General features: G+C 60.4%; 56 protein-coding genes and 1 pseudogene (2 of these 57 cut by a window edge). 28 read left to right on the plus strand and 29 right to left on the minus strand.

All coding sequences use genetic code 11. From position 1 onward, the window contains the following. Together AC5YUO_RS15055 and AC5YUO_RS15060 are read right to left on the minus strand one after the other, a co-directional pair. Window positions 1-568 carry the 5' portion of a 2-hydroxychromene-2-carboxylate isomerase gene (locus AC5YUO_RS15055; RefSeq protein WP_496155784.1) on the minus strand. Its footprint begins 77 nt before the window's first position, so the window shows 568 of its 645 coding nt (coding positions 1-568); its start codon is at window positions 566-568; the stop codon falls past the left edge of the window. Then, a complete protein-coding gene (locus tag AC5YUO_RS15060) occupies window positions 561-2,060 on the minus strand; it encodes an FAD-dependent oxidoreductase (protein WP_496155785.1) in 1,500 nt (499 codons plus the stop codon). The genes AC5YUO_RS15055 and AC5YUO_RS15060 overlap by 8 nt, the downstream gene beginning before the upstream one ends. A 371-nt stretch (window positions 2,061-2,431) precedes the next feature. On the opposite strand from AC5YUO_RS15060, the gene AC5YUO_RS15065 reads away from it, so the two are divergent. The 4 genes from AC5YUO_RS15065 (at window position 2,432) to AC5YUO_RS15080 (ending at window position 6,500) form a co-directional block, all read left to right on the plus strand. Beyond that, window positions 2,432-3,757, plus strand: coding sequence for an LLM class flavin-dependent oxidoreductase (locus tag AC5YUO_RS15065; RefSeq protein WP_269829764.1), 1,326 nt, complete (start codon window positions 2,432-2,434; stop codon window positions 3,755-3,757). Window positions 3,758-3,910: 153 nt separating this feature from the next. Continuing rightward, complete coding sequence (locus AC5YUO_RS15070; protein WP_400819085.1) at window positions 3,911-4,906, plus strand: aliphatic sulfonate ABC transporter substrate-binding protein; 996 nt, start codon at window positions 3,911-3,913, stop codon at window positions 4,904-4,906. Then, complete coding sequence (locus AC5YUO_RS15075; RefSeq protein ID WP_496155786.1) at window positions 4,903-5,772, plus strand: ABC transporter permease; 870 nt, start codon at window positions 4,903-4,905, stop codon at window positions 5,770-5,772. Before AC5YUO_RS15070 ends, AC5YUO_RS15075 begins: the two co-directional genes overlap by 4 nt. After that, window positions 5,769-6,500: an ABC transporter ATP-binding protein gene (locus AC5YUO_RS15080; protein ID WP_496155787.1), complete on the plus strand. Its 732-nt coding sequence runs from the start codon at window positions 5,769-5,771 to the stop codon at window positions 6,498-6,500. Before AC5YUO_RS15075 ends, AC5YUO_RS15080 begins: the two co-directional genes overlap by 4 nt. A gap of 8 nt (window positions 6,501-6,508) precedes the next feature. On the opposite strand, the gene AC5YUO_RS15085 is transcribed toward AC5YUO_RS15080, so the two are convergent. The 7 genes and pseudogenes from AC5YUO_RS15085 to AC5YUO_RS15115 form a co-directional block, all read right to left on the minus strand. Beyond that, complete coding sequence (locus AC5YUO_RS15085; protein ID WP_020811697.1) at window positions 6,509-7,336, minus strand: carbohydrate ABC transporter permease; 828 nt, start codon at window positions 7,334-7,336, stop codon at window positions 6,509-6,511. Next, window positions 7,333-8,217 carry a carbohydrate ABC transporter permease gene (locus AC5YUO_RS15090; protein ID WP_496155788.1) on the minus strand — a complete coding sequence of 295 codons (885 nt, stop codon included), beginning with the start codon at window positions 8,215-8,217 and terminating at the stop codon, window positions 7,333-7,335. Before AC5YUO_RS15090 ends, AC5YUO_RS15085 begins: the two co-directional genes overlap by 4 nt. 68 nt (window positions 8,218-8,285) lie before the next feature. Next, window positions 8,286-9,559 (minus strand): annotated as a pseudogene (locus AC5YUO_RS15095) (extracellular solute-binding protein). Window positions 9,560-9,632: 73 nt separating this feature from the next. Then, window positions 9,633-10,706 (minus strand): ABC transporter ATP-binding protein, encoded by a 1,074-nt coding sequence (locus tag AC5YUO_RS15100; RefSeq protein ID WP_496155789.1) that lies wholly within the window; start codon window positions 10,704-10,706, stop codon window positions 9,633-9,635. 7 nt (window positions 10,707-10,713) lie between these two features. Next, window positions 10,714-12,225, minus strand: coding sequence for an arabinosylfuranosidase ArfA (gene arfA / locus AC5YUO_RS15105; protein WP_496155790.1), 1,512 nt, complete (start codon window positions 12,223-12,225; stop codon window positions 10,714-10,716). A gap of 123 nt (window positions 12,226-12,348) precedes the next feature. Beyond that, window positions 12,349-13,278, minus strand: a complete 930-nt coding sequence (locus AC5YUO_RS15110) for an ArsR/SmtB family transcription factor (RefSeq protein WP_003520170.1) — start codon at window positions 13,276-13,278, stop codon at window positions 12,349-12,351. A gap of 184 nt (window positions 13,279-13,462) precedes the next feature. Beyond that, the gene (locus AC5YUO_RS15115) at window positions 13,463-14,755 is read right to left on the minus strand and encodes an ABC transporter substrate-binding protein (protein ID WP_496155791.1); all 1,293 of its coding nucleotides are present in this window, start codon (window positions 14,753-14,755) and stop codon (window positions 13,463-13,465) included. A gap of 112 nt (window positions 14,756-14,867) precedes the next feature. Here AC5YUO_RS15115 and AC5YUO_RS15120 point away from each other — a divergent pair, with 112 nt between their 5' ends. The 6 genes from AC5YUO_RS15120 to AC5YUO_RS15145 all read left to right on the plus strand — a co-directional run bounded on the left by AC5YUO_RS15120 (window position 14,868) and on the right by AC5YUO_RS15145 (window position 20,425). Further along, entirely contained in the window at window positions 14,868-15,932 is a 1,065-nt protein-coding gene (locus tag AC5YUO_RS15120; protein WP_400819063.1) for a LacI family DNA-binding transcriptional regulator, read from the plus strand. Further along, window positions 15,925-17,802, plus strand: a complete 1,878-nt coding sequence (locus AC5YUO_RS15125) for a DUF2264 domain-containing protein (protein ID WP_496155792.1) — start codon at window positions 15,925-15,927, stop codon at window positions 17,800-17,802. The genes AC5YUO_RS15120 and AC5YUO_RS15125 overlap by 8 nt, the downstream gene beginning before the upstream one ends. After that, window positions 17,799-18,815 carry a hydroxyacid dehydrogenase gene (locus AC5YUO_RS15130; protein ID WP_496155793.1) on the plus strand — a complete coding sequence of 339 codons (1,017 nt, stop codon included), beginning with the start codon at window positions 17,799-17,801 and terminating at the stop codon, window positions 18,813-18,815. The genes AC5YUO_RS15125 and AC5YUO_RS15130 overlap by 4 nt, the downstream gene beginning before the upstream one ends. After that, complete coding sequence (locus AC5YUO_RS15135; protein WP_496155794.1) at window positions 18,812-19,588, plus strand: sugar phosphate isomerase/epimerase family protein; 777 nt, start codon at window positions 18,812-18,814, stop codon at window positions 19,586-19,588. Before AC5YUO_RS15130 ends, AC5YUO_RS15135 begins: the two co-directional genes overlap by 4 nt. 100 nt (window positions 19,589-19,688) lie before the next feature. Further along, on the plus strand, window positions 19,689-19,949 hold the full coding sequence (locus tag AC5YUO_RS15140) for a DUF4160 domain-containing protein (protein WP_496155795.1): 261 nt from the start codon (window positions 19,689-19,691) through the stop codon (window positions 19,947-19,949). Further along, complete coding sequence (locus tag AC5YUO_RS15145; protein ID WP_496155796.1) at window positions 19,946-20,425, plus strand: helix-turn-helix domain-containing protein; 480 nt, start codon at window positions 19,946-19,948, stop codon at window positions 20,423-20,425. Before AC5YUO_RS15140 ends, AC5YUO_RS15145 begins: the two co-directional genes overlap by 4 nt. Before the next feature lie 17 nt (window positions 20,426-20,442). On the opposite strand, the gene AC5YUO_RS15150 is transcribed toward AC5YUO_RS15145, so the two are convergent. The 4 genes from AC5YUO_RS15150 to AC5YUO_RS15165 form a co-directional block, all read right to left on the minus strand. Next, window positions 20,443-21,519, minus strand: coding sequence for an ABC transporter ATP-binding protein (locus AC5YUO_RS15150; RefSeq protein WP_400819049.1), 1,077 nt, complete (start codon window positions 21,517-21,519; stop codon window positions 20,443-20,445). Window positions 21,520-21,605: 86 nt separating this feature from the next. Further along, on the minus strand, window positions 21,606-22,481 hold the full coding sequence (locus AC5YUO_RS15155; protein WP_496155797.1) for a carbohydrate ABC transporter permease: 876 nt from the start codon (window positions 22,479-22,481) through the stop codon (window positions 21,606-21,608). Then, window positions 22,474-23,352 (minus strand): carbohydrate ABC transporter permease, encoded by an 879-nt coding sequence (locus AC5YUO_RS15160; RefSeq protein WP_285277765.1) that lies wholly within the window; start codon window positions 23,350-23,352, stop codon window positions 22,474-22,476. Before AC5YUO_RS15160 ends, AC5YUO_RS15155 begins: the two co-directional genes overlap by 8 nt. Window positions 23,353-23,433: 81 nt before the next feature. After that, complete coding sequence (locus tag AC5YUO_RS15165; RefSeq protein ID WP_496155798.1) at window positions 23,434-24,723, minus strand: ABC transporter substrate-binding protein; 1,290 nt, start codon at window positions 24,721-24,723, stop codon at window positions 23,434-23,436. A 117-nt stretch (window positions 24,724-24,840) separates the two neighbouring features. On the opposite strand from AC5YUO_RS15165, the gene AC5YUO_RS15170 reads away from it, so the two are divergent. The 11 genes from AC5YUO_RS15170 to AC5YUO_RS15220 all read left to right on the plus strand — a co-directional run bounded on the left by AC5YUO_RS15170 (window position 24,841) and on the right by AC5YUO_RS15220 (window position 33,088). Next, window positions 24,841-25,539 (plus strand): TetR/AcrR family transcriptional regulator, encoded by a 699-nt coding sequence (locus tag AC5YUO_RS15170; protein ID WP_496155799.1) that lies wholly within the window; start codon window positions 24,841-24,843, stop codon window positions 25,537-25,539. A 244-nt stretch (window positions 25,540-25,783) separates the two neighbouring features. Further along, window positions 25,784-26,926 carry a Gfo/Idh/MocA family protein gene (locus tag AC5YUO_RS15175; RefSeq protein ID WP_496155800.1) on the plus strand — a complete coding sequence of 381 codons (1,143 nt, stop codon included), beginning with the start codon at window positions 25,784-25,786 and terminating at the stop codon, window positions 26,924-26,926. A 10-nt stretch (window positions 26,927-26,936) separates the two neighbouring features. Continuing rightward, on the plus strand, window positions 26,937-28,100 hold the full coding sequence (locus tag AC5YUO_RS15180) for a dihydrodipicolinate synthase family protein (protein ID WP_496155801.1): 1,164 nt from the start codon (window positions 26,937-26,939) through the stop codon (window positions 28,098-28,100). 24 nt (window positions 28,101-28,124) lie between these two features. After that, complete coding sequence (locus AC5YUO_RS15185; protein ID WP_496155802.1) at window positions 28,125-28,946, plus strand: sugar phosphate isomerase/epimerase family protein; 822 nt, start codon at window positions 28,125-28,127, stop codon at window positions 28,944-28,946. Between the two features lie 18 nt (window positions 28,947-28,964). Then, window positions 28,965-30,200 carry a Gfo/Idh/MocA family protein gene (locus tag AC5YUO_RS15190; protein ID WP_496155803.1) on the plus strand — a complete coding sequence of 412 codons (1,236 nt, stop codon included), beginning with the start codon at window positions 28,965-28,967 and terminating at the stop codon, window positions 30,198-30,200. A 336-nt stretch (window positions 30,201-30,536) separates the two neighbouring features. Continuing rightward, window positions 30,537-30,707 (plus strand): hypothetical protein, encoded by a 171-nt coding sequence (locus tag AC5YUO_RS15195; RefSeq protein WP_400819031.1) that lies wholly within the window; start codon window positions 30,537-30,539, stop codon window positions 30,705-30,707. 280 nt (window positions 30,708-30,987) lie between these two features. After that, the gene (locus tag AC5YUO_RS15200; protein WP_003520191.1) at window positions 30,988-31,197 is read left to right on the plus strand and encodes a cold-shock protein; all 210 of its coding nucleotides are present in this window, start codon (window positions 30,988-30,990) and stop codon (window positions 31,195-31,197) included. Between the two features lie 248 nt (window positions 31,198-31,445). Further along, window positions 31,446-31,661, plus strand: coding sequence for a hypothetical protein (locus AC5YUO_RS15205; protein WP_400819029.1), 216 nt, complete (start codon window positions 31,446-31,448; stop codon window positions 31,659-31,661). Between the two features lie 96 nt (window positions 31,662-31,757). Then, window positions 31,758-31,895: a hypothetical protein gene (locus AC5YUO_RS15210; RefSeq protein WP_400819026.1), complete on the plus strand. Its 138-nt coding sequence runs from the start codon at window positions 31,758-31,760 to the stop codon at window positions 31,893-31,895. A 561-nt stretch (window positions 31,896-32,456) separates the two neighbouring features. Then, a complete protein-coding gene (locus AC5YUO_RS15215; protein ID WP_059757116.1) occupies window positions 32,457-32,744 on the plus strand; it encodes a hypothetical protein in 288 nt (95 codons plus the stop codon). A gap of 161 nt (window positions 32,745-32,905) precedes the next feature. Beyond that, window positions 32,906-33,088 (plus strand): hypothetical protein, encoded by a 183-nt coding sequence (locus AC5YUO_RS15220; protein ID WP_496155804.1) that lies wholly within the window; start codon window positions 32,906-32,908, stop codon window positions 33,086-33,088. A 22-nt stretch (window positions 33,089-33,110) separates the two neighbouring features. Here the strand turns inward: AC5YUO_RS15220 and AC5YUO_RS15225 are convergent, their stop codons facing one another. Beyond that, on the minus strand, window positions 33,111-34,208 hold the full coding sequence (locus AC5YUO_RS15225) for an acyltransferase family protein (protein ID WP_496155805.1): 1,098 nt from the start codon (window positions 34,206-34,208) through the stop codon (window positions 33,111-33,113). Window positions 34,209-34,519: 311 nt separating this feature from the next. On the opposite strand from AC5YUO_RS15225, the gene AC5YUO_RS15230 reads away from it, so the two are divergent. Beyond that, window positions 34,520-34,756, plus strand: coding sequence for an acyl carrier protein (locus tag AC5YUO_RS15230; protein WP_279657810.1), 237 nt, complete (start codon window positions 34,520-34,522; stop codon window positions 34,754-34,756). A 10-nt stretch (window positions 34,757-34,766) separates the two neighbouring features. On the opposite strand, the gene AC5YUO_RS15235 is transcribed toward AC5YUO_RS15230, so the two are convergent. The 4 genes from AC5YUO_RS15235 to AC5YUO_RS15250 form a co-directional block, all read right to left on the minus strand. Next, window positions 34,767-36,725 (minus strand): MacB family efflux pump subunit, encoded by a 1,959-nt coding sequence (locus AC5YUO_RS15235; RefSeq protein WP_496155806.1) that lies wholly within the window; start codon window positions 36,723-36,725, stop codon window positions 34,767-34,769. Between the two features lie 3 nt (window positions 36,726-36,728). Further along, entirely contained in the window at window positions 36,729-37,952 is a 1,224-nt protein-coding gene (locus tag AC5YUO_RS15240) for an efflux RND transporter periplasmic adaptor subunit (protein ID WP_496155807.1), read from the minus strand. Between the two features lie 22 nt (window positions 37,953-37,974). Further along, window positions 37,975-38,271 carry a hypothetical protein gene (locus tag AC5YUO_RS15245; protein ID WP_496155808.1) on the minus strand — a complete coding sequence of 99 codons (297 nt, stop codon included), beginning with the start codon at window positions 38,269-38,271 and terminating at the stop codon, window positions 37,975-37,977. Between the two features lie 127 nt (window positions 38,272-38,398). Continuing rightward, on the minus strand, window positions 38,399-39,025 hold the full coding sequence (locus AC5YUO_RS15250) for a hypothetical protein (RefSeq protein ID WP_496155809.1): 627 nt from the start codon (window positions 39,023-39,025) through the stop codon (window positions 38,399-38,401). Between the two features lie 202 nt (window positions 39,026-39,227). On the opposite strand from AC5YUO_RS15250, the gene AC5YUO_RS15255 reads away from it, so the two are divergent. Together AC5YUO_RS15255 and AC5YUO_RS15260 are read left to right on the plus strand one after the other, a co-directional pair. Further along, entirely contained in the window at window positions 39,228-39,959 is a 732-nt protein-coding gene (locus tag AC5YUO_RS15255; protein WP_400819008.1) for a response regulator, read from the plus strand. Further along, entirely contained in the window at window positions 39,956-41,218 is a 1,263-nt protein-coding gene (locus AC5YUO_RS15260; protein WP_496155810.1) for an ATP-binding protein, read from the plus strand. The genes AC5YUO_RS15255 and AC5YUO_RS15260 overlap by 4 nt, the downstream gene beginning before the upstream one ends. A 2-nt stretch (window positions 41,219-41,220) precedes the next feature. Here the strand turns inward: AC5YUO_RS15260 and AC5YUO_RS15265 are convergent, their stop codons facing one another. The 6 genes from AC5YUO_RS15265 to AC5YUO_RS15290 form a co-directional block, all read right to left on the minus strand. After that, the gene (locus tag AC5YUO_RS15265; RefSeq protein ID WP_496155811.1) at window positions 41,221-42,345 is read right to left on the minus strand and encodes a glycoside hydrolase family 88/105 protein; all 1,125 of its coding nucleotides are present in this window, start codon (window positions 42,343-42,345) and stop codon (window positions 41,221-41,223) included. A gap of 8 nt (window positions 42,346-42,353) precedes the next feature. Continuing rightward, window positions 42,354-43,907, minus strand: coding sequence for a polygalacturonase PglA (gene pglA / locus AC5YUO_RS15270; RefSeq protein ID WP_496155812.1), 1,554 nt, complete (start codon window positions 43,905-43,907; stop codon window positions 42,354-42,356). 113 nt (window positions 43,908-44,020) lie between these two features. After that, a complete protein-coding gene (locus AC5YUO_RS15275; protein ID WP_496155813.1) occupies window positions 44,021-45,289 on the minus strand; it encodes an ABC transporter substrate-binding protein in 1,269 nt (422 codons plus the stop codon). Between the two features lie 43 nt (window positions 45,290-45,332). Further along, window positions 45,333-46,433, minus strand: a complete 1,101-nt coding sequence (locus tag AC5YUO_RS15280) for an ABC transporter ATP-binding protein (protein ID WP_496155814.1) — start codon at window positions 46,431-46,433, stop codon at window positions 45,333-45,335. A 2-nt stretch (window positions 46,434-46,435) separates the two neighbouring features. Further along, on the minus strand, window positions 46,436-47,320 hold the full coding sequence (locus AC5YUO_RS15285; RefSeq protein ID WP_496155815.1) for a carbohydrate ABC transporter permease: 885 nt from the start codon (window positions 47,318-47,320) through the stop codon (window positions 46,436-46,438). Between the two features lie 4 nt (window positions 47,321-47,324). Then, window positions 47,325-48,206: a carbohydrate ABC transporter permease gene (locus AC5YUO_RS15290; protein WP_003508128.1), complete on the minus strand. Its 882-nt coding sequence runs from the start codon at window positions 48,204-48,206 to the stop codon at window positions 47,325-47,327. 212 nt (window positions 48,207-48,418) lie between these two features. Between AC5YUO_RS15290 and AC5YUO_RS15295 the strand changes: the two genes are divergently transcribed. After that, on the plus strand, window positions 48,419-49,345 hold the full coding sequence (locus AC5YUO_RS15295) for a helix-turn-helix domain-containing protein (RefSeq protein WP_496155816.1): 927 nt from the start codon (window positions 48,419-48,421) through the stop codon (window positions 49,343-49,345). Window positions 49,346-49,380: 35 nt separating this feature from the next. On the opposite strand, the gene AC5YUO_RS15300 is transcribed toward AC5YUO_RS15295, so the two are convergent. The 5 genes from AC5YUO_RS15300 to kduI all read right to left on the minus strand — a co-directional run bounded on the left by AC5YUO_RS15300 (window position 49,381) and on the right by kduI (window position 54,018). Beyond that, on the minus strand, window positions 49,381-50,259 hold the full coding sequence (locus AC5YUO_RS15300) for an amidohydrolase family protein (protein ID WP_496155817.1): 879 nt from the start codon (window positions 50,257-50,259) through the stop codon (window positions 49,381-49,383). Beyond that, window positions 50,256-51,392, minus strand: a complete 1,137-nt coding sequence (locus tag AC5YUO_RS15305) for a D-galactarolactone cycloisomerase (protein ID WP_496155818.1) — start codon at window positions 51,390-51,392, stop codon at window positions 50,256-50,258. Before AC5YUO_RS15305 ends, AC5YUO_RS15300 begins: the two co-directional genes overlap by 4 nt. A 35-nt stretch (window positions 51,393-51,427) precedes the next feature. Beyond that, window positions 51,428-52,339 (minus strand): 5-dehydro-4-deoxyglucarate dehydratase, encoded by a 912-nt coding sequence (kdgD, locus tag AC5YUO_RS15310; RefSeq protein ID WP_080867429.1) that lies wholly within the window; start codon window positions 52,337-52,339, stop codon window positions 51,428-51,430. Between the two features lie 114 nt (window positions 52,340-52,453). After that, entirely contained in the window at window positions 52,454-53,197 is a 744-nt protein-coding gene (kduD, locus tag AC5YUO_RS15315) for a 2-dehydro-3-deoxy-D-gluconate 5-dehydrogenase KduD (RefSeq protein ID WP_496155819.1), read from the minus strand. Beyond that, window positions 53,194-54,018 carry a 5-dehydro-4-deoxy-D-glucuronate isomerase gene (gene kduI, locus AC5YUO_RS15320; protein ID WP_496155820.1) on the minus strand — a complete coding sequence of 275 codons (825 nt, stop codon included), beginning with the start codon at window positions 54,016-54,018 and terminating at the stop codon, window positions 53,194-53,196. Before kduI ends, kduD begins: the two co-directional genes overlap by 4 nt. A gap of 139 nt (window positions 54,019-54,157) precedes the next feature. Between kduI and AC5YUO_RS15325 the strand changes: the two genes are divergently transcribed. The 3 genes from AC5YUO_RS15325 to AC5YUO_RS15335 all read left to right on the plus strand — a co-directional run. After that, window positions 54,158-54,955: an NAD-dependent epimerase/dehydratase family protein gene (locus AC5YUO_RS15325; protein WP_496155821.1), complete on the plus strand. Its 798-nt coding sequence runs from the start codon at window positions 54,158-54,160 to the stop codon at window positions 54,953-54,955. Window positions 54,956-55,064: 109 nt separating this feature from the next. Further along, window positions 55,065-55,802: a FadR/GntR family transcriptional regulator gene (locus AC5YUO_RS15330; RefSeq protein WP_496155822.1), complete on the plus strand. Its 738-nt coding sequence runs from the start codon at window positions 55,065-55,067 to the stop codon at window positions 55,800-55,802. 42 nt (window positions 55,803-55,844) lie between these two features. Further along, window positions 55,845-55,895: the start of a cupin domain-containing protein gene (locus AC5YUO_RS15335; RefSeq protein ID WP_003499912.1), read on the plus strand. Its footprint extends 267 nt past the window's final position; only the first 51 of its 318 coding nucleotides appear in the window; its start codon is at window positions 55,845-55,847; the stop codon falls past the right edge of the window.

Genomic DNA, 55,895 nt, shown 5'->3' on the forward strand with positions numbered 1-55,895 from the left:
GATCCTGCCCCCAGAAGAGTTCGCCATTCACCACATAAGTGGGCGTTCCAAAAATCCCGAGGCGTTCGGCTTCGGCGAGATTTCCCTGCCATTCCGCCACGATGTCTTGGCACTGCGGATCGCGCACGAGGGCCGCGCCTTCCGAGCCGAGAACCGCCTGCGCGATGGCGCGGAGCGTCTCGAGATCGGCAATGTCACGCTCTTCGCTCCACAAGGCGCGCTGGATGGCGAAGGACAGGCTGATCGCATCGAGCCCGGCCTTCTGCGCAGCGATGATGAGCTGGGCAGCGCGTTCGATGGTGGCACAGGGATAAAATTTCGGCGCAAGGTTGAGCGGCATGTCGAGATATCGACGCCACCGGTCCAGCTCCACGGCATGATAGCTCTGCCGGGCATCCGGGCGGCTGCGCAGCGGAATTCCGCCATTGGCCTCGATGATGCGGATGGGCCGCAGCACGATTGCGGCGCCATGTGTGCGGGCGACTTCGACGGCCCGTGGTGCGCCGAAATAGGCCCATGGCGAAGAAATGCCGTAAAATATCTCCAGTTTCAGCGCCGCTTCAGCCATTGGCATGCTCCTTGATCCTGTCCTGCGCGTCCGCATCGCGCCATTCCTCGCCGGTGATTTCAGCGGCGTCGTGGTTCATGAAAGTATCGAAATGACGGGCGCGATCTTCAACGAAGAGAGACCGCGCGATGCCCTGCGCCAGCCGCTCCGCCCCCGGGCTTATGGCCGGAATGCCGCTGGTGATTTTCCCGTGGGAGGGAACGGCCGGATAGGCGAAGCAATGGATGCGGGAAATCGCCTCCGCCTCGGCGGCCGGAATATCCGGTTTGGGCAGAAACTCGAAGGCCGGCCCGAGATAGGGATAGGACCCCAGCGCGTCATTCTCCTGCCCGGCCGGCGGCTGATAGGCATCGCGCCAGAGCAGGACACGGTCGTTCAGGGCCACAAATTCCGGCCGCCGGGCGAAATCGACATCGAAGCCGGTGGCGAAAATGATGAGATCGGCGAAATAACGCCCCTTCGGGGTCTCGATCTCCACCGCATCGCCCGCTTCCTTCAGGGTGAGAACGGGACTGCCCAGGTGGAAGAAGGCATTGTCATGACGCGAGACCCGGAGAACGCTATGGCGCGGCGGCGGGATTTGTGTGCGCTCCGCCTCGACCATGAAGGCCCAGCGGTCGGCATCGGGCAGGCCGATATAACCGTGGGTCATGCCGAGGCTGGCGATACCGCCGAATTTTTCGACCCGCGGAATATCGGGCCTGCGAATGAAAAGATCGACACGGGCGGCCCCCGCTTCCAGCGCTGCGGCCGCATTGTCCATGGCCGAAGCACCGGCACCGACCACCGCGACGCGCTTGCCACGCCATGCGCTCACATCGAATACGTCGCCGCTATGGCGCACGAAGCGGGCGGGAACCGTTTTCGCCACATCCGGCAGGCGCGGCGCGCCGAGGCCATCGAGCCCGGTTGCCAAAATTACCCGGCGCGCCAGAACCTTGGCTGGACCTTCCGGACCCAGAAAATCGAGAGCGAGCAGGCCATCCTCGCGCAAAACGAGACCGGCAAGTTCGGTTTCGTTGCTCACCGGCAGTGCCAGCACAGTGCGATACCAGACCATGTAGGCCATCCAGGCTTCACGCGGTATCAGCCCCATCTCCTCATAGGCACGCGCGCCGAACTGCGCCTCGAACCATGCACGGAATGTGAGGGAGGGCACGCCGAGCGCCGGTCCGGCCAGTTCCTTGCGGGTGCGCAATGTCTCCATGCGCGCACTGGTCACCCACGGGCCTTCCCGCCCGCTGGGCGCCCTGTCGAAAGCCCTGACATTGTCGATCCCGGCAAATGAAAGAGCGGCAAGCGCGGTCAGCCCGCAAAGCCCGGCACCGATGACGGCGACGTCAAGCACTTCAGAACCGTTGAGAGAGGTGCGCGGCACCCACGGCTTTGCCGGTCGCTCAAGCAGGGCGAGTTCCCGCGCAAGCCTCGCCTCCAGCGCCGGCAAGCCGCCCGCATTCACAGACACTGCGTCGGTTTTGCGATCTTCCATCATGTTATTTCTGAATTAATGAGCGTTAAAAATTCTATTTAAGCATTATAAGAAACACAGAAGCGGAGATCCGGAAAGCAAAATTCTTCTAATCATTCACGGTTTTCGGCAAATTTTGGCGCGGGAGGCCGGAATTGAAGTTCGACCCTCGGTTTCCCGCTCAACAGGGTGGAAACAAAGCTGCACAGGTGACGGGACATCGCCAAATGCAGGATTTCGGCAAAAATCTTTCGGTTCGGAAATCATAATCGGAATAGTCTTTGCCGCGTCGATGCCCCGGCGGGGATATCGTCGCCACCAGCATAGGCATGCCTGCGGCTGCAGCCATCGGCAACTCGCCGCGCAACCCAAAACATCAACGAAAGTGAAGCCCAATGGCAAATGATCGCAAACTGCATCTCGGCGCCTTCATGCGGCCCGTCAGTCTCCACACGGGTGCTTGGCGTTATCCGGGCGCCTTTCCGGATGCGAATTTCAATTTCGCCCATCTGGCGCGCTTCGCACAACAGCTGGAAGCCGCGAAGTTCGATGCCTTCTTCATGGCCGATCATCTGGCGGTGCTGAACATGCCCACGGAAGCGCTGCGCCGCAGCCACACCGTCACCTCCTTCGAGCCCTTCACCCTGCTTTCGGCGCTCGCCGCCGTCACCTCCCGCATCGGGCTGGTCGCCACCGCCTCCACCACATTCGATGAGCCGTATCATGTGGCCCGGCGTTTCGCCTCGCTCGATCACCTCAGTAACGGCCGCGCCGGCTGGAACATCGTCACCACGTCAAATCCGGACGCCGCCCGGAATTTCGGCCGCGAGGAACAGCCTGATCATGCCGAGCGTTATGGCCGCGCGCGGGAATTTTACGATGTCGTCACCGGCCTCTGGGATTCCTTTTCCGACGACGCCTTTATCCGGGATGTCGATAGCGGGCTGTTCTTCGATCCCGAAAAGATGCATGTGCTGGACCACAAGGGACCCGAATTTTCCGTGCGTGGACCGCTCAACATCGCGCGTCCGGTGCAGGGTTGGCCCGTCATCGTGCAGGCCGGAGCTTCCGAGCCGGGACGCCAGCTTGCCGCCGAGACGGCAGAGGTGGTTTTTGCGGCAACACCCACGCTTGCGGCGGGAAAGGCCTTTTATAAGGACGTCAAGGACAGGACCGTCGCCGCTGGCCGTTCACGCGACGGAATTGTCATCCTGCCGGGCGCTTTCGTTCTTGTCGGCGACAGCGTGGAAGAGGCCAAGGCCAAACGCGCCAGGCTCGACAGCCTCGTCCATTACGACAGCGCAATCGCCTCGCTTTCCATTGCACTCGGCCACGATGTTTCAGGCTTCGATCCCGATGGTCCCCTGCCTGATATTCCGGAAACGAACGCCAGCAAATCCAGCCGTGAAAGGGTGATCGAACTTGCCCGAAGCGAGGGCCTGACGGTGCGCCAGCTTGCCCAGCGGCTGGGCGGTTATGCGGGTCTTGCCTTCGTCGGCACACCAAAGACCATCGCCGACGAGATGGAACAATGGCTCCATGAGGAGGGCTCGGACGGTTTCAACGTCACCTTCCCTTTCCTGCCCGCCGGTCTGGACGACTTCACGACGCAGGTGGTGCCGGAACTGCAAAGGCGCGGGCTGTTCCGCAAGGATTATGAGGGGCCGACATTGCGCGACCATCTTGGCCTGCAACGACCGGCCAATCGATTTTTCAGCTGAATAAAGCGCCGTCGCGCCGATCGCGCTTGCGGTAGGGAGATTTTCCACGCCGGTTGCAAAGTTTGGCATGAGGTTCCAGAAGGGCGGATTGACCTTAAAAACACCCGCCCATACCCTTTAAATACACAAAATACATAAATTAGGTGAATTAATATGAAGGCTGAACATTCCCGCCGCCAGATCCTCAAATTCGGCATTGCCGGCGCTCTTGCGGCACCGCTCGCCACGGGCAAGGCGCTGGCCCAGAATTCACAGGAATTTCCTGCCGAGCTGAAGCTGGACTGGGGATTTTACTCCTCCCATACGCTGCTGATAAAGAACAAGGGCTGGCTTGAGGAGGCTTTCAAGGATGTCGGCACCAAGATCACCTGGGTGCAATCCCGCGGCAGCAACAATTCGCTCGAATTCCTGAAGGTCGGTTCGACGGACTTTGCCGGTTCCGCCGCCCTTTCCGCCTTTCTCGCCCGCGCCAACGGCGTGCCGCTGAAGGTGATCTATGTGGCGAGCTGGGGTGGCTCCTCCATCATCCAGGTACGCCCGGATTCGCCCATCAAGACCGTCGCCGATCTCAAGGGCAAGACCATTGCGGTCACCAAGGGCACCGCGCCCTATTTCACCCTCGTCCGCGCGCTTGACCAGAACAAGCTGTCCATCGACGACCTCAAGGTCGTGAACCTGCAGCATCCGGAAGGGTTCAACGCGCTTCAGCAGGGTCAGGTGGATGCCTGGGTCGGCATCGATCCGCACACATCCCAGGCCGAGCTTGCCGGCGACCGGGCGATTTTCGACGAGCGCAGCTGGCGCGACGGCAGCGTCTTCAGCGTCTCCGAGGCGTTTCTGGCGAAGCACCCGAAAGCGGTCGACAGGCTTCTCGGCGTCTGGGTGCAGACGCAGAAGTGGATTCGTGAAAACAACGGCGAATTCATCGATTTCGTCACGCAGGTCACCGGCAACGATCCCAAGATCACCAAGCTCACGATCGAGAAGCGCGACTGGAAGGATCCCGTTCCCGGAGAGGAATTGCTAAACTCGATCCGCATCGTCACGCCGCTTTTGGGCGACGATGTTCTGCGCCCCGGCGTCAATGTCGACAATGTCCTTTCTTCGCTGATCGATCCGGCACCGGCGAAAAAGGCACTCGGCGCATGAATTCCCATCCGCGCGAATTCCAGCGCGTGAAACAGACTGCTGGACAATTCCCTTCCCGATTGCCCTTTTTGCAGAGGGTGGGGAATTTCCTTGGCCGTTTCGACCTGCGCGGCGCAATCGTGCCCGTCGGCTCGCTGCTTCTGCTCGAACTTTTCGTTCGCCTCGGCTGGGTCAGCCCCTATGTGCTGCCGCCGCCTTCCGAACTTTACGATACGTTCCTGCGGCTTGCGGAAGGCCCCTTGTGGACGAATGTTGCGGCCAGTACCGCGCGCGTCTTCGTCGGCTTCGTCATCGGATCCCTGCTCGCCGTCATCGTCGGTTCGCTCGTCGGTCTGGTGATTGCCGCCGAACGTTATCTCGAGCCGACGTTTCAGGCGCTGCGGGCGGTCCCGAGCCTTGCATGGGTGCCGCTGCTGATGATCTGGTTCGGCATTGGCGAAACCTCGAAAATCGTGCTGATCGCCAAAAGCGCGTTTTTTCCCGTCTACCTCAACCTTTTTTCCGGCATCAGGAATGTCGACCGCAAGCTGGTGGAGGTGGGCGAGATGTATCGCCAGCCGCTGCCCGTGCTGGTCTGGCGGATTTTCATTCCCGCCTCTCTGCCGCATCTTTTCACGGGCCTGCGCTACGGGCTGTCGCTCGCCTGGCTGAGCGTCGTTGCGGCCGAACTTCTGGCCGCCTCGGAAGGTATCGGCTACATGCTGTCCGACGGGCGGGAGCTTTCCCGGCCTGATCTCGTCATGATCGCCATCATCTGCCTTGCGGTGCTGGGCAAGATTTCCGACAGCCTCTTCAAGATCGTCGAAGACCGTTGCCTGCGCTGGCGCGACACCTATCCGCTCCAGCAGGGAGGACGCCTGCGATGAGTTTGCTCAATGTCGATGTGCGCGAGAAGGCTTTCGGTGACACGGTGGTCCTTCAGGATATCCAGCTCACGCTGGGCGATGGCGAAGCGGCGGTTCTTCTCGGCCCCAGCGGCTGCGGCAAGAGCACATTGCTGCGCATCGCCGCCGGCCTCGACCGGCGTTTTTCTGGTGCGGTCAGGGTTCAGCAGGACGATGAGCAGGCATCGGGCTCACCGCCCATCGCCTTTGTCTTTCAGGAACCACGCCTGATGCCCTGGCTGACGGTTGCCGAAAACATCGGTTATGCGGCCGGCAGGAAATATGATGTCGGTCGCGTGGAAAGGCTGATCGACGATGTGGGTTTGAGCGGCCACGGCGGGGCGCTGCCGAAGGCCCTTTCGGGCGGCATGGCGCAACGTGTGGCGATCGCAAGGGCGCTCTATACCGAGCCGCGCATCCTGCTGCTCGATGAACCCTTCAGCGCGGTCGACGCTTTCACGCGGATGAAGTTGCAGGATCTGGTGCTGAAGCTCGTCGAACAGCGCGGCATCTCCTTCCTGCTCGTCACCCACGATATCGACGAAGCGCTCTATCTCGGCGACCGGATTTACATGATGGGCGCCCATGACGGCCGTATCCAGCAGCGGATAGAGGTGGACGTGCCACGCCCGCGTGACCGGAGGGCGCCACAGCTCGCCAGCCTCAAAAACGAGGTGCTGACCGCCCTGCACAATGCCCATGTCATCTGAGGAACATCTCAGCCCTTCACACCCGACGATATCATGATGGCCTCCGTCACGCGCCGCTGGAAGATGACATAGGCGATGATGACCGGCAGGGCCGCCAGCATGGCGACGGCCATCAGCCGCGCATAGGCAACCCCGAAAGCGTCGTTGACCTGGGTGATGCCCACCGGGATCGTCATCATGTTTTCGGAGGTGACCACGAGGAAGGGCCAGAAGAAGGCGTTCCATACCGTAATGAAGGTCACGATCGCCATGGCAGTGGTGATGCCCCAGTTGAGCGGCAGATAGACCCGGAACAGGATCGTATATTCGCCGCCGCCATCCAGCACCACCGCCTCGCGCATCTCCTTCGGCACGCTGTCGAAAAACTGCTTGTAGACGATGATGACGATAGGCGTGATCAGCTGCGGCAGGATGATGCCCGCCCAGGTGTTGATGAGGTTGAGGTTCTTCATCAGGATGAACTGGGTGACAACAAGCGTCTGCGCCGGCACCATGAAGCTTGCCAGCACGATGCCATAAAGCAGCCGCCTGCCTGGGAAACGTATCTGTGACAGCGCATAGGCGCAGAGCATGGAAATGAACAGCACCGAGATCGTGACGATGACGGCCGTGCCGATGGAGTTCACATACCAGGTCATCAGCCGGGTATTGAATATCGCATTGAAATAAGCGCCGAGGCGGAACTCGTCCGGCAAAAGCGACATGTTGCCGGCAACGTTCTCATCGGCGCGAAGCGAGGTGACGAAGCTCCAGTAGAGCGGAAAAATCCAGACGAGGGCCGCCGAAAAAGTCAGCAGCGTCAGAACGAGGTTTTCGAGTTTTCTCATCGGGCTCATGAATTCCTCCGGATGCGCAGCAGCTGGAACTGGAAAACGGAAACGATGACGATCAGCAGAAAGAGCACCGTCGCCACCGCCGAGGCATAGCCGCCATTGTTCATCTGGAAGGCCTCGCGATAGACCTTGAGGAGCAGCACGAAGCTGGAATTGAACGGCCCGCCGCCGCTTAAAAGGTAGATCTGGTCGAATATCTTCAGTTGCAGGATCAGTTGCAGCGTCAGGACCAGCGCAGTGACCGGCCACAGAAGCGGCCAGGTGACACGGCGGAAGCGCTGCCAGGTCGTCGCGCCATCCAGAGCCGCAGCCTCATAAAGCTCGGCCGGTATATTCCGCAATCCGGCGATAAAGAGCAGCACATTAAAGCCGTTCGTCCACCAGATGGTGACGACGGCAACCATCGGCATGACCCAATAGGGGTTCTTGAAAACGGCGACGGGCTTGCCCGCCAGCAGCGATATGACCGGCTGGAGAATGCCGAACTGCAGATCGAGCATCCACGCCCAGATTTCGGTGACGACCGAAACCGGCAGCACATAGGGCAGGAAAAACAGGCTCATGGCAATCGTCTGCTTCACGCCCGAGAGGCGGCTGACAGCCAGCGCTATCATCAGGGCGATGACGGTTGTCGGTATGACGGTCAGAAGCACGAAATAGCCGTTGTTCTTGAGCGAGGTGACGAACAGGCGGTCGCCCAGCAGTTTCACGTAATTCTCCAGGCCGACCCAGTTTCCCTCACCGATCAGCGGCGCATCGGTGAAGCTGATGCGCACCATCTCAATCAGCGGATAAAGAAAGAAGGTGGCGAAGACCAGAACGAACGGCGTCACCATCGACAGCGCGATCAGCGATTTCTTGCGCCGGTTTTCAATCATAGCCATGGAATGTCTCCGGGAGCTTGCGCATTGCACCCTGCCCTCCGGGCTCAAACCGGAGGGCAGGCTGCCGATTACCTGAGCTTGCCCTGCAGCTCATCCTTGATCTGCTCCACGGCATCCGTGCTGCTCATGAAGCCTTGGATGGCCGGAGCGATGACGTTGAGCGCCGCGTCATAGGCGGGTGAAGCGACCCCGGTAATGGTGGTCTTCGGATCGAACACCGCCGCTTCCGCCAGCGAGGCATAGGTGGCATTCGGCTGCATCGCCTTGTATTCGCTGCTTTCGGTGATGGACTTGTAAGCTGGAATATGCCCGGCATCGGCCCAGCTGATAGCGTGTTTTTCCATCCAGCCGATCACTTTCATGACCGCGGCGCGTTTTTCGCCGGACACCGTCTTGTCACCTTCGTTCGGAATGGCGAAAGCATGGGAATCCGCCCAGGTGGCGCGCTTGCCCATCAGGGGCGGTACTTCCACCGCACTCCATTTGAAGCCGAGCTTGCCGTTCTTTTCCAGATCCTTGTAGGTCGGAACTTCCCAGACGCCATTCAGCTGGAACGCGGACTTGCCGGCGGAAAACAGCGCCACCGAGGCTTCATATTCCGCCTGTTCGGGGGCCCAGCCGTTCTCCCGCCATCTGGACAGGGTCTCGATGGCCTTTGCCGCCTTTTCCGCATTGTCGCCGGCGAGAACCTCTTTTTCGGTGACGAGTTCGCCGCCCTGTTGCGACAGCAGCGTATAAAACACGCGCCACACCCCGCCTTCGCCACCGGATTGATAGGTGATCGGCGTCTCAACGCCATTGTCCTTCGCCCAGGCCAGCGCCTTCTCGAAATCCTCGATCGTCGTAATGCCGGTCAGCTTGCCCTCGGCATCGAGATAGGGCGAGCCTTTGAGAAGATCGGCATTGTAATAAAGGACAAGCGCATGGATATCGAACGGCACGGCATAGAGTTTGCCGTTCTGGGTGGCCGCTTCCACGGGCGCGCTGAAAAAGTCTCCGGTCTTCAGCTCCGCATCCCCGAGATCCTTTTCGGTGATTTCGCTCAGCACTTTTTCTTCAAGGCCAAGCGGCGCGCGTGACAGGTGATAGGTCATGATATCAGGCCCCTCGCCCACTGCGGAGGCCGTGCGCACCTTGGTATAGAAGGGCACGCCCATTCGAGCGTCGTTCCCTTGACCTGGATGTCCGGGTGTTCCTTGTTGAAGGCATCGATCAACGCCTTCATGCGGACACCGTCACCACCCGACAGAAAGTCCCACCAGATGATATCCTGCTTCGCGAAAGCCGGCAGGGCGCTGAGACCCAGAGCCGCACCAACAAGCAATGTCTTGATCAGTCGCATCGTTCACTCCTCCCGTTTGATCGAACATCCCGTTCAGGGATGGTTTGCTGTTTCGAAAGACGCCTCCTCGCGCCTATCGCAACCGTTTGCCGTCATCGTCGAAAACAAGGACATGGTTGGGCGAGGCGGTAAGCGATACCGACCGGCCATCCAGCCTTTCCCGCGAGCCCTGCCGCTGCACGATGATTTCCTTCCCGGCCCCGGTGCGGGTGTAAAGGTAGGAAAGATCGCCCAGCTCTTCCGCGACCTCGACGACAACAGGCAGGGCGCCCTCTTCCGTAATCGTCAGATGCTCCGGCCGAATTCCGATCTCGACCCGTTGGCTGAGGGAAACGGACTGGGCAAGCCGGGCCTTGAGATGCCCCGCCCCGCCCTCTGGCGCGAGCGTCACGATGCCATCCCCCTGAGAGACGATATCGGCCCGCAGGAAGTTCATCGCAGGTGATCCGATAAAACCGGCCACGAAGCGGTTGTCCGGATCGTCGTAAAGGGTGAGCGGCGCACCCGCCTGCTGCACGATGCCGCCCTTCAGCACGAAAATCCTGTCCGCAAGCGTCATGGCCTCCACCTGATCATGCGTGACGTAGATCATCGTCGCGCCCAGCTTGCGGTGGAGCCGCGTCAGTTCCAGCCGCATCTGCACGCGCAGTTCGGCGTCCAGGTTGGACAGGGGCTCATCGAACAGGAATACCTTCGGCTGCCGCACGATGGCGCGGCCGATGGCCACGCGCTGCCTCTGGCCGCCGGAAAGCTGCGATGGCCGTTTGTGCAGATGCTCCTCGAGCTGGAGGATACGGGCAGCCTCGCCCACCCTCTCCGTCACCTCCGCCTTCGGCCGGCGGGCAAGACGCAGGCTGAAGGCCATGTTCTCGAACACCGTCAGATGCGGATAGAGCGCATAGTTCTGGAACACCATCGCAACGCCGCGATCCGCCGGTTCGACCGCGGTGACATCACGCTCATCGATGGCGATGCGCCCGCCGCTGGTTTCCTCAAGACCGGCGATCATGCGCAACAGCGTGGATTTTCCGCAGCCGGAAGGCCCCACGAAGACCGCGAAGCTGCCGGCTGGAATTTCCATCGAAACATCCCGGATCGCCGCGAAGGATCCGAAGGATTTGGCGACATTGTTGAGACGGACACCCATGGCCGCCTCACTGAACCTTCAGCCGCAGCACATGATAGGACAGCGGCGGCACCGAGCCCTTCAGCGCCCCGTCCTCGACGGCGACGCCGCTGCCCGGCACGGGCACGACGCGGTCCGGCTGATCCGGGCCGTTGCCGAGGCGCAGATCATATCCCGCCATGGCAAGATGCAGGCTGAGCGTGGCGGATGAATAGCCGGTGAGGCTGACATCGATCTCGGCCGCTTCGGTGAGATGGCGGTTGAGCACGAACAGCGTCACCACGCCTTCCGCCTCGTCATAAACACCGGCAACATCGAGATATTTGACGTCATCGGCCGCGTTGCAATCGTAAGTCGGGCAATCGACGGCGACGTTCAGCGCGACGCCACGGCCATAAAGCGAGGCGAACTGATAGGGATAATAGATCGTCTGCCGCCATGCCGGCCCGTTCTTCTCCGCCCGGATGGGGGCGATGACATTGACGAGCTGGGCGATGCAGGCAATGCGAACCCGGTCCGAACGGCGGATGAATTCGTTGAGCAGGCCGGCGACAAACAGCGCATCTTCGAAGTTGTATGTCTCTTCCAGAAGTGCCGGCGCTTCCGGCCAGTCCCAGCTCTTGATGCGTTTGCCGTCTTCTTCGCGGATGTGATACCAGACGTTCCATTCGTCGAAGCAGATGGAAACCTCGTTCTTGGCGCGCTTCTTGGCCTTCACATAATCGATGACCCCGGCAATCGTCTGGATATAGCGCCCGGTTTCCTCGATCTTGCCGAAATAATTCAGCGTGTCGCGGCTGTTATTGCCGAAATATTTGTGCAGCGAGATGTGGTCGACATTCTCATAGCACTCCTCCAGCACCTCGCGCTCCCATTCGGGATAGGTCGGCATGCCGTCATTGGAACTGCCGCAGACAATCGCTTCAATCGTCGGATCGAAACCCTTGAAAGCCTTGGCGGTTTCATTGGCCAGCCGGCCATATTCCACCGCCGTCTTGTGACCGATCTGCCAGGGGCCGTCCATCTCGTTGCCGAGGCACCACATTTTCACGCCGTGGGGTTTTTCCGTGCCGTGGCTGCGGCGCAGATCGCTGAGCGTGGTGCCGCCCGGAAAATTCACGTATTCGAGGAAATTGCGAGCATCATCCAGACCACGGGAACCGAGATTGACGGCGAGCATCATCTCGATGCCGGCCATCTGCGCCCAGTCGGCGAATTCGTTGATGCCGATCTGGTTGGTTTCCTTGGAGCGCCATGCGAGGTCGAGACGGATAGGGCGCTGGTCGCGCGGGCCGATGCCGTCTTCCCAGCGATAGGCGGAAACGAAGTTGCCGCCGGGGTAGCGAATGGCGGGAATTTTCAGATCCTGCACGAATTTCAGAACGTCCCTGCGAAAGCCGTTTTCATCCGCCTGCGGATGGCCGGGCTCGTAGATGCCGCCATAGATGGCACGCCCCATATGTTCGATGAAGGCGGAATAAAGACGATCGTCGATACGCCCAATCCGGAAGTCCCGGTGGACTGAAACCCGCGCTTTCATAAGGCTCTCCTCCCCTGCGCATTTATATCTCAAAATATGATATAAACCATATTTGATAATATAGTTGCCGAGGGAATCCGCGCCTGTCAACCGCGAAAATCATACTTTTGAAAATTGGCTGGATCAGCCCGCGGTGCGCAGGCGCAGGACGATGTCCTGATCGTAATTCCCGAAGCCGCGGCCAAAGATATTCAGCCCGCCGGGATGTTTCGCATCGGCCTTGACCTCGATGCGCAAGCGGATGGAACGGTGGCTGGTCAGATCGATATCGGCCAGCGTCACATCCGAAATCCGGGTTCCGTCGACATAGGTTCCCTGCGCCGTGATGCGCCAGGTCTTGAGCATGCCATATTGGGAACCGGAGAGCTTCCACCAGTCCGGCGTAAACGCGCCGCGCTTGTCGCCGAAGTCGCCGGGCGAGGTCCAGACCCCGATTTCCCTGCCGTTGACGGATAGCGTAATATCGGATGGCCAGTTGCTGTGCGTTCCCGGCACTTCGGAACTGACCTCCATCGAAAACTCGATTTCCTCGACTTCCCGCCCTTGAATCTTGGCATTATTGGGAAATTGATATTCCACGAAGCCTGAGGTCAACCACAGCAGCGCCGCCTTCATGCGGTCCGGATCCATGAATGTATCGGGCACATCGAGAAGGCCGATGATGCCCTCCGGCGAGCAGATGCCGCAGGGCGCGGTGACCGAACTTTGGGTGTAAAGACCGAGCGGCATGGCGACCGCGATGTAATTCGATGCGACCGGCGCCTCGGGTTTCCGGAACGAAACAATGAGTTCGTCGCAGGTGGCGAAGCAGATTTTCTGGTTGCCCTTGCGCGCCTTGCGCGTTTCGGTTCGCAGCAGCCCCGCTTCCTCGAGAACGGCCACGCCGGCGGAAACGGTGGACTGGGGCAGCTCCAGTCTCTGCGCGATTTCGTTGACGTTGAGGCCGCTCGCCTCATGCAGCAGCTTCAATATCTGCACGCGGATCAGCGATGCCGCCGCTTTCAGGACATCGAATTCTTTTTCAGCATCAACGAGCAGGAAATTGGGCGCCATATTCTAATCTTCAGATTTATCGATCCAGATCAGAATTTCTGGCTTAAATGCCATGCACTTGTCCAGTGCTGTTTGTCATGCGGACGCTTTTGAAAGGCGTGAAGCGCCATTCACCCCAGGCGCTTCGTGAAAAAAGAGCACCGCCACACGGTCTCGATACCGTATGGCGGTGCCCGTTTCGTCGTCAGCCGCGCTTGCGCAGGGTCCGCGTGCCGGTGTCGACGAGGTTTTGCGCCGCTTCATCCACGCTGGCGCGGCCGAAGGCGAGCGAATCGGCAATGGGGCGCATCACGCCACGGTCGAACTCATTGGCGCCGATCGGCGCGGGTTCCGGATAGGAATCGAGCTTGCCCGACAGGCTTTCGATATAATCCACCGTCTTGCGCTCGGTCTCGTTGAGGCTCGGCAACAGGGCCTCACGCACGACCTTGGCCGGCGGCACGCCACGCTCGACCCCGAGCACCTTGCCGGCTTCGAGATCGTTGACGAAGAAATTGATGAATTTCGCCGCCGCTTCCGCATTGGTCGAGGTGGAGGAAATGGACCAGATGAGCCCCGGCCGGTAATAATGCCCGGTCGGCTTGCCCGGCCCCTCACCCGGCAGCATGCCGATGGACAGCGTCTGTTTATTGAGCTTCTGATAACCGACAAGCTGGTTGGAATAGGCAAAGCCGATGGCCGAATTGCCGAGCGTCAGGGCATTGGATTCGATGGTATTGTCGTCACGCGTCTGGATATCGGCGGAAACGCAGAGCTTGTTCTCGCGCAGGTCCTCCCAATAGGCGAACCATTCCTTCGCATCTTCCTTGTTGAAGCCAATGGTGCCGTCCTGAAACAGCAGCTTGCCGCGCTGGCGCAGCCAGACATCGAAAACATAATGATAACGCGCGCCATAGGGAACCGCCCAGTAGTTCCGTTTTGCCGGACCGTTCTTCTTGAAATCGCGCGCCAGTTCCGAGAGCGCCTTCCAGGTGATCTGCTCCTGCGGCACGGAAACGCCGGCTTCCTTCAGCGTATCGGCATCGTACATCATGCAGAAGGAATTCAACCCGAGGCCGACGCCGTAAAGCTTGCCGTCGATGCGGCAAAGATCGACCTCGCTTTTGCCGAAGGTGGAAAGATCGAGCGACTTGCCGACGAACTGGTCCAGCTCCATGCAGGCGCCACGGCCGGAATAATCGGCAATGGTGGAAGGTTCGAGCTGGAAGATGTCGGCAACGTTGCGCCCCGCCATCGATGTCGCAAGCTTGGTCCAGTAATCGGAACCGGCGATCATTTCGCCGCTGATCTCCGTCTGCGGGTTAGCCTTCTGGTACAGGGCGATCACATCGTTGGTGCGCTTGCTGCGGTCAGCCGATCCCCACCATACGCAGCGAAGCCGGGTCTCAGCCGCGGCCGCGCGAAAACCGCCCGCTGACATACCGAGACCGGCCAGCGCCGCCGTCACCAAAAATCCACGTCTATCGATAGTTTGCATCTGCTCCTCCCGCGTTTTGCAAATTTTTCACTGCCTACTTAAATTCTTGCAAATTTTCTTAGTTTGCAATATTTGCATCATATTAGATTTTTTTGCAAGCGCAGGAGACGATATGAACGACACGCCCGACATCAGCCGCCCGCGCCAGTCGGATATCGCCCAGCGCGCCGGCGTTTCCATCAGCACCGTCTCGCGCGTTCTCGCAGGGGAAAAAGGTATCAGCGCGTCGATCCAGACCAAGGTTCTGGGGGTGGCGGCGGAGCTCGGTTATCCGTTGCGGCCGGTCACGACCCAGACCGGCGGCGTGCCGCTGGAGGGCAAGAAAATCCTCGCCCTCATGTCCGCCGAAAGGGCGACCGGCGATATCGGCGCTTTCTACCACGATATTTTCGACATGCTGCGCAGCCTTGCCCAGACGGATGGTTTCGAACTCGACATCCGGCTTTTGCACCAGAAACAGGTCGATGACGCACTCACCCAGCGGGTCTGCGAGGTGGACGGCCTTCTCGCCATCGGCCTCGACCCCGAGGACGAAATCATCCACCGCATCACGCAGGGTGTGCTGCAACCGGTTCTGGTCAACAGCGCCGATCCCTCGATGATGCTGGATTGTGTCTCCCCTTCCAATTTTTACGGCGGCGCTCTGGCGGCGCGGCGGCTGCTGGAACTCGGTCACCGCAAGGTCGCCTATATCGGCCCGCATCATCGCCACACCATAAGGGAACGTATGCGCGGCTTCCGCCATACCATCCTTGACGAAGAGGGAACGACCTATGAGGAGTTTCTGCTTTCGACGGCGGATAGCGGTTTTGGGCAGGCGGGCGATGCGGTTCGCCAGCTATTGGCCAAAAACCCTGAACTGACAGGCATTTTCTGCATGAATGACGCGATTGCGCTCGGGGCGCTGGGGGCAGCGCAGGAGCTTGGTCTCGCCGTGCCGGACGATCTTTCCATCATCGGCTTCGACGACCTGCCCTTTGCCGAACTCTCCACCCCCCGTCTCAGCACCATCCGGGTCGACCGCCGCGAAATCGCCCGCGAGGCGGTGGAGCTGATGCGCCGCCGGCTGACGGAACCTTCCGCCAATGCCCGTCAGGTGCAGCTTGGCGTGCAGCTGGTGGAAGGACAGACGGCCGGCAAGGCGAAAAAGACGGGAAAGGCGACACGCGATGCATGACACCATGACCAGATCCAATATGGCCAGATTCAATCCGCTGCATGGCAATCCGCTCAAAAGCCGCGAAGATGTCCGGCGGGCGCTGGATGAAAGTTTTGCGCCGCTTCTTGCCCATTTTTCGCCGGGTGGCGCAAGAGTGACGCTGAGCGGCACCGCCGCGCATTTCGACCGGGCGGCGGCCGATCTGGAAGGTTTTGCCCGGCCGCTCTGGGGCATCGCACCGCTTGCGCTGAGCGGCGATCATTTCGACCACTGGCCGCTTCTGGCACGGGGAATAGCCAACGGCACCGATCCTTCCCATCCCGAATATTGGGGCGATGTGCGCCAGAAAGACCAGCGGCTGGTGGAGCTTGCCGCGCTTGGTTTTGCGCTGCGGCTTGCGCCGCAGCACCTGTGGGAACCGCTGTCCGACGCGCAGAAAGACAATGTGCGCCGTTATCTGCTGACCGCGCGCGAGCGCAATTACGCCGATAATAACTGGAAGTTTTTCCGGGTGATGGTCGACATGGCGCTGGATCATCTCGGCATCGACTTCGACCGCAGCCTGACAGAAACATTCCAGAAGGAACTGGACGAATTCTATATCGCCGACGGCTGGTATCGCGACGGTAATTATCGCCGCATCGACCACTACATCGCCTTCGCCATGCATTTTTACGGCCTGATCTACGCGAAACTCAGCAAGCCTGACGATGCCTACGCCGCACGTTATCGCGAACGCGCCCGCCTCTTTGCCGGCGATTTCGCAAGCTGGTTCGATGAGGATGGCGGCACGCTCGCCTTCGGCCGCTCCATGACCTACCGCTTCGCCTGCGGCGGCTTCTGGGCCGGCCTTGCCTTTGCCGATGAGGAGGCGTTGCCCTGGGGCGGGATCAAGGGGCTTTATCTGCAGCATCTGCGCTGGTGGGCGAAAAAGCCGATTGCCGACCGCGATAGCGTGCTTTCCATCGGTTATGCCTATCCGCAGCTGACCATGTCGGAAAGCTATAATTCGGCGGGCTCGCCTTACTGGGCCTTCAAGGCCTTCCTGCCGCTCGCCCTGCCGGAAAGCCACCCCTTCTGGCAGGCGGAAGAAAAGCTGCCTAAAGTCTCCAACACACCGCACCCGCTCGTTCATCCCGGCATGGTGATGATGCGGACCAGCGGCAATGTCACGGCGCTTTCCAGTGGGCAGGAAAACCTATCCATGCGCGGCGGGCCGGAGAAATATGCCAAATTCGCCTATTCCTCCCGTTACGGTTTCGGCGTGGAAGTGGACGAACGTGGTTTCAGGACCAACGGTTTCGACAATATGCTGGCCTTCTCCGAAGACGGCCTGCATTACCGCGTGCGCGAGACCAACCAAACGGCTCTGCTGGCAGGGGAAAACCTGCGGGCGACATGGAAGCCGTTTCCGGATGTCGACGTTGAAACGACGCTGGTTGCGGCTGGCGGCTGGCATATCAGGCTGCACCGGATCGCCTCCGCCCGCCCCCTTTCGGTCAACGAAGGCGGCTTCGCCATCAACCGCAACGATGGCGACCGCGATGCCGTGCGCGAAGAGACCGGCCGGGCGACCGTCGATTGCGGCACGGACATCTCCGCCATTGTCGATCTCGGTTCGAGCGTGACCCGCCATGGCGTGGCGCTGAAGGCGCTGCCCAACACCAATCTCATCAACGCCAAGACCACGGTGCCGCAATTGCGGGGCGAGATTCCGGCGGGCGAAACCCTGCTTGTCTGTGCGGTCTTTGTCGGGGTGACCGGGTCTGAAAGTGAAAAGGCGCTGGTGACGGTTCCAGCCCTTCCGGATATGGAGGCGCTCGACCGCCTGTTTGCGGAACGGGGCGTTCCGGTCAGCAGCATGGTGGCAACGGGAGAGCCGCAATGACGAGCCCGCTTCCGCGTCTCAGCCTTGCCATGGACCCGGAGCGAACCCAGCATGTGCTGACACCGCAGGCGCTCGACAGGCTGTCGCAGAGCGTCGATATCATCGACACGGGGCGGATCTGCGATTTCCACGCCGCTTCGGTGAAGGAGCAGCTGGCGCGGACGGATATTCTTCTGACCGGCTGGGGCTGTCCGGATATCGGCGCGCGGGAACTGGCGCTGATGCCACATCTCAGGCTGATCTCCCATGCCGCCGGCACGGTCAAATATTTCCTGTCGCAGGCGGTGTTCGATCGTGGCGTTACCGTCTGCAGCGCGGCGGAGGCGAATGCGCAGCCGGTCGCCGAATTTTCGCTGGCGATGATCCTGCTCGCCGGCAAGCGCACCTTCGGTTTCCGGCGTCTTTATCTGGAGCATCGCGACCGCACCCCTGTCGAGCGATTGCAGGCGCAGGCCATTGGCAATCTCGGCCTGACGGTCGGTATCGTCGGCGCATCGCGCATCGGGCGTCGCGTCATCAATCTGTTGCAGCCTTTCGATCTCAACCTCATCCTTTTCGATCCGCTTCTAAGCGCCGCGGAGGCGGAAAAGCTCGGCGTGCAGCTTGTGTCGCTCGAGGAGCTGATGGCGGTGAGCGATGTCATTTCCCTGCATGCGCCTTCCCTGCCGCAGACACGCCATATGATCGGCGCGGCAGCGCTTGCCCGCATGAAGGACGGTGCGACCCTGATCAATACGGCGCGCGGCGCGCTGGTGGATGAAGACGCGCTTCTGGCCGAACTGAAAACCGGGCGCATCGAAGCCGTCATCGACGTGACCGACCCGGAAGTGCCGCCGCCGGCTTCCCCCTTCTACAGCCTGCCGAATGTGTTCCTCACACCGCATATCGCCGGCGCCACCGGCCTTGAACGCGCAAGGCTCGGCGACATGGCGATTGCCGAGATCGAACACTTCTGCCGCGCGGCACCCTTGCAACAGCAGGTGCGGCCGGAACATCTGGAATTGATCGCATGAGAATGTTTGAGCCGGGCCTCTGCTCCGTCACCTTTCGTTCCCTGTCGGTGCAAGCCGTCATCGACCTTGCCGCCGTAAATGGCATTAAGTCCATCGAATGGGGTGCGGATATCCATGTGCCGCCCGGCGACCTTGCCAATGCAAGGGATGTGGCGGCGCGGACCGCGGAAGCCGGCCTCTCCGTCTCGTCCTACGGCTCCTATATCTTTGCGCCGGATTTTACGCCGGAAGATGTGGCTGCCGTGCTCGAAACCGCAAAGGCCCTCGGCGCCGGCCATATCCGCATCTGGCCGGGCAGCCGCAAACGCCCATCGGCCGATTACTCCTCCGGCGAACGACGCGCGGCGACGGAGGCCCTGGCGACAATCGCCCGCCGGGCGGACAGCTATGGCATGACAATCGGCCTCGAATATCATCCCAACTCACTGACGGACACCCTGCCCTCGGCCCTGCAACTCATGCAGGACTTGCCGATGCCCAACCTCTTCTTTTACTGGCAACCCTCCCCCGGCCTGCCGCTGGACGACGCACTGGCGGAAATATCCGCACTCGGCTCCCGCATCTGCCATCTGCATGTCTTTGCCTGGCTCGCCGATGCCAGCCGCCTGCCGCTTGCCGAGCGCGCGGATTATTGGCGGGCGTGCATCGCTGCATTGCCGGAAAGCGGCTGGAAAAAACCGGCTTTCGCGATGCTCGAATTCGTAAAGGGTGACGATGTCGGGCAGTTTGCCGAGGACGCGGCGGTTCTCAGAGACATTCTTTACAGAACATAGAACCCGCCTTCTACCTGCCCGCTGGCTGAAAATAAGCTCCATCCCCTCTCTTCACATAGTGAAATTTATGCACTATGTTTTATTGGTGGCGTGGGGCTGCATGGGCAAACTCATTCAGATCGGGAACATCATCATACGCGTCTATGCGAACGATCATTTGCCGCCGCACTTTCACATCATAACACCGGATGCCGATGCCCTTGTCGACATCGAAACTCTGGAAATCCTGCGCGGCAAGTTATCCCGCAGGGCTGAAGCCGAAGCTTTGGCATGGGCAAGAACCAATGGGAACCTGATTGTCGATGAATGGAATCGGACAAACCCGCGTTTTCCCATCATAGCAAAGGGAAAGAAGTCATGACACCACGTGTCAAAACCATCCTGCCCAATCCGCCCTGCACGCTCACCATCGACTGGGCCGACGGAAGCCAATCGACCGCCGATCTGACTGGATGGATAGCGACCGGAGGAGAATTGCTCAATCCGCTCCGTTCGGCAGATATCTGGAAGACCGCGACAGTCGCCGATTATGGCGCGACTGTGGAATGGGACGGAGACGACCTGGCGATCGATGCCTATCACCTTTACCAGATCGCAGAGGACCAGCGGGACTTCGATGTGGAGGATCTGCGCAAATGGCAGGAGGAAATCGGCCTTTCCAATAATGAGGCGGCGGATTTTCTCGGCGTCACTTTGCGGACGTGGAACAACTATCGTGCAGGCACGCCTGTAAGCCACGCGGTCAAGATGCTGCTGCGGGCCACCCAGCGCGACCCGCTTCTGATGCATGCGCATTTCCGGCCACGCCGTCCCGGACGCCCGAAACACGCGGCGTAAGACGGCTGCCGGCAGCGCTATATCCGCCGCCCATCCGCCCCGAACAGATGCGTCTTCGAAAGGTCAAAGGCAAAGGGAATGGTCTCGCCGATACGGATATGGCGCTGGCCATCCAGCAGCACGGTGGCGGGCTGACCGTCAGGGGTCGCGGTGTAGACCACCGTTGAGCCGCCGAGATGTTCGACGAGCTGGATCGAGGCTTCACCGAGCGAAGCGGATTGCGCCTGCGGGTTCACATGTTCGGGACGCACGCCGAAGGTGAGCGGTTCGCCCTGTTGCGCGGCGACCGGTTTTTCCAGCACGATGCGCTGGCCGGCGACCTCGATGGTGCGGTTGGAACTGTCGCCCGAAGCCACTTTCGCGGAGAGGAAATTCATCTTCGGCGAGCCGATGAAACCGGCGACGAACTGGTTGGCGGGATTGTTATAGAGATCGAGCGGGCGGCCGACCTGCATGATGCGGCCGTCACGCAGGACCACGATCTTGTCGGCCATGGTCATGGCTTCCACCTGGTCATGCGTCACATAGATCATGGTGCTGCCGAGCGTCTGGTGCAGCTTGGCGATTTCGACGCGCATCTGCACGCGCAGTTCCGCATCGAGGTTGGAAAGTGGCTCGTCGAACAGGAAGATTTTAGGCTCGCGCACGATGGCGCGGCCGATTGCGACGCGCTGGCGCTGGCCGCCCGAGAGCGCCTTCGGCTTGCGCTGCAAGAGCGGGCCGATCTGCAGGATATCGGCGGCCTTCTGCACCCGTGCCTGAATTTCCGGCTTCTTGTAACCCGCCGTTTCGAGACCGAAGGCGAGGTTCTTGTAGACGCTCATATGCGGATAAAGCGCATAGGACTGGAAGACCATGGCAATGCCGCGCTTGGAGGCCGCCGTTTCGTTGACCCTTTCGCCATCGATACGCAGATCGCCTTCGGAGATTTCCTCAAGCCCGGCGATCATGCGCAGAAGCGTGGATTTGCCACAGCCCGAAGGGCCGACGAAGACGGTGAATTCGCCCGGCTCGATCTTGAGATCGATGCCATGGATGACCGGAAAAGCGCCGAACCGCTTGACGATTTTTTCGAGCGTAATGCTGCTTGCCATGCTGTTTCTCCCGACTGCCGCGCCGCATGTTGGGCGGCGGCGACAGTGTTGATTGTCTTAAAATGCGTTCCCGATCCGGGTTCCGTTCAGCGTTTCATTCCCGTCGTGGCGATGCCTTCGATGAGCAGCCGCTGGAAGAACAGGAAGAACAGGAAGACCGGCACCAGCGACAGGTTGGACATGGCGAAAAGCGAGGTCCAGTCCGAACTGCCGGTGGAATCCACGAAGGAGCGGAGGCCGAGCTGCACGGTGTAGGTGTTTATGTCGTTCAGATAGATCAGCGGCCCGAAGAAGTCGTCCCAGGTCCAGATGAAGGAAAAGATGGCGGCCGTCGCCAGCACCGGCAGCGACAAGGGCAGCATGATCTTCCAGTAGATGCGGAAGGGTGAACAACCATCCATGACGGCCGCCTCGTCCAGCTCGCGCGGGATGCCGCGGAAGAACTGCACCATCAAGAAGATGAAGAAGGCATCCGTCGCGAGGTACTTCGGCACGATCAACGGCAGCGAGGTGTTCACCCAGCCCATTTCCAGAAACAGGATATATTGCGGGATGAGCACGACGTGATAGGGCAACATCAAGGTGCCGAGCATCAGCGCGAACCAGAAATTGCGCCCGCCAAAGCGAAGCCTTGCAAAGGCGAAGGCGGCAAGCGAGCAGCCGACCACGTTTCCTATGGTGGCCAGCACCGAGATGAAGAAGGAATTCCAGAAGAACTGCCCGAAACTCACCTGCAGTCCCGTCCAGCCGCGAATATAGCCGCCTAAATCGACCGCCGAGGGAATGAGCGAGGAGGAGCCGAACAGCTCGTCCTGCGGCCGGAAAGAGCCTGAAATCATCCACAGGATCGGATAGAGCATCGCGAAGGAGGCGATGATCAGCGCCGTGTGGAGCATCACCGATTTCAGCGGCGTGCGTTGCGGGCCTTGTCCGGGCCGGGGAGCGGTAACAGCGTCAGTCATCGTAATGCACCCAGTATTTCGCGCTGAGGAACGAGAAGGCCGTGAACAGCGAGATGATGATCACCAAAATCCAGGCAAGCGCCGAGGCATAGCCCATGCGGAAGAAACCAAAGGCTTCCTGATAGAGGTAGAGCGTGTAGAACAGCGTCGAGTTGATCGGCCCGCCGGTGCCTTCGGAAATGATGAAGGCGGGCGTGAAGGCCTTGAAGGCGTCGATCGTCTGGATCACCGCGTTGAAGAAGATCACCGGCGTCAGGAGCGGCAGGGTAATGCGGAAGAACTGCCGCACCTTGCTTGCACCGTCGATTTCGGCGGCTTCATACATATCCTGCGGGATTTGTCTGAGACCCGCGAGAAAGATGATCATCGGCGAGCCGAACTGCCAGACCGACAGGATGACCAGCGTGTAGATCGAATAATCCGGATTGGAAATCCAGCTCGGCCCTTCGTAACCGAAGGCCTGCCACAGGATCATGTTGACGAGACCATCGGAGGCGAAAAGCTGGCGCCAGAGCACGGCAATCGCGACACTCGAACCCAGCAGCGACGGCAGGTAGAAGATCGCCCGATAGAGCGTCAGACCCTTGATGCCGCGGTTGAAGGCGAGCGCGACGAGCAGCGCGAAGATCAGCTTCAGCGGCACCGACAGCAGCACATAGGTAAAGGTGACCTGCATGGCTGCGGCGAATTTCGGATCGGCGGTGGCGATGCGCACGTAATTGGCCGCCCCCACCCAGTCCGGCGACTGCAACAGGTCGTAATTGGTGAAGGACAGATAAAGCGACGCGAGCGCGGGACCGAGGGTGAGGCCGAAAAAGCCTATCAGCCAGGGCAGGAGAAACAGATAGGCGTGAATATTGCGGTCGAACATCCGCTTCACGCTGCCCCGCTTCGGGAGAGCCGCGCCACGGCTCTCCCCCACAAGAGTTTCAGATCGAAAGGCCATAAACCATCACTTCCGTTTGATAACGGTTTCGGATTCCTTGACGAGGCGGTCACCGCCCTCTTCCGGCGTGATCTTGCCGAAGCCAACTTCTTCCGCCGTGCGTTTCAAAACGAAGGCGAATTCGCCCGCGCCCGGAGGCGGCGCCGGCGGCAGATCGCCGACGCCGGGGGTAATCTCGGCGATATAGTCCACCATGGTCTTGCTGACCTCGTCGAGCTTGCTGCTCAACTGGCTGCGCATGGATTCCGATGCCGGAACGCCGCGTTCGACGCCGAGAATATCGATGCCCTGCGGGTCGGCGACCAGGAAGTTGATGAAACCGACCGCCTGCTCGATGCCGGTGCTGCCATTGGCGACGCTGATGAGCATGGAGGGCTTCAGATAATGGCCGGAAGGGCCATCCTTCGTGCTCTTCGGATAGGAGCTTATGGCAAGTTTCGCCTTGTTGAGCTTCTGATAACCGACGAACTGGTTGGAATGGGCGAATGCGGTGGCCGCCTTGCCCGTCGTCAAAGGGTTGGTTTCGATATTGAGCTGGTCCAGCGCCTGCACATCGGCCGGCACGCAGGCGCCGCTCTTGCGAAGGTCCGCCCAGAGCGTGAACCATTTGGTCGCATCGGTCGGATCGAAGCCGATCGCGCCATCCTGCGTATAAAGCGACTTGCCGTTCTGACGCAGCCAGTTTTCAAAGCTCGGCTCCACGCCGCTGGCATCGGCCGTGGCGTAATAACCGGGTTTCGGCTTGTTCTTGCTGAGCTTGGCGGCGTTTTCGGCAAACTCCTCCCAGGTCTGGCCGATCGCCGGCGGTGTCGCGCCGGATTTTTCCCAGGCCGCCTTGTCGAAGAAGACCGCGCTGGAATTGACCCCGAGATTGATACCGTAAAGCTTGCCATCGACCCGGCCGGAATCGATGTTCATCTTGCCGAAATCCTCGATCTTCAGGCCCTTGCCGATATAGTCGTCGAGCGGCGCCAAGGCGCCGCGACGGCCATATTCGAAGATGTAACGATAATCCATCTGGATCAGGTCAGGCGCGTTACGGCCTGCCACCTGCGTGGCAAGGCGCGGCCAGTAATCACTCCAGCCGGCAAATTCGCCCGCGATATCGAGATCGGGCTTGACCTGTTTGTAAGCCGCAATCGCCTTGTTGGTGCGATCGGCGCGTTCCTGCGACCCCCACCACAACATGCGAAGGCGCGCGGCCTGCGCCTGCGCCGACCCTCCTCCCAATGTTGCAAGCGACAGGGCCGCAAGCCCTGCTGAAAGCACAGTTCTCCTGTGAAGCATCATGGGCATTGGCAACTCCTCCCTATTGACTGCCAATTGATGATGAACGTAAACGACACTTGCCGTTTTATAACTAATTGGTTACATGGGAACACTGATCGCAAACATTGTCAAGCGGGTGCTGAAATGGAAGAAACGGCAAAGAACCAGCCACTCGATACGGCCGCGGAGGAAACACCGTCGCCCAAGCGCAAACGCGCGACGACACAGGTGAGAAACCCTGAAAGAACCCGGGCCGCGATCCTTGAAGCCGCCCGCCGCGAGGTGGCGGCGAAGGGGCTGGCCGGCGCTCGAATCGATGTCGTGGCGCGCCGCGCCGGCACCAACAAGCGGATGATCTATCATTATTTCGGCGACAAGGATGCGCTTTACCTCGCCGTTCTGGAGGACACCTATCGCCATATCCGCCATACTGAACGGCGGCTCGACCTCACCCGCAAGGCGCCATCGGAGGGCTTGCGGGAACTTGCGCTTTTCACCTGGCATTATTTCCTCGACCACCCCGAATTCCTGAGCATCCTTGCCACCGAAAACCTCAACAAAGCCCGTTATCTCAGGCAATCCCCCACGATTGCGGCCATGCATTCGAATTTCATTTCGGAGCTTGAGGAGGTGCTGCGGCGCGGTCGCGATACCGGCGAATTCCGCGACGGTCTCGACCCGATCGACGTCTATCTGACGATCGCTTCACTCGGCGCTTTTTATCTCTCGAACCGGTTCACGCTGTCGACGATCTTCCAGCGCGACCTGACGGCCCCCTCGGAACTGGAACGATGGGGCCAGCATATCGTCGACACGCTGCTTGCTGCAGTGCGGCCAGCCTGAGACAACAAGGCCGGATTCTCCTTTAACAACAGCAACGACGCATTTTCGCATCTGCGAAGTGCGTCGTTTTCTTTTGCGGCGCGGCGAAGACGGCCGGCTGCAGCGGCTTATCGGACTTGAATTTTTCCTGCCAAAAACACCTTGACAGATCGCATCCTTCACGACCACAAATAACCAAATGGTTACAAATTGCCATGTTTGACGGAAGCGGCTTTCGGGAAAAGGCCGCCTTGGGAGGAAATTCATGAAACGTATCGGCGTCATCATGCACGGCATCACCGGCCGCATGGGTTACAACCAGCATCTCGTTCGCTCCGTTCTCGCTATTCGCGATCAGGGCGGCGTGCTTTTGAAGAACGGCGAAAGGGTCATGCTTGACCCCATTCTGGTCGGCCGCAACCGCGCAAAGATCGAGGAAATCGCGAAAAAGCATAATGTCGCCCGCTGGACGACTGATATCGATGCGGCGCTTGCAAACCCTGACGATACGCTGTTCTTCGATGCCGGCACGACGCAGATGCGCGGCAGCCTCCTGGAAAAAGCCATCAAGGCCGGCAAGAACGTTTATTGCGAAAAGCCGATTTCCGACACGATGGAAGAGGCGCTGGCGATTGCCCAGCTCGCCGAAAGCGCCGGCATCAAGCATGGCGTGGTGCAGGACAAGCTGTTCCTGCCCGGCCTGCGCAAGCTCGCCATGCTGCGCGACAGCGGATTTTTCGGCAAAATCCTCTCGGTGCGCGGCGAGTTCGGGTACTGGGTGTTCGAGGGCGACTGGCAGCCGGCGCAGCGCCCGTCATGGAACTACCGCCTGAAGGATGGCGGCGGCATCATTCTCGATATGCTGTGCCACTGGCGGTATGTGCTCGACAATCTGTTCGGGCCGGTGAAGTCGGTGAGCTGCCTTGGCGCCACCCATATTCCGGAACGTTTCGATGAGCAGGGCAAGGCCTATAAGGCGGATGCGGACGACGCGGCCTATGCCACCTTCGAGCTGGAAGGCGGCGCCATTGCCCATATCAACTCCTCATGGGCGGTGCGCGTGCGCCGCGACGATCTCGTCACCTTCCAGGTGGACGGCACCCATGGTTCGGCGGTGGCGGGCCTGACCAAATGCTTCACCCAGCACCGCACCAACACGCCGAAGCCGGTGTGGAACCCCGACCAGCCGCAAACCATCGATTTCTACAAGACCTGGCAGGAGGTGCCGGACAATGTCGTCTATGATAACGGCTTCAAGGCGCAGTGGGAAATGTTCGTGCGCCACCTCGTCGATAACGATCCGTGGCCCTATGGTCTTATGGAAGGCGTGAAGGGCGTGCAGCTTGCCGAGCTTGGACTGAAATCCTGGAAGGAACGCCGCTGGCTCGACGTTCCCGCCCTTTCCTGAGGAGGCTGAGGTGAGCGAACTCAAGCTTCCGAAGGATGACCGCAGCATCGAGGTTTACCGGCTGTCCGGCACGCCGGTCGCCGTTGAAAAACGCAGTGCTGCGGATTTCAACCGCGTCGCTTTCGCGGCCGCCCATGTGGTGGCCGATCCGTTTGCCGATAATGACCCGTGGCTAACGCCCGCCATCGACTGGGACGCGACCCTGCGCTTCCGTCACCGGCTGTGGGACCTTGGCCTCGGTGTCGCCGAGGCGATGGATACGGCGCAGCGCGGCATGGGGCTCGCTTGGCCGCAGGCGCAGGAACTGATCTCCCGTTCGCTGAAGGAAGCAGCCAGCCGCAAGGATGCGCTGATTGCCTGCGGCGTCGGCACCGACCATCTTGATAGCGGCGGTTACGACCTGAACCAGATTGTCGACTCTTATCTCGAACAGCTTGATTTTGTTCAGGGAGAAGGTGGCCGCGTTATCCTGATGGCAAGCCGCGCACTGGCCGCCGCCGCCCGCTCGCCGGATGATTACCTCAAGGCCTATGCCAGGGTGCTTTCCCGCGCCGAACAGAAGGTGGTGATCCACTGGCTGGGGGAAATGTTCGATCCCGCACTTGAGGGTTATTGGGGCGCTAGTGACCACATGGCTGCCATGGAAACCTGCCTTGCCATGATCGAGGAGAATGCGGAAAAGATCGACGGCATCAAGATTTCGCTTCTCTCCAAGGAAAAGGAAATCGTCATGCGCCGTCGCCTGCCGGCAGGCGTGCGCATGTATACCGGAGACGACTTCAACTATGCCGAACTGATCGCCGGCGACGAACAGGGCCATTCGGACGCGCTGCTCGGCATATTCGATGCGATTGCGCCGGCGGCCTCCAAGGCGCTCGCCAGCCTGAAGCGCGGCGCGGACAATGAGTTCTTCGATATTCTGGAGCCGACGGTGGCGCTGTCGCGCCACATCTTCAAGGCCCCGACCCGCTTCTACAAGACCGGCGTGGTGTTCCTCGCCTATCTCAACGGGTTGCAGGATCATTTCACCATGGTCGGCGGGCAGGAAAGCACCCGCTCCACGCAGCATTTCACTGAACTTTTCCGGCTGGCGGACAAGGCCAATGTGCTGGCCGAACCGGATCTCGCGACGCACCGCATGAAAGCGTTTCTGACTGTGCGGGGCATCAGCTGAAGCAGAACGAGGGGAGATACCAAGATGAGCCTTGAAGGCCTTTCCATCAATTTCGCCACTGTGCGTCAGGGCGGAGACTTCGGCACAATCGTCGATGCCTGCCTCGCGCATGGCATCACCGCCATTTCGCCCTGGCGCGAACAGGTGCATGGTATCGGGCTAACGGAAGCCGCGCGCATCGTCGAGCAGAATGGTCTGCGCCTTAGCGGCCATTGCCGCGGCGGCTTTTTCCCTGCCCCCAATGCGGAAGGCCGCCGGCTCGCCATCGAGGACAATAAACGCGCCGTCGATGAGGCCGCCGCCATGAAGGCCGATTGCCTCGTGCTGGTCGTGGGTGGCCTGCCCGCCGGCTCGCGTGATCTGAAGGGGGCGCGGCAGATGGTGGAGGACGGCATGGCCGAACTTCTTCCCCATGCAAGGGCTGCCAGCGTGCCGCTTGCCATAGAGCCGCTGCATCCCTTTTATGCCGCTGATCGCGCCTGCTTCAACACGCTGAAACAATCGCTCGATCTCTGCGACCGGCTGGGAGCCGGCACCGGCGTCGCCATCGACGTCTACCATGTCTGGTGGGACCCGGAGCTGGAGGAGCAGGTGGCGCGCGCTGGCAGGAACGGGCAGATCCTCGCCCACCATATCTGCGACTGGCTGGTGCCGACCACCGATCCGCTCAATGATCGCGGCATGATGGGTGACGGCGTGATTGACCTGAAGGCATTTCGCGCCATGATCGAGGCCGCCGGCTTCCACGGCCCGCAGGAAGTGGAAATCTTTTCGCATCGCTGGCAGGCGCGGCCAATGGACGAGGTCCTCACCACCGTGGTCGAGCGTTTCAAGACTGTTTGTTGATTATCCGGGAGAGAGACAATGCCTGAAAAGGTGAAACGCAAACGCTATGCGCTGGTCGGCACCGGCAATCGCGGCACCACCATGTGGGGCCGCGAACTTCTGGCCGGCTGGAGCGACTATGTCGAGCTTGTCGGCATTTGCGACCTGAACCTGATGCGCGCCGAACGCGCCCGCGCCATGATGGGATCGAACGCACCGCTCTACGACGATTTCGACCGGATGATGGAGGAGCAGCGCCCCGAGCTGGTGATCGTCTGCACACCTGACGACACCCATGACGACATCATCATCCGCGCGCTCGAAGGCGGGGCCGATGTCATCAGCGAAAAACCCATGACCACCACCCCGGAAAAGATCGACCGCATCCGCGCGGCGGAGGCCAGAAGCGGCCGCCGGGTCGATGTTTCCTTCAATTATCGTTTCTCCCCCACCGCCGCCCGTATCAAGGAACTGATCGACGAAGGCGCCATCGGCACCGTCACCTCGGTCGATTTCCACTGGTATCTCGATAACCAGCACGGCGCGGATTATTTCCGCCGCTGGCACGCCTTTACCGAACATTCCGGCAGCCTCTTCGTGCACAAGGCGACCCACCATTTCGATCTTCTCAACTGGTATCTCGATTCCGATCCCGTCGAAGTGAAGGGCTTCGGGCAATTGCTGCATTATGGCAAAAACGGCCCCTTCCGCGGAACGCGCTGTCGCACCTGTCCGCACAAGGGTGAGTGCGATTACTTCATGGATCTCGGCGCCGATCCGTTTCTCGACGCGCTCTACGAGGACCCTTCGAGCATTGATGGCTATATGCGCGATGCCTGTGTCTTCCGCGAGGATATCGACATTCCCGACACGATGAGCGCCTCGATCCGTTATGCCAGCGGCGTGCAGGTCTCCTATTCGCTCAACACCTATATGCCGATAGAGGGCCATCACATCGCCTTCAACGGCCATAAGGGCCGCATCGAGATGCGCCAGTATGAAAAGCAGCCCTGGACGGAACCGCCGGCCGATGAAATCCTGCTGGTGAAAAGCTTCGGCGGCGGTGTCGAGCACATATGGGTGCCCCACGAACCGGGCGGCCATTATGGCGGCGACAACCGCATGCGCGACATGATCTTCAAGCCGGGCTCCAACGACCGGCTGCGGCAGCGGGCCGGTTCGCGCGCCGGCGCCATGTCCGTTCTGACAGGCGTGGCGGCGCTGAAAAGCGCCCGTGAAGGCGGCGCGGCGGCGGTGAAATCGCTGCCGGTATAGCCACGACCGTCTGCGGCCCCATTGGCAGGTGGGCCGCAGACGGCAATTGCCAAAAAAGAACGGACGATATTCCGCAGATTACGCGCTTCTTCCATGCCGGTAAAATGATCGCCGGGGGAAGAAAGAGTGAGTCATGTCCAGTTTTGAATCCTTCGTTCCGCTCATCATTATCGGCGTCAGCCTCGTCGTGTTCTTCAAATGGGTGGGACGAGATATGAACCGGGAAGAGAAAAAGCCGCGTTCCCGCCGCTGACCGCGGAAAAGCGCGCCCTTGCGGCGTAAAGACGGAACCCGCGCCTTTTCCCGAGCGTTTTTCCTCCAAAAGGAGGACGCGACATGACGAAGAAAACGAAGCCGAAAACGGTCGACAAAGGACCTTCCAGTCCGAACGACATTCCTCCCGCCGGCCCCCACGCCAAACCCTCCCTCACCGACTATGACAAGACGCCGGGCGCAGGCAGCCTGCCGGATGAAGGGGCGAAAGACGTGTCTCCCGGCGGCGGTTGATGCGCGTTGGAGCGAAGGCGCTCCAAGCCGGGCGGACGATGCGGCCATCGGCAAATAGTGATATGAACCAGACACTTAGCCGATGGGCGGTCGCTCGCCTGCGCTTTTTCCTTCGCGGCCCATTGCAAAATCAAAAATTGAGCCTATATTTTCTTCATCGACCATTGCTTGTGACGTCGTTCTGGAACATCGTGTTCCCCGTCGGATTTCCTCTCAAATAATCGATCTAATCCCGCAAGGTATCGCGGGGACCACAACGATTCTACGAAAGGAAATCGTTATGAACACTGGTACTGTAAAGTGGTTCAACGCCACCAAGGGCTTCGGCTTCATTCAGCCTGACAATGGCGGCGCGGACGTTTTCGTTCACATTTCCGCTGTTGAGCGCGCTGGCATGCGTTCTCTGAACGATGGCCAGAAGATCAGCTACGAGATCGTCCAGGACCGTCGGTCCGGCAAAAGCTCGGCTGATAATCTTCAGGCAGCTTGATATTCATCATTTGACCCCGCAGACCACGGATGTACTGGCTGCAGGTTAGAATGATCGTGAGAGGTCGGGTCAAAGCCCGGCCTTTTGTTTTTTGGGCCAAGGCGCCTCCGCGAAGAAGCCGAAGCCATGCGGCGCCGCCGCAAGAGCGCAAGCAGGAAAATGCCGCGCGAAAGGCTGCTGCCTGCCCCCCCCGAAAAAGTTACCCCCCGCCAGCCGTTCGATACCGCTCTTCCACAAAGGAGAATGCCATGGCCGCGACAAAAGAAGCTTTTTTCAAACCCGGCAAACTATCCGCACAAGACAAGGCATCATTGACGGATAATGCCGCAAAGCAGATCATAAACGCCGAGGCCGACCAGCGCGCCCGCAAAACGGAACGCCTTCGCCAGCTTCGGGAAGCGCAGGAAGCGACTGTTATCGCCGCCGCGCCGGTTCCCGCGAAAAAACGATCCGGCAAGAACTGACTGGCCGGATTTCCAGCATCGCCCGATCGAACGGGTCTTGAACGGATTGTTTCACACCCGCTCGAGGCCGCTTGAATTCAACAGGAGGAGGACACCATGGCCAAGGGTCAATTGCGCAGCAACAAGGAAATCCGCAAACCAAAGAAGGACAAGACGAAGATACCTGCCGCGCCGCCAGCCGGTTCGCAGGTCAAACTCGCAAACGCCACGACAGCGGATGGCAAAAAGAAATAGGCGCCGTGCGGATTGGCAAGTCACGACGAATTAAAGCATCGCCATGGATGCCGGACTTGTTTTGGCCACATTGCCCATTTAAATAGCTCCCATGGCAACTGCTGGTGAGCGCGAATGAAATCGACGTTCGCAGTTGTTTTAGTCGCTTCAGACTTTTGACCACGGATGTACTGGCACTGGTGTTGAGAGCGATATGAGGAAGGTCGGTGCAATATTGCCCCGGCCTTTTTTGTTGCCTGCGGCAGCCGCCGCTACATCTTCCGCCGTCGTTAGCGGAATTAACTTGCCTATTCCCCCTAAACGGCGCAGGCTTCTTTATCGGTAATTAAAGGGCGTTGCCGCCGTCAGGCCTGTTGCACCACCAGCCCTGTCCCGCCCGTCGCCCGGCGGGAACGATCCGGAATCTCACGCGACATGCATGACGGCAAGGGCCGGAAACGGCTTCCCTGACGTTGCCCGCGTTTCAAGGCGTTGAAGCGTCCTCGCACCACCTCTGGGCAACCACCTGGATGGAAGCGCGACGCTCCGGCTTTTGTGAACCCCACAAGAAAGGAGGACGTCATGTCTTCCGCATATGAAAATTGCATCATCACATCGCAGGACCTGAAAATGCTCCAGTCAGTGCTGGAAGGTCTTGGTTATGATAGCCACACCATGGATGACGAAGTCATTCTCTATAACAATGCCGCCCGCAAGGTGATCCAGCTCTTTCAGGATGGCTTGACCGACCCCGCCGATATTTCGGAGGAAATGCTGTTCCTGTTCGGCGTTCACAAACATGAACGCGTAAAACCGTGGAAACCGCTGCCGCGTTACGCCATTCAGGGCCTTCCGCCTCTTTACCGGTGATGAACGCCGCCTTTTCGTGGCGGCCTTCAAAATCACCGATGAAAATAACGGCTTGGCAAAAGCCGTATATCAGGCAACACTGAAATTGAGCGTCCCGCGCGCGATCAGGCGCGTTCTGGGAAGCTTGGGTATGGAATATACATCCGGTGCGGTGCGGGACCATGACCGGCCTGCGCCAGGCTTCGGTTGTTTCCCATGCCGGTAAGTTTTGCGTCTGCGTGGAGGTGAGTATGACGTATGACTGGAGCGGCCGCAAAATGCGCCGCATGCGAGCGGCGAAACTGACGATCATCAGCCTCGTCGCAGCTTTTGTGCTGACTGCCCCGATTTTCGCCCATTATTGAGGTTTGCGGCCGCAAGCCAGGGTCATACAGGCTGGCGGATTTCGCTCCGCCTTCTCAACCGGTTCTTCAGCCATTTCTGAACGGGCTGGTCGTAATAGACCGTCAGCCACCATGACAGGCACGTCGTGCCGATGAGAAACGCAATGCCGGCCGGCAAAGCGAGATTTTCCTGGTGCACCGCGGGGATCAGAAACTCCGTCCAGGCCAGAAGCGGAATATGCAGCACATAGACCGCATAGGACGCCGTGCCGAGAAACACCGACACCATTCCCACCCCGCGCCCCGGAACCGTCTTGCTGGCGACGAACAGCAGGAGCGGCCAGACGATGAGAACAACCGCAAGATCGAAGAACGGCCGAAGCTCGCGCGACATCGGCACGGCCAGAATGAAATAGACCAGTAAAAGGCAAAGCGCCGCCTGAAAAGGTTTCAACTGCGGTACGCGATCGCGAAAACGGTAAATCAGCACGCCGGCAAAAAACGAGAAGAACACCCGTCCCATGCCGGCATACATTTCATGCCAGCGAAAACCGGCATGCAAACGGCCAAACTCGGCGGCAGCCACCATCAGCACAAGCGCGCTGATGCCGAGCACCGCGGCAATCTGTTTTGTCGTGGCCCGCACACCAAAGCGGGCGTAAAACACATTCACCACCAACTCGTTGAAAAGCGACCAGGCAGGGCTGACGAGAAACAGCGCGCCGTTCAGGGTGAGCGTGAAAGGCGCCGGCAGAAAGAGCAGCCCCGTTACCAAGGCGAAAGCAAGCTCGCCGGGATCGATGCGACGGTGCAGATCGTCGATCGGCGTCGGCAGGCCCAGAACGTAGAGGCAGATGAAATAGGCCGCCATCAGGGCAAGCGCCAACGCATAAAGAGGGTAGAGACGTGCGAAGCGCGCCTTCATGAAAAAGCCCGGCGTCATCGCCCCTTCCGCCAGTTTCCGGCTATAGGCATGCGCGAGCACGAAACCGCTGAGCGCAAAGAACAGATCCACGGCGAGATAGCTCGAAGCCGTGCTTTTCCCGAACAGATCCTCGGCATGGCGGTGAACGATGAAAAGCGCAGCCACGCCCCTTATGCCGTCGAGCAATATGAAGCGTTCCGGGGGCGACTGGACCATGGCATGGGGCTCGGTGTGGCTGGCGGATTTGAGGTTCACAAGCAACGAGCTTTACCGCGCCGGGGTTCATCGCTGCCAGTCACAAACTGTTTAACGTGGCGGACGTCCCATATTATTATGGAATACGAACGGTTGATCGACACCCTTTCGCGGCTGCGAAAGGCATGCTACGTCCGGATGTCATCGATGTTTCGCCCGTTTGACTCTGCGGCCTGTCCTTTCGAAATTCAGCTTGATTTCGCTTGGATATCTTCGGCGCAAATTCAGATGGTGCGGCGTTCGGCGGCAGGCAACTTTCGCGGAGTCTCACCATGTCCACCATTGCAGAACGTATCAGAAAAATCATCGTGGACCAGCTTGGCGCAGACCCCGCCACGATCGTGGACGACGCCAGTTTTGCTGACGATCTCGGTGCGGATTCGCTCGAGACCGTGCAGATCGTCATGGAAATCGAAGAGGAATTCGGGGTGGAAATTCCGGATTCGGCCGCAAGCACGATCCTGACCGTTGGCGACGCCATCCGCTTCGTCGAAAAAAACAAGGCGTGACCGGCGGGAATTACCCCGCAGACAGCGCCGCGACAGGATCGAGTTTCGATGCGTTGCGCGCCGGCAGATAACCGAAGACAACACCGATCAGCGTCGAGCAGACGAAGGCGGCGATGATCGACGCCGTGGAATAGACCATGGCGAAATTGCTGCTGAAGGCAGAGAAAAGCGCGCCGAAGCCGAGGCTGCCGAGCACGCCCAGCGTGCCGCCGATGATGCAGACGAGCACCGCCTCGATGAGGAACTGTCGCAGAATATCGGTGCGCCGCGCGCCCACCGCCATGCGCACGCCGATTTCCGACACGCGTTCAGACACCGAGACAAGCATGATATTCATCACCCCGATGCCGCCGACCAGCAGCGAAATCACCGCAATGGCCGCAATGAGAAGGGTCATCGTCTGCGTGGTGCTGGTGATGGTCTGGCGGATATCGTCGGTATTGAGAATGTAGAAATCCCGTGTGCCGTGCCGCTGGGTCAGAAGTGTCGTGACCGCCTGCTCGGCGATCGAGGCATCGGTATCGTCGCTCACCTGAACCGTGATGCTGCGCAGCGACAGGCTGCCGAGAAAACGCGACTGGACGGCGGTATAGGGCAGATAAAGCGACAGGTTCTGGCTTGAGCCGAAACCGCCCTGCTGCGCCTGCGTGATGCCGACGATCCGGGCCGGCACCTTGCCGATGAGAATGACCTGGCCGACAGGGCTGCCATCGAAATCCGCAAACAGCGATTTGCGGGTGTTCTCGTCGATCACCACGTCCTGCGCCTTCTGCGCGACACTTCCGCCATCGAAAAAGCGGCCCTGCGACAACTTCGTGCCCTTGGCGACGAAATACTGCTCGCTGACGCCGTTCACCAGCGCATTCGCCTCCTTCGCGCCGAAACGCACCGTGCTGGACGTCGAGACCGTCGGCGTCACCGCCGCGACGTAGGATTGCTTGGCAAGCGCTTCGGCATCGGAAACGACGAGCGTGGTGATCTTGCCCGACCTTATGTCGCCGAAATCCTTGCCCGCGAAGATTTCCAGCGTGTTGGTGCCAAGGCTCGATATGTTCTCCAGCACCCGCTGCTGCGACCCTTGGCCCAGCGCCACGACGCTGATGACCGAGGCGATGCCGATGATGATGCCGAGCATGGTGAGAAAGGTGCGCAGCTTGTGCGCCCGCATGGACAGAAGCGCCATGCGCAACGCCTCCCGCAGTGAGGAAACGAGGCCAGCGAGACCGGAAGACCGGCCGGAAACGGCAGCGGATCTGGCATCGTCCTGCGGTACGGGCGTCGCATCCGCCTTGCGGTCGGAAATGATCGTGCCGTCGCTGATTTCGATGATCCGCCCGGCGCGTCTGGCAATCGACATGTCATGGGTGACGATGATGACGGTGCGGCCTTCGGCATGCAGCTCACCGAGGATGCGCAGCACCTCGTCGCCGCTGGCGCTGTCGAGCGCGCCGGTCGGTTCGTCGGCAAGAATGATCTCGGCATCGTTCATCAGGGCGCGGGCGATGGAAACGCGCTGCTGCTGGCCGCCGGAAAGCTGGCCAGGGCGATGATCGAGGCGTTCCGCCATGCCGAGGCGGCCGAGCAACCTTGCGGCATTGTGCCTGCGGTCGCCCTGCGTCTTGCCGGCATAGATCGCCGGAATTTCGACATTGCCGAGCGCCGTCAGCTCGGCCAGCAGATGGTATCGCTGGAAGATGAAGCCGAGATTTTCACGCCTGAGCGCCGAAAGCGCGTCGGCATCGAGATTGCCCGTTTCCCGCCCCCTGATGCTGTAGCTTCCCGATGTCGGGCGATCGAGGCAGCCAAGAATATTCATCAGCGTCGATTTACCCGATCCGGACGCGCCGACGATCGCCACCATCTCACCGGCCTCGATGGTGAGGTCGATGTTCTTCAGCACACTGATCGTGCCTTCGCCGGAGGGATAATCCCGCCGCACGGATTTAAGCGAAATCAGAGGTTCAACCATGGTTCAAAGCCCCATCGGCGGGCCGCCCGGCCCCGGCATCGCGTTTGTGGTGGTGTCGGTGGAACGCTCGCCGGTCACCACCCGCTCGTTTTCGGCAAGGCCGGAACGCACTTCCGCCGTGACCTTGTTGTTCAGCCCGATTTCGACCTTGCGCTCGGAAACCCTGCCATCGGCGCCGGCCACGCGCACGGCATAGCTGCCATCGCTGCCCATGCTGCCAAGTGCAGCCGAGGGAACGGTCAGCACGTCCTTCGCTTCGCCGAGAACGATATGAACCTCCGCCGTCATATAGGTGCGCAGCTTGCCGTCCGGGTTCGGCACTTCGAACACCCCATTATAATAGATCGCCTCGGATGACGACGTGCTGGAAGAGGATGAGCTGGACGATGAAGAAGTCGAGGAACTGAAGCTGGAATCGCTGCGCACCGATTCCGGCGCCGGCTCTATCGAGGCGAGCGTCGCGTCGTAACGCTGCTGCGGCTCACCCAGCACCGTGAAATAAACCGGCAGGTCCGGCTTGACCCGCGTTACATCCGCCTCGGAGATTTCCGTGCGCACCGTCATGCGGTCGAGCTGGCCGAGGATGACGATGGTGGGCGCGGATTGTGTGGCGTTGACGGTCTGCCCTTCCTGGCTGACGATCGAAAGAACCGTTCCTTCGATGGGCGCGGTGATCTTGGTATAGCCGAGATTGGCCTCTGCCGTTTCCACCGCGACCTGCGCTTCCTCGATCTGGGCGTCGATGGCTTGGATCTGCGCCTCGGTGACGGCGAGCGCTGCGGTGGCGCTTTCGAAATCGGCGCGGGAGGCGGCGTTCTTCGATACCATCTCCTGCTGGCGGACAAGGCTCTGGCGGTTGAGAACAAGCGTCGCCTGTTTTTCCACCCGCTGCGCCTTCATATTTGCAAGCGCTGCCTGCGCCGTGCGCAGGCTGTTCGTCTGGGTCACGGAATCGATTTCGGCGATCAGATCGCCCGCCTTGACCGTATCGCCAAGCGCCACCTTGACGGCGGTAATGCGGCCGGAGGCCTGCGCACCGACGGCGACAAGGCGAACGGGCTTCAGCGTTCCCGTTGCCAGCACCGTCTGCTCGATATCGCCGCGCGTCACCGGCGCGGTGATGTAGTCGGGTGTGGCCGCCCGCGTATATTGCGAGGACAGCCAGTAACCGCCCACAGCGAGAGCAACAACCGCCAGCAATGCGCCTGCCTTGCGTGCCGTTTTCATCTTGATGTCCTGTCCAGCCGGTTCATTCGAAGGAAGAAACCGGCGTCATGTCGTGTTTCACGAGGATGAAACCCTTGTCCGCCTCGATCCATTCATAGGCAGAGGCGGATTTTCGTACCGCGGCCTTGCGGCAGGTGCTGCGAAGACGTCTGGAATCCGTCTTTTCGCGCTGCTCCTTCGTGCAGGCGGACTGGCGCCGCTGTTCTTCCTGCCGGGATTTCGCCGCCGGCTGTTGCGCGGGCTTGTCTTTTGCCACGGCCATCGACCAGGCAAAGCTCACACCAAAAGCCGTTGCCAGCACCAGATAGAAATATCTCATCATCATCTTCCTGCTTGAAAATCACGCGGGGGATCGCAGGCGTGCGATCCCCCGGCTCCAGCCGTTGCCGGCTGATTTCCTCCTTTACTGGGGGGCAGATTAAAGGAGGAAACTTCGAAAACTTGCCTCAGCCCCGTTCCGCCTCGGGAACCGGCGGCCTCATATCGCCATGCGGCGAAGCAAAGCCACCGCGCTCCGCAGGACCATGACGCGGGCCGGGAGGCGGAGGCGGCATCAGGGCACGCTCAAGCTCGGCAAGCTTCAGCACCTGCTGCGGCGAAAGCTTCGGCTTCAGTGTCGCAACGGCGTCCTGAAGGGCTTTGGCCTTTTCCGCCTTCTGCGCGATGATGCCGGCCAGTTCCTCGCCCGCAAGACGTGGCTCGGGCTTGGCCTTGCTGTCACCCGACGCCGGCGGCGGATTGCGCTCCGGACCGGGAGAAACGAGATCGATCAGCGCCGTGGTATAGGCACGCCAGGGACCGAGCTGTTCCGGCGTGACGCCGAGATAGATTTCGGCCGCCGAAAGCTTCGTCGCCAGCCCCAGAACATCCGGGCCGGGCATCCTGCGCATATGCGGCGGCAGCGGCCTTTCATCCGGGCCACGATCCGGGCCGAGATTGGGATCGGCGAGCGGCGGCGCGGCCTGTTCGGCCGCCTGGGGTGCGGGCGCATTTTCCTGCGCCGCCAGCGTGGCGGCGGAAACGCCCATGATTGCTGTCGCGATGACGGCGGTGGCCAGTAGCGAGTGTCTCATCTTACCTTCCTTCCGTTTTCCAACATGAAAGGACGATAGGGGCATCGCGTTTCCGGCTTTGGTCCGAATGTTTCCGGGCTGCTTCCGCAAACCGCCTATTTGTAACCGAATGTTGCCAGACCGGCCCCGGAAAGCTTTCGTTGCAAAAATCCGCCGTTTCTTTTCAGCGCTTATGTATAGTGGCATCAAAAGGTTGGACGATATGACGACAGTTTCGGTGACACATATATTGATCGTTGATGACGATCCGGAAATACGCACATTGCTCGCGAAATATCTCGGCTCGCAGGGGTTCCGCGTGTCGATGGCCGCCGACAGGCGTGAGTTCGAGGAGAAGATCGCCAGCTCCGATCCCGATCTCATCGTGCTCGACGTGATGCTGCCCGATGGCTCCGGCCTCGATATCTGCCGCGATCTGCAGGGCCGCCGGCCGCGCACGCCGGTCATTCTCCTGACGGCGCTGAAGGAAGATGTCGACCGCATCGTCGGGTTGGAAATCGGTGCCGACGACTATCTCGGCAAACCCTTCAATCCGCGTGAGCTGACAGCGCGCATCAAGGCCGTGCTGCGCCGCGCCACACCGCAGGAAGCGCCGCGTGTCTCATCCGCCGCCTATGGTTTCGCGGATTTCACCGCCGATCCCGAACAACGCTCCGTCATCCGCGCCAGCGGTGAAAAGATAGATTTGACGGGAGCGGAATTCGATCTGCTGAAAGTGTTCCTCGACAGGCCCGGCCGGCTTCTTTCCCGCGATCAGCTTCTCGATCTCACGCAGGGCAAGGATCGCGGTCCGTTCGACCGCTCCATCGACGTGCTGATGAGCCGGTTGCGCAAGAAGCTGGATGCCGATACTCAAACGCCGATCTTCAAGACCGTGCGCAATGGCGGTTACCAGATGACGGTTCAGGTCAAAACCCTGCCGGTGCCGCGATGAGCTCGCTTAGAAACCGCATCACGGCGCTGATGATCGTCTCCATCATCGCGGTCATCGCGCTTGCGACGGTTGTGGCCGACCGGACATTGCAGCCGCCGCCGCCCGATGCCACCATCGAGCCGCTGGCCCGCAGCCTCGCCTTTGCCGTGACCATGGCCGAGCGTGACCCCTCCCTGCAGCAGCCCGGCTATTTCCGGATCGAGCAGAAACCGCCGGAAGGCGATCTCGACGGCATGCTTTCGGAATTTCTGGAAAAGGCGCTTGCCCGCGTCGGAGAGCCGCGCACCGCGATGGTCATCCGCTCCCCGGGAAATCTTGCCCCCGTGGCGGCTATCGCGCTGGAAAAAACCGGCTGGCTGGTCGCGGAAATTCCGCATATGGGTCCGCCGCCGGGCGGCTGGAAGATTTTCGGCATGTGGATCGGGCTGATCATTCTCGGCAGCGCGGCCGTTTCGATCTTTGCCGCCAGCAAGATCACCCGCCCGCTCGACATGCTGGAAAATGCCGCCGCGAGCATCGGGCCTGACGGATCGCTGCCGCACCTGCCGGAAACGGGTCCCGGCGAAATCCGCGCCACGGCGCGGGCGCTGAACGAACTCGCCACCCGCCTGAAGGCGGCGATGGAAAGCCGCATGCGCCTCGTCGCCGCCGCCGGCCACGATCTCAGAACCCCGATGACCCGCATGCGGCTGAGGGCGGAATTCATCGAAAACGACGAGGAACGGGCCAAATGGCTGGCGGACCTCGAAGAACTGGACGCCATCGCCGACAGCGCCATTCTTCTGGTGCGGGAAGAGGTCAGCCAGGACAGCGTCAAGACGATCGATATCGGCACGCTTCTCGGCGAAATCGTCAGTGATGTCTCCGATCTCGGTCATGCGGGCGCCATCGACTTCATCGAGCCGGACGCGGCCATGACCATCAAGGCTGCCCCGCTGGCGCTCAAGAGAGCCTTGCGCAACCTCATCCTGAACGCCGTCACCCATGGCAAGAAAGCGCATATCGACCTGACCGGAGACGAGAGCGAAATCGTCGTGACGATCAGGGATGAAGGCCCCGGCATTCCGCAGGAACTGATCGGACGGGTTTTCGAACCTTTCTTCCGGGTGGACCTCGCGCGGCGCAAGTCAATCCCCGGCGTGGGGCTGGGTCTTGCCATCGCCAGGGAAATCATCGAACGCTTCGGCGGCACGATCACCATTGCCAACCACAAAAAACAGGGCCTGATCCAGACCGTGATCTTCGCAAGGGCGGCGTGATATCACGCCGCTGAAACAGCCTGCCCCTGCTGCTTGGCCAGAAGCAGGTTTTCGGCATAGGCCATCATCAGCGGCCCGACGCCCTTGGCATCGTCGGATACCACCGGCTCGGTCAGATAATAGTCCGGCGTTCCATCGCGATAATTGCCCTCAAAGCCGCCAAGGCCCGCGACACGCACAATGCCGGTGAGGCGCGTCACGCCCGCTTCATCGGTTTTCAGTCGCGTTTCCAGAAGTGCCTCAAGCGCGCGGCGACCCGCCGAGAGGGTGGCATCAGCCTCATCGCCCTGCACGAGCTTCAGCCGCGCCGCATGCAGCAAGGCATAGGCAAACATGGCGGAAGCGGATGTTTCCTCGTAATTGCCCGCAAGGCCCGGATTGTCGAGAACCTGCATCCAGAGGCCAATCGCAGTCTGTCGTGCGATAATGCCCGTCAGAAGCAGCCGTGTCTTCTTGCGAAGCGCCACCGTCGCACCATCCTCCGGCAGAATGGCCAGCGCGTCCACCAGCGCCATGGCGAGCCAGCCCACCGCCCGCGCCCATATGGCGGGAGATTTGCCGCTCTGAAGATCGGCCCAGCGCTGGCTGCGGCTATCGTCGTATCCATGGACATAGAGCCCGCCGCTATCCTCTGTTGCCGCGAGCGCCGCCGAAAACTGCCTTAGCGCATCGTCGATCAGTTCTGCCCGGCCCGTCGCCTGCGCATATTCTATCTGGAAAGGAAGTCCCATATAAAGCCCATCCAGCCAGACCTGATGCGGATAACGCTTCTTGTGCCAGTAATTCCCGGCTGCAATGCGCGGATGGCTGCGCAGCTGCCCCGCCAGATGCTCCGCCGCAGCGAGGTAACGCGGATCGCCCGTTTCCGCCGCAAGGGGAAAGAGGATACGGCCGGCAAGGATATGGTCGATATTATATTCCTGCGGATCGTAACCGGCGAGCGTGCCGTCTGGCGATATCTGGGCATCGGCCAGACGGTGCAGATGGTCGTTCCAGCGCGCCTCGCCGGTGGCCTCGAACAGCTGCTGCAGGCCGCGATAGACACATCCATCCTCATAACACCAGCTTCCGCCCTTGTAATGTTTATAGCGACTGGAGAATTGATCAAAATATTCAGTGGCTTTCATCGGTTTTCTCAATCGAAATCTGACACAATGGAAACGGAAGCGTCGCTCAGCAGGGCGGGATTATCGCAGACTATATGCGCCTGCTCGAAAACAATCGCCTCATGGCGCATGGAACGCACCCGGTCGGCCATGATCGGCGGCGTCGCGATGGCCGAAGGATCGCGCGAGACGATGGTGAGATTGCGGATGGCGATGTTACGGATGGGCGCTTCGGGAAGGCCGAGAAAAGCGCCGGCCGCATGGGAGAGATTGCGGATTTCGACGTCCTCCACGGTAATGCCGTCGATAAAGGGCGTGCCGCCATCGACCGGCGCCGGGTGTCGCGATTGCACCCATTCGTCATGCCCATCGGCATCGCAATGATAGTGGGCATTGGCGGAAAGCGCGGTCTGCACGCCATCCAGCAGCACCCGGCGCATGGCGATATTACTGACCGTACCGCCCCGCCCGCGCCGTGTCTTGAGACGCAGGCCGCGATCCGTGCCGACCATGTCGCAATCCTCAACCGCCACATCATGCACGCCGCCGGACATTTCCGAACCGATCACCAGCCCGCCATGGCCACGCTGCATCAGGCAATGGCGCACCTGAACGCCGCGGGTTTCCGCAAGATGATCGTCCTCGCCATCAACTCCGCGCTTTCCCGCCTTCACCGCGATGCAATCGTCGCCGACGGAAAAGCGAACGCCCGATATCGTGACGTTGCGGCAGCTTTCGGGGTTGAAACCATCGGTGTTCGGGCTGTCATGCGGCGCGGCAATGCTGAGACCGGCGGCGATCAAATCTTCACAGCCCTGCGGATGGATCGTCCAGGAGGCGGCGTTTTGGATCGAGAAACCGAGAAGCCGGGTTTTGCGGCAGGAAACGAGATGCAGGCCACGCGGCCGGCGCGCGCCATCGCGGGTTTCTTTCGGCCAGCTCCACCAGTCGCCCCTGTCGCCCGAACCATCGAGAACGCCCCTGCCCTCGATGACCAGATTATCCGTCCCGATGGCATGAACGGGCGCGGCAAAACAGGCATCCGGCAAGCCTTCCCAGCTGCCGAGCATGCGGCCTGCATCATCGCGGGCAGGCAGAATCGGCCAGCCTTTGCGGGTGGAAGGGGCGCGCAGCACGGCTCCTTCGGCAAGGTGGAAGGTCATGTTGCTTTTCAGGCGAACGGGAAAGGCCGTCCAGAGACCGGCCCCGAGACGCAACGTGCCGCCCTGCGGCACCGCGGCCACGGCCCTTTCCAGCGCCTGCGCATTGGCGCGCGCGCGTGTCTCATCATCGAGCGCAACATCCGGCATCAGGGAGAATGCCGCAGCCTCGACAAGCCCGGCACAGGGGGCGGTTTCGAACTCCAGCCGTCCGAACCCTTCCGCTTCGAAGACATAGCGGGTATCCGGGGAGAGATCATGCAGCAGCGTCACCACGGTCGCGGTTTCGCAGCTCCTTTCATCGCCATCCGCCGACGTCAGATGCCATTCCGTTTTGGACGGAAGGAAATAGCGAGCGCCGGGCACGGCAAGGCAAAGCGCTGCCGTTCGCGCCGAAGACGCGATGATGATGGGTTCGTTCATGCTCTTTTCTCGTCTTTCGTGCCTATCCGGCCAACCTTGGCGGACATGCCTCACATCTTCCGGTAGTCGGTCAGCGAGCCCGCCGCCATGGAGGCGGCGGCGGGCCATTGTCGTCAATCGAACTTGGCAAGAACATCGTTGGTCGTATCGATGATCTGCCCGGCCGCCTCTTCCGCCGTCAGCTGGCCATAGGCATATTCCTCAAGCGTATCGATGAAGCCCGAGCGGATTTCCGGATGTTCGTTGAAGGGTGACACCACCGGCCCCGATGTCGCCATGACGATGGCGTTGGCGGCGCGCACCTCCGGCTCACCCTTGTCGCCCAGACGTGCAGCCGCGGCCTTCGAGGCGGGCAGGCCGCGCGAGGTACCGAGCGCATCGATGCCCTCAGGTTCGTTCAGCAGGCAGTTCAGGATTTGCGCGGCCGCTTCCGGGTTCTTCGAGTTTTTCGAGATCGAAAACACCATGGAAGGTTTGCGATAGACGCCCTCTGTCACGGCATCGGCACGCTTCAGCATCGGCACGGGTTTCAAAACCTGCCCTTCCTTGAGCGGATCGGCATATTTCGAATAGGTCGAATCCCATTCATAGGAACCGGCAATCCGACCTTCCGACCAGGACGGCTTCTCATAGAGATTGACGTTACCGTCGGCCGCTTCCTCTTTCTGGGAGCGGATGGAGCCGGTTTCGACCAGCTTGCCGACGAAAGAGATCCCCTCGGCCAGCTCCTCCGGCGTCCAGGCCACGCGGTTGGTCTTGGGATCGACCAGATCCTTGCCGGTCTTCTGCACAACAGCCAGTGTCACCAGAAGCTGGGCAGTCTCCTTCACGGCATTGAATGTGTAATAGTCCTTGCCGAGCTTTTCCTTGATAGTCTTGGTTGCCGCGAAAAACTCATCCCAGGTATTCGGAATTTCGACGCCGGCCTTTTCGAAGGTGGTGGCGTTGAAGAAAAAGACGCGGCCGGTGGTGGAAACGGAAAGCCCCTGCAGCACGCCGTTCATCGAACCGGCGTCCAGATCGCTCTCGGCCCATTGCGAAAGATCGAGCGGCTTCAGCTGGCGCAGATCGGCGAACCCTTCGCCGTTCTTGGAGAAGAGCGGCAGCCAAGGCCAGTTGACCTGAACGATATCGGCTTCGGTCTTGCCGGCCATCTGCGTGGTGAGTTTTTCCAGATAGCCATCGAAGCCGGTAAATTCGCCCTTCACCGTGTGGCCGTATTTCTCGCCGCAGGCGGCAATCGCCTTCTGGGTGGCGACATGGCGGCTTTCGCCGCCCCACCATGACATGCGCAGTTCCGCAGCACCTGCCGCCGGGGCGGTTGCCATCGCCACATAAGCGACACCGGCGAGCATCGCCATCATTCTTGTCATCGTCTTCATTGTTCTTCTCCTCCTCGAAAAATCAGGCACGCCCGTCCCCTCCTCACAGCGAAACGTTGCGGCCATCGGCCTTGTCGAAAATATGCAGCTTCTCCGGATCCGGTTTCAGCCGCAGGATGCCGTCGCGCCCGAGCGCCTCGAATTCCGCCGCGCCGACGACGCTCACCAGCTTCTGGCCGCCGAGATCGGCGTGCAGATAGACCTCGTGGCCCATGAACTCCGCATTGGTGAGTTTCGCCTGCAGCGCCGGGCCATCGGTCGCCTCCGCCAGTGAAAGATGCTGCGGGCGGATGCCGATGACGGCATCTGCGGGTCTGGCCGAAAGCCGTTGTTCCAGATGCGCGCCGATCGGCAGGCGCTGGCCGGCGATGACGAACTCAGCGCCGTCGATTGCCACGTCCACCAGGTTCATTTCCGGTGTGCCGATGAAACCGGCCACGAAGAGATTGGCGGGATGGTTGTAAAGCTCCTTGGGCGTCGCGACCTGCATGATGCGGCCCGCCTGCATGACGCAGATGCGGTCACCCATGGTCATGGCCTCCGTCTGGTCATGGGTGACATAAATGACGGTCGAGGACAGGCCTTCCGCCTTCAGCTGACGGTGCAGATCGGTAATGCGCACCCGCATGGAGGCGCGCAGCTTGGCGTCGAGATTGGACAGCGGCTCATCGAACAGGAACACACCCGGCTTCTTGATGAGCGCGCGGCCAAGCGCCACACGCTGTGCCTGTCCGCCGGAAAGCTGCTTCGGCAGCCGGTCGAGCAGCGGCTCGATTTCGAGAATGCGCGCGACATTATCGATTGCCTTTTCGATCTCGGGCTTGGCGACACCGGCGATCTTCAGGCCGAAAGCGAGATTGCCGCGCACCTTCATATGCGGATAAAGCGCGTAATTCTGGAACACCATGGCGATGGAGCGCTTGCCGGGCGGCAGGTCATTGACGCGCTGGTCGCCGATCAGGATTTCACCGCCGGTGATTTCCTCCAGCCCCGCCACCATGCGCAGCGTCGTGGACTTGGCGCAGCCGGAAGGACCGACGAACACCATGAACTCACCATCCTCAACGTCGAGATTGATGCCGTGCACGGCCTTGAAGCTGCCGCCATAGACTTTTTCGAGATTTTTAAGTTGAACGCTTGCCATTTTCAGCCCTTGACCCCGCCAGACGAGATCCCTTCAATGAAATACCGTTGCGCCGTAAAGAACACGATCAGCGCGGGCGCGATCGTCAGCACCGACATCGCCAGGATGCGGTTCCATTCAAAGGCTTCGGTGGTGTCGATGGAGAGTTTGAGCGCCAGGCTCACCGGATATTTGTCGACCGAGGACAGATAGATCAGCGGCCCGAGGAAATCGTTCATCGTCCACATGAACTGGAACAGGCAGACCGAGATCAGCGCCGGCGCCAGCATCGGCACGACGATGTAAATCAGCGTCTGCAGGCTGTTGGCACCATCCACCCGCGCGGCCTCTTCCATGTCCGATGGCAGCGAGCGCAGGAACTGCACCAGCATGAAGACGAAGAAGGCATCGCCGGCGAATGCCGAGGGCACCCAGAGCGGCAGGAAACTATCCAGCCAGCCGAGATCACGGAACAGGATATATTGCGGAATGCGGGTAACGACATTCGGCAAAAGTAGAATGGCGATGACCGAACCGAACAGGATTTTCTTCAGCGGAAAATCGAAGCGGGCAAAGGCATAGGCCGCCATGGTGCAGGAAATCGCCGTGCCGATGACCTTTGGCAGGATGATCAGGAAGGAATTCCAGAAGAACCGGCCGAACGTATAGGGCGTCGAGGTTTGCCAGCCGCGGATATAGCCGTCCAGTGTCGGGTTTTCGGGGATGAAACCGGCACCGGAGAAGATTTCCGAATTGGTCTTGAAGCTAGCGCCCACCAGCCAGATCAGCGGATAGAGCATGACGAGGCCGACCGCGAAGAGAAGCACGTAACGGACTGAAGTGGAAAGCAGCCTGAGCCTTGCCCGGCGGGCCGCCTGCATGTCGTTTAGGGTTGCGATATCGGTCATGGCATCAGTTCCGCTTGTCGCCGGCGTAATAGACCCACTTCTTCGACGACCAGAAGGCCACCAGGGTCAGCACGGTGATGATGGTGAAGAGCACCCAGGCAATCGCGGAGGCATAGCCCATGTTGAACTTCTTGAAGGCCTCGTCGTAGATGTAGAGAGGCAAGAGGTAAGTGGACTTCAGCGGCCCACCCTGAGTGATGATGTAGGGGCCGTTGAACTCCTGAAACGCCTGCACCATCTGCATGATGAGGTTGAAAAAGATCACCGGTGTCAGCAGGGGAAGCGTGATGAAAAAGAAGGTTCTCACCTTGCCCGCGCCATCGATCGCCGCCGCCTCGTAAAGCGATTTGTCGATGGATTGCAGCGCGGCGAGAAAGATCACCATGGCCGAACCGAACTGCCAGCAGCGCAGCAGCGTGATGGTGAAAAGCGCATTGCCCGGATCGCCGAACCAGTCGACGGGCGACAGGCCGATTGCCGCCAGCGCCATGTTGGCGAGCCCTTCGCTCGCGAAGATGTAACGCCACAGCACCGCAATCGCGATCGAGCCTCCAAGGATGGACGGCACGTAAAATGCGGTGCGGAAGAAGTTGATGAATTGCAGCTTGTAATTGAGTATCGCCGCAATGAAGAGCGCAAAGGCAAGCTTCAGCGGCACCGTCAGAAACACATAGAACAGGGTGACGTTCAGCGATTTCATGAAGGTGCGGTCGCGGGTGAAGAGCCGCTCGTAATTCGCAAGCCCCGCCCAGCTGGGATCGCTCATCAGGTCATAACGGGTGAAGCTGAGATAGAGTGAGCCGAGGAACGGGATGGCCGTGAAGACCAGCAGTCCGATGATGTAAGGCGTCAGATATCCCAGCCCGAGGAAGCGCTGAGATTTCATGATGCTCCTCCCCGCGTCCCGGCGGAACGCGAGTGACAGAATTCAATTTCGTACAAGTGATTCTCCCGGAACGGCCGGCGACGGGCGCATGAAAGCGCATTGTCTCGTCGCGACCGATCTCCTCCCTCATTGATACGGCGCGTAAAAGCGATTTATGCGATGACAAAACCAAATTTCCGCGCCAAGGTGAATTAACAAAGACGAGGAAAAAGATGGACGAAATCGAAGGTGGCATTCTGTCATCCGTTCCACCTGCGGCGCTCAACCTCAACCTGACACGCGCGACGATCAAGATGGAGCATTCGCGCACCTGGCAGATCGACAAATCCAACCCTGTGGATGATCTCGTCATCTGCCTTGAAGGGCGCGGGCATTATCTCGTCGATGGCGAAGCACGGGTGCTGGAACCCGGTGATGCGATGCTGATTTTGAGAGGGCAACGCTTCGTCGGCTGGAACGAGCAGGCCGTGACCTATCGCGGCGTGGCGCAGCATTTCACGCTGGATATTTACGGCCGCCACAACCTTATCGCGCAGATGGACCTGAAGCCCAAACTGCGGCTAAGCCGCTGGCCGCTTTTGGAACCGCTGGTGCGCCACTACCGGCAGAGCGCCCCGCCCTCCTCCGTGACACTCGGCCAGCACCATCTCTTCATGGTGCTTCTGATCGCTTTCATCGACGATGCATTCCTTGGATGGGTGGATCGCCCGAGCTTCCAGCTTGAGGGGGCGGAAGCGCTCGACCTTGCGGTGATGAAGGCGATCACCATGATTTCGGCCAATCCGCTGGACCCCGACATTGCCGGCCGGGCGACCGATGCGGCACCCTATAATCGCGATTATTTTCTCCGGGAATTTCAAAAGAGAGTTGGACGAACGCCGCGGAAATATCAGGAGTTCAAGCGCATGGAACGCGCCATGCATTTTCTTGAGGCGGGGCTTTCGGTCTCGGCAGCGGCCGCCGAGGTGGGTTATGGCGACCCCTATTATTTCTCGCGCATGTTCAAACGCACGCTGGGTTTGAGTCCGCGCGACCATATGAACCGGATACGCCGCAGCCGCCACGGCAATCTGATGGCGTTTGACGAGCATGAACAGCAAAGGCTGCTCGCCTCCGAAACGGAAAAGGCCCCGGCATAGCGGGGCCTCGATACAACCTGCCATCGCGGCTTGGACTATGTCGCCGCAAATGGCTTGAGCTTGAACAGGGCCTCGGGATTTTGCACCAGTGCACGATGACGGGCCTCCTCATCCGGCAGCCAGCCAAGAACCAGTTCCGCAAGACGGGCATCATCGGGATAGGCCGCAGTCTCGCGAATGGAATTATGCGGCCAGTTGGTGCCCCAGACGATGCGCTCCGGCGCATGCTCGGCGATCACCCGCGAAAAGCCGGCGACATCCGCATAGGGCCAGCTTTCCTGCGAACTTTCGTAGACGCCCGCAAATTTGAACCAGAGATTGCCACGATCGATGAGCTTCAGAAGCGCCGCCATCTCCGGGCCATCGTTTCTGATGCCCTTGAAGAACTTGCCATGGTGATCGAACACCCAGCGTGAGCGGATTTTCTGAAGGCGCGACAGGTGGTCAAGCAGCGTATTGCCATCGAATTGCACCGCCACCATCCAGTCCGCCGCATGCGCCCTCTCATCCACGGCTTCAAGCTCGGAAAGATTTACGGCGCCACCCGGCAGATCCATGATACGCGCGCCGACCGTGCCGGCGGCGGTGAGTCTCTCCATGTCCTTTTCGGTCGTGCTCGCATCGATGATGACAACCGCGCGGGCCGCCTCGCCCATTTCGGCGACGCAGGCGAGCGTGTTGCCGTTATCGCGCTGATGGGCGTTGCCCTGCGTGATGATAACCCGGTCGATGCCGAGCCATTGCATGAGGCTTCGGTAATCCGCCGGCCCCGGCAGAGCGCCAGGCGGCAGGCCCGGTCCGCCCGGAAGGGCGGGATAGTGGCGCAGATAGAGATGCATCTGCGTATCGACGGCTCCCTTTGGGAAAGCGGGCCGAGGCGCCGTGCCGCTCAGTTTTCTGACAAGTTCGCTCACGGGTCTGGCATCCTGAATTCAAGCAATGCATCGCGGTTGATCTCGATACCGAGACCGGGACCATCGGGAATGGCGACAATACCGTTTACCGCCTCGATAGGTTCACGCAGGACGGCCTGACGGAACGGATTATGGGTGCGGTCGAATTCCATGATCGGTTCGATGGGGTTGACCCGCACCGGATCTGGCGTCATCGCCGCCATGAATTGCAGAGCGGCGGCAATCTGCACGCCAGTCCCCCAGACATGCGGCACGATGCGCACGCCGTGCAGCGTGGCAAGCGTCGCAATCTTCTGCGTTTCGGAAAAACCGCCGCAGCCGCAGAGATCGGGCTGGAGAATATCCACGGCACCGGCGGACAGCGCCTGCCACATGCCGTAGCGTCCGTGCCATGTCTCGCCGCCCGCAACCGGGATCGGCTGACCGGCCCGCACCCGGGCATAGGCATCGAGCTGTTCGGGAACCACCGGCTCCTCGAACCAGTCGATCCCATATTCGGCGGCGCGCTTGCCAAGCGTGATCGCTTCGGTGACGGTGTAGCCATGATTGGCGTCGATCATCAGCCGCATATCCGGTCCGATCGCATCCCGCACGGCGGCGATGACGCGGATATCTTCCTCGATGCCGAAACCGATCTTGATCTTGCAGGCATGAAAGCCTTCGGCCCGACGCTCCGCCATCTCCGAGGCATTGTCGGAGACGCGGTCAACGCCATCGCGCTTGAAGCTGCCGGTGGCATAGGCCCGCACGCTTTCGCGCCAGCGCCCGCCAAGCAGCGTCGAGATGGAAGCGCCGTAGTGCTTGCCCTTGATATCCCAGAGCGCGATATCGATGCCTGATAGGGCCGTGAGGCTGAGGCCGCGCTGGCCCTGATCGCGCAGGGCGTTATAAAGCACGGCCCAGATCTTTTCGGTCTGGCGCGGGTCCTGGCCGATGAGCCAGCCGGAATAGGCCTGAACCACGGCAGCGTTGGGTCTCGCCGGGCCGAGGCATTCGCCCCAGCCGACGGTTCCGTCGTCGCATTCGATCTCAACCAGAATATGGGCTCGCCGGTCGAAGCGCATGGAGGCGCTTTCGAATGGCGTGTCCAGCCGGTGTTCGAGCAGATGCGTGCGCACCGCGGTGATTTTCATGGCTCCCTCCCGCTTGTCTCGATCAGGCCCCTTGATCAGGCCTTGCGCTTGTGCGTGCCGATCAGGGCATCGAGCATGCCGATTTCCTCATTGGTGAGGTCCTTCAGCGGCGCGCGCACCGGACCGGCGTTGAAGCCCTGCAGGCGCACGCCGGCCTTGACGGCGGAGACGGCATAACCCTTGGCGCGGTTGCGGATCGCCATGAACGGATAGAAGAACTCCGTCAGGATACGCTCGCAGGTGGCGCGCTCGCCGGCACGCAGCGCCGCATAGAACTCGTTGGCAAGGCCCGGAACGAAGTTGAAGACCGCCGAGGAATAGGTGGTGAAACCGGCGCCGAGATAGGCTTCGGCAAACAGTTCCGCGGTCGGCATGCCGCCGAGATACATCAGGCGATCACCCATCTTGGCGGTGATCTGACGCACGAGGCCGATATCGCCGGTACCGTCCTTGAAACCGACGAGGTTCGGGCATTCGTCGCAAAGGCGCGCCAGCGTATCGGCCTGCAGCACGGAATTGTCGCGGTTATAAACCATGACGCCGATGCCGACCGACTGACATACCTTCTTGATATGGGCGTAAAGCCCTTCCTGCGGCGCATCGATGAGATAATGCGGCAGCAGCAGGATGCCATCGGCACCGACCTTTTCGACCGAGCGGGCGATATCGACGGCGATCTCGGTGCCGTAACCGCAGCCGGAAACGATGGCGGTTTCGCCGGCCACTTCCTTGGCGGCGGAAACGATGGTGGGGATTTCATCCGGCTTCAGCGAGAAGAACTCGCCCGTGCCGCCGGCGGCAAACAGCACCGGCGCTTTATAACCGGCGAGCCATTCGACATGCGCCCTGTAGCTATCGGCCGCAAAACGACCTTCGGCATCGAAATGGGTGACCGGGAAAGACAAAAGACCGGAGCCAAGCGCCGTCTTGATTTGTTCAGGGTTCATCATCGAAATTCCTCTGCAAGTTCACTGACTGAAAGCCACCTAAGCCGCTTGCCACATCTTTGTCAACAACTCATCATACATCTTGTATGATGAATTTCGAAAATCTGTTACAGATTAACGTGCCAGCCAGCCGCCATCGACATTGAGAATGGCGCCATGCACATAATCCGCCGCCGGCGACGCCAGAAATACCGCCGCGCCAGCAATATCCTGCGAGTGCCCCCAGCGGCCTGCCGGAATACGCTCGAGGATGGCCTTGTTACGGGCTGCATCCGCGCGCAACGCTTCGGTATTGTTGGTTTCGATGTAACCGGGCGCAATGGCATTCACATTGATGCCCTTGGCCGCCCACTCATTGGCCAGAAGCTTGGTGAGACCGGCGACACCGTGTTTCGCCGCCGTATAGGACGGTACGCGGATGCCTCCCTGAAACGACAGAAGCGAGGCGATATTGACCACCTTGCCGGAGCGGCCTTTCGCCAGCAGCTCTTTCGCAAAGGCCTGCGTGGTGAAAAACAGCGCCTTGAGATTGACGTCCATCACCTCATCCCAGTCGAGTTCGGAGAACTCGACGGAATCGGCGCGGCGGATGATGCCGGCATTGTTGACGAGAATATCGAAACCGGCGTCGGTGAAGCTGTCCTTCGCCGCCAGCGGATCGGCAAAATCGAGGAGCAGCGCACTCGCCTTGCCGCCATCCCTGGCGATGATATCAAGCGTTTCATCCGGCGCGCGGCGGGCGGCGCAGACCACCTCTGCGCCAGCGGCGGCGAGACCCACCGCAATCGCCTGTCCAAGGCCGGTATTTGCGCCCGTCACAAGCGCCTTGCGCCCTTCAAGCGAAAAGGGGTTTCTCATTTCAGATCCCCCGGCTGAATGAAGTCCATGTCGGTATAATCGACATTGTCACCCGCCATCGCCCAGATGAAGGTGTAAGAGCCGATGCCGGCGCCGGAATGGATGGACCAGGGCGGCGAAATGGCCCCTTCTTCATTGGAAATGAACAGATGGCGGGTCTCCTGCGGCTCACCCATCAGATGCAGCACGCGCGACTTTTCATCCATGCCGAAATAGAGATAGGCCTCCATGCGGCGGTCATGAATATGCGAGGGTATAGTGTTCCAGACGGAGCCGTCCTCCAGCATCGTATAACCCAGCACCAGCTGGCAGCTTTCCATGACCAGCGGATGGATGAACTGGTTGATGGTGCGCTTGTTGGAGGTTTCAGTCGCGCCGAGCTTGACTTCCTTGCTGTTGGCGAGCGTGACGAGCTTGGCGGGCAGGCTGCGATGTGCCGGGCACGAGGTGATATAGAACCGGCCGGCACCATCGAAGGTCACCGCACCGCTGCCCGCGCCGAGATAAAGCACATCACCGCGATTGAGCGTATAGGTTTCACCGCCGGCGTTGACGGTGCCGGTCTCGCCGACATTGACGATGCCCATTTCACGTCGGTCGAGGAAGGACGGCGTCTTGGTTTCTTCCACCTTGTCCAGCGTCAGCGGCGCGCCGTTTGGCACCGCGCCACCCATTACGAAACGGTCGTAATGGGTATAGATCAGCCTGATTTCACCGGAACGGAACATGTCGTTGGCGAGGAAATGCCGGCGGAGCCCTTCGGTATCCAGCGTTTTTGCATATTCCGGGTTCACGGCCTGCCTTGTTTCGACGGTCAGCATCAAACTCATCCTTCATGATTGTTGCGCGTGGCACATAATATATGTTATCCGCTTTTTGTACGATCTGTATGACAAGGTCAAGAGGCGGCACCATATCTCGACCATTTCGGAGACGTGCAAACGCTGAGGGAGAATGGCAATGAAACGGCTTCTTGTTACCGGTGCGGCGGGCCAGCTTGGCCGCGTCATGCGTCAACGCCTTGCGCCAATGGCGGAGATATTGCGTCTTGCCGATCTCGCCCCGCTCGATCCGGCAGGGCCGAACGAGGAATGCGTGCAATGCGACCTTGCGGATGCAAATGCCGTTGATGCCATGGTCGCCGGTTGCGACGGCATCGTTCATCTGGGCGGCATAGCGGTGGAGAAGCCCTTCGAGCAGATTCTTCAGGGCAATATCATCGGGCTTTACAATCTTTACGAGGCCGCCCGCGCCCATGGCCAGCCGCGCGTCGTCTTTGCCAGTTCCAACCATACGATCGGTTATTATCCCCAGACCGAGCGGCTCGGCCCCGATGTTCCCGTCCGGCCGGACGGTCTTTATGGCGTTTCCAAATGTTTCGGTGAAAATCTTGCCCGCATGTATTTCGAGAAATTCGGACAGGAGACGGCGCTGGTGCGCATCGGCTCCTGCACGCCGGAACCCAGCAATTATCGCATGCTGTCCACCTGGTTCTCACACGATGATTTCGTGTCGCTGATCAAGGCGGTGTTCCGCGCACCGGTGCTCGGCTGCCCCGTCGTCTGGGGCGCATCGGCCAATGATGCCGGCTGGTGGGACAATTCCCATCTCGGTTATCTCGGCTGGAAGCCGAAGGACAATGCCGAAACATTCCGGCAGCATATATCGGAGACAATGCCGAAGCCGGCGCCGGAAGATGCGTTGGTGCGGTTTCAGGGCGGCGCTTTCGTCGACAACCCGATCTTCAGGGAGACTTGAGATGTCGCACGGACGTATCCCGCGCCAGAGGCGGGATTGCATGCCGGGCCGCGAATGACGTATCGAGGAACGGTGCACGCAACCGACATTTTTTAGAACGGCGACCAAGATGACAAAAGCGACGACCTCCGAACCGGCAGCTCCACAGGGCAGAACACTTGTGGTGAAGGTTGCCGAGGAGCTCCGCAGCCAGATCTCCAAGGGCCGTTACAAGACGGGTGACCGCCTGCCCTCCGAAGCGCAGATGACGCAGGAATTCGGCGTCAGCCGCACCGTGGTGCGCGAGGCGATTGCCTCGCTGCGCTCCGACGGTCTCGTCGAACCGCGCCAGGGTGCCGGCGTCTTCGTGCTGGAGCCAGCGCCGGCCGAACGGCGTCCTTTCCACAATGTCGATCTCGCCCGCGTCTCGTCGCTGATCGAAATGCTGGAACTGCGCACCGCCGTGGAAGGTGACGCCGCGGGTCTTGCCGCCATTCGCCGCTCGCCGGCACAGGAGGAAAAGATCATCGAAGCATTCGATGCCTTCCGTGCCAGCGCCGCCAAGGGCATTCCGACATCGGAGGCGGATTTCGCCTTCCATCTCGCCGTTGCCGAGGCGACCAACAATCCCCGCTTCAGCGAATTTCTGCAGGTGCTGGGCCCCACCGTCATTCCGCGCCGGGCCGTTGCCGAAAACGGTTCGGAGACCGTGCTTTCCCCGGCCGATCTCGCTCGGTTGGTCGGCGAGCACGAAGCGATCCTGATCGCGATACAGGATGGCAACGAAGAGGCGGCGAGAAGCGCCATGCGCAACCACCTGAAAAGCAGCCAGACGCGTTACCGCGCCATGCTGCGTGCACCACGCTGAGACTGCCCGGCCGAACCGCATTGCAAGACTGAGGAGAAACCCATGCAGCAGCTTCCGACATTCCCCACCGTTTCGCCCGATGATGGCGTGGAA

This window comes from Agrobacterium sp. LEGMi-208b, from assembly GCF_059511785.1.

Coding starts and splice junctions, on each gene's coding strand:
- AC5YUO_RS15060 (WP_496155785.1), bottom strand. CDS start 2,060: ATGATGGAAGATCGCAAAACCGACGCAGTGTCTGTGAATGCGGGCGGC.
- AC5YUO_RS15065 (WP_269829764.1), top strand. CDS start 2,432: ATGGCAAATGATCGCAAACTGCATCTCGGCGCCTTCATGCGGCCCGTC.
- AC5YUO_RS15070 (WP_400819085.1), top strand. CDS start 3,911: ATGAAGGCTGAACATTCCCGCCGCCAGATCCTCAAATTCGGCATTGCC.
- AC5YUO_RS15075 (WP_496155786.1), top strand. CDS start 4,903: ATGAATTCCCATCCGCGCGAATTCCAGCGCGTGAAACAGACTGCTGGA.
- AC5YUO_RS15080 (WP_496155787.1), top strand. CDS start 5,769: ATGAGTTTGCTCAATGTCGATGTGCGCGAGAAGGCTTTCGGTGACACG.
- AC5YUO_RS15085 (WP_020811697.1), bottom strand. CDS start 7,336: ATGAGCCCGATGAGAAAACTCGAAAACCTCGTTCTGACGCTGCTGACT.
- AC5YUO_RS15090 (WP_496155788.1), bottom strand. CDS start 8,217: ATGGCTATGATTGAAAACCGGCGCAAGAAATCGCTGATCGCGCTGTCG.
- AC5YUO_RS15100 (WP_496155789.1), bottom strand. CDS start 10,706: ATGGGTGTCCGTCTCAACAATGTCGCCAAATCCTTCGGATCCTTCGCG.
- arfA (WP_496155790.1), bottom strand. CDS start 12,225: ATGAAAGCGCGGGTTTCAGTCCACCGGGACTTCCGGATTGGGCGTATC.
- AC5YUO_RS15110 (WP_003520170.1), bottom strand. CDS start 13,278: ATGGCGCCCAATTTCCTGCTCGTTGATGCTGAAAAAGAATTCGATGTC.
- AC5YUO_RS15115 (WP_496155791.1), bottom strand. CDS start 14,755: ATGCAAACTATCGATAGACGTGGATTTTTGGTGACGGCGGCGCTGGCC.
- AC5YUO_RS15120 (WP_400819063.1), top strand. CDS start 14,868: ATGAACGACACGCCCGACATCAGCCGCCCGCGCCAGTCGGATATCGCC.
- AC5YUO_RS15125 (WP_496155792.1), top strand. CDS start 15,925: ATGCATGACACCATGACCAGATCCAATATGGCCAGATTCAATCCGCTG.
- AC5YUO_RS15130 (WP_496155793.1), top strand. CDS start 17,799: ATGACGAGCCCGCTTCCGCGTCTCAGCCTTGCCATGGACCCGGAGCGA.
- AC5YUO_RS15135 (WP_496155794.1), top strand. CDS start 18,812: ATGAGAATGTTTGAGCCGGGCCTCTGCTCCGTCACCTTTCGTTCCCTG.
- AC5YUO_RS15140 (WP_496155795.1), top strand. CDS start 19,689: ATGGGCAAACTCATTCAGATCGGGAACATCATCATACGCGTCTATGCG.
- AC5YUO_RS15145 (WP_496155796.1), top strand. CDS start 19,946: ATGACACCACGTGTCAAAACCATCCTGCCCAATCCGCCCTGCACGCTC.
- AC5YUO_RS15150 (WP_400819049.1), bottom strand. CDS start 21,519: ATGGCAAGCAGCATTACGCTCGAAAAAATCGTCAAGCGGTTCGGCGCT.
- AC5YUO_RS15155 (WP_496155797.1), bottom strand. CDS start 22,481: ATGACTGACGCTGTTACCGCTCCCCGGCCCGGACAAGGCCCGCAACGC.
- AC5YUO_RS15160 (WP_285277765.1), bottom strand. CDS start 23,352: ATGTTCGACCGCAATATTCACGCCTATCTGTTTCTCCTGCCCTGGCTG.
- AC5YUO_RS15165 (WP_496155798.1), bottom strand. CDS start 24,723: ATGCCCATGATGCTTCACAGGAGAACTGTGCTTTCAGCAGGGCTTGCG.
- AC5YUO_RS15170 (WP_496155799.1), top strand. CDS start 24,841: ATGGAAGAAACGGCAAAGAACCAGCCACTCGATACGGCCGCGGAGGAA.
- AC5YUO_RS15175 (WP_496155800.1), top strand. CDS start 25,784: ATGAAACGTATCGGCGTCATCATGCACGGCATCACCGGCCGCATGGGT.
- AC5YUO_RS15185 (WP_496155802.1), top strand. CDS start 28,125: ATGAGCCTTGAAGGCCTTTCCATCAATTTCGCCACTGTGCGTCAGGGC.
- AC5YUO_RS15190 (WP_496155803.1), top strand. CDS start 28,965: ATGCCTGAAAAGGTGAAACGCAAACGCTATGCGCTGGTCGGCACCGGC.
- AC5YUO_RS15195 (WP_400819031.1), top strand. CDS start 30,537: ATGACGAAGAAAACGAAGCCGAAAACGGTCGACAAAGGACCTTCCAGT.
- AC5YUO_RS15200 (WP_003520191.1), top strand. CDS start 30,988: ATGAACACTGGTACTGTAAAGTGGTTCAACGCCACCAAGGGCTTCGGC.
- AC5YUO_RS15205 (WP_400819029.1), top strand. CDS start 31,446: ATGGCCGCGACAAAAGAAGCTTTTTTCAAACCCGGCAAACTATCCGCA.
- AC5YUO_RS15210 (WP_400819026.1), top strand. CDS start 31,758: ATGGCCAAGGGTCAATTGCGCAGCAACAAGGAAATCCGCAAACCAAAG.
- AC5YUO_RS15215 (WP_059757116.1), top strand. CDS start 32,457: ATGTCTTCCGCATATGAAAATTGCATCATCACATCGCAGGACCTGAAA.
- AC5YUO_RS15220 (WP_496155804.1), top strand. CDS start 32,906: ATGACCGGCCTGCGCCAGGCTTCGGTTGTTTCCCATGCCGGTAAGTTT.
- AC5YUO_RS15225 (WP_496155805.1), bottom strand. CDS start 34,208: ATGGTCCAGTCGCCCCCGGAACGCTTCATATTGCTCGACGGCATAAGG.
- AC5YUO_RS15230 (WP_279657810.1), top strand. CDS start 34,520: ATGTCCACCATTGCAGAACGTATCAGAAAAATCATCGTGGACCAGCTT.
- AC5YUO_RS15235 (WP_496155806.1), bottom strand. CDS start 36,725: ATGGTTGAACCTCTGATTTCGCTTAAATCCGTGCGGCGGGATTATCCC.
- AC5YUO_RS15240 (WP_496155807.1), bottom strand. CDS start 37,952: ATGAAAACGGCACGCAAGGCAGGCGCATTGCTGGCGGTTGTTGCTCTC.
- AC5YUO_RS15245 (WP_496155808.1), bottom strand. CDS start 38,271: ATGAGATATTTCTATCTGGTGCTGGCAACGGCTTTTGGTGTGAGCTTT.
- AC5YUO_RS15250 (WP_496155809.1), bottom strand. CDS start 39,025: ATGAGACACTCGCTACTGGCCACCGCCGTCATCGCGACAGCAATCATG.
- AC5YUO_RS15255 (WP_400819008.1), top strand. CDS start 39,228: ATGACGACAGTTTCGGTGACACATATATTGATCGTTGATGACGATCCG.
- AC5YUO_RS15260 (WP_496155810.1), top strand. CDS start 39,956: ATGAGCTCGCTTAGAAACCGCATCACGGCGCTGATGATCGTCTCCATC.
- AC5YUO_RS15265 (WP_496155811.1), bottom strand. CDS start 42,345: ATGAAAGCCACTGAATATTTTGATCAATTCTCCAGTCGCTATAAACAT.
- pglA (WP_496155812.1), bottom strand. CDS start 43,907: ATGAACGAACCCATCATCATCGCGTCTTCGGCGCGAACGGCAGCGCTT.
- AC5YUO_RS15275 (WP_496155813.1), bottom strand. CDS start 45,289: ATGAAGACGATGACAAGAATGATGGCGATGCTCGCCGGTGTCGCTTAT.
- AC5YUO_RS15280 (WP_496155814.1), bottom strand. CDS start 46,433: ATGGCAAGCGTTCAACTTAAAAATCTCGAAAAAGTCTATGGCGGCAGC.
- AC5YUO_RS15285 (WP_496155815.1), bottom strand. CDS start 47,320: ATGACCGATATCGCAACCCTAAACGACATGCAGGCGGCCCGCCGGGCA.
- AC5YUO_RS15290 (WP_003508128.1), bottom strand. CDS start 48,206: ATGAAATCTCAGCGCTTCCTCGGGCTGGGATATCTGACGCCTTACATC.
- AC5YUO_RS15295 (WP_496155816.1), top strand. CDS start 48,419: ATGGACGAAATCGAAGGTGGCATTCTGTCATCCGTTCCACCTGCGGCG.
- AC5YUO_RS15305 (WP_496155818.1), bottom strand. CDS start 51,392: ATGAAAATCACCGCGGTGCGCACGCATCTGCTCGAACACCGGCTGGAC.
- kdgD (WP_080867429.1), bottom strand. CDS start 52,339: ATGAACCCTGAACAAATCAAGACGGCGCTTGGCTCCGGTCTTTTGTCT.
- kduD (WP_496155819.1), bottom strand. CDS start 53,197: ATGAGAAACCCCTTTTCGCTTGAAGGGCGCAAGGCGCTTGTGACGGGC.
- kduI (WP_496155820.1), bottom strand. CDS start 54,018: ATGCTGACCGTCGAAACAAGGCAGGCCGTGAACCCGGAATATGCAAAA.
- AC5YUO_RS15325 (WP_496155821.1), top strand. CDS start 54,158: ATGAAACGGCTTCTTGTTACCGGTGCGGCGGGCCAGCTTGGCCGCGTC.
- AC5YUO_RS15330 (WP_496155822.1), top strand. CDS start 55,065: ATGACAAAAGCGACGACCTCCGAACCGGCAGCTCCACAGGGCAGAACA.